The sequence below is a fragment of the Psychrobacter lutiphocae DSM 21542 genome (assembly GCF_000382145.1).
Lineage (GTDB): Bacteria > Pseudomonadota > Gammaproteobacteria > Pseudomonadales > Moraxellaceae > Psychrobacter > Psychrobacter lutiphocae.
Genome location: NZ_KB907636.1, coordinates 1 through 57,671 on the forward strand (window position 1 = coordinate 1; position 57,671 = coordinate 57,671).

Annotated in this window: 38 protein-coding genes and 1 tRNA gene (1 of these 39 running past the window's edge); 14 read left to right on the top strand and 25 right to left on the bottom strand. The window is 41.2% G+C overall.

Annotated elements, in window-relative coordinates; translation table 11 throughout:
* Positions 1-227: helix-turn-helix domain-containing protein (locus tag H140_RS15500; RefSeq protein ID WP_156819115.1), on the bottom strand; the 227-nt coding region annotated here is incomplete at its 3' end.
* A 12-nt stretch (positions 228-239) separates the two neighbouring features.
* Complete coding sequence (locus H140_RS0107025) at positions 240-1,067, bottom strand: hypothetical protein (protein ID WP_019672955.1); 828 nt, start codon at positions 1,065-1,067, stop codon at positions 240-242.
* Positions 1,068-1,513: 446 nt separating this feature from the next.
* On the opposite strand from H140_RS0107025, the gene H140_RS0107030 reads away from it, so the two are divergent.
* Positions 1,514-2,179 (top strand): hypothetical protein, encoded by a 666-nt coding sequence (locus H140_RS0107030; protein WP_019672956.1) that lies wholly within the window; start codon positions 1,514-1,516, stop codon positions 2,177-2,179.
* Between the two features lie 388 nt (positions 2,180-2,567).
* Positions 2,568-3,128: a hypoxanthine-guanine phosphoribosyltransferase gene (locus H140_RS0107035; protein ID WP_019672957.1), complete on the top strand. Its 561-nt coding sequence runs from the start codon at positions 2,568-2,570 to the stop codon at positions 3,126-3,128.
* Positions 3,129-3,293: 165 nt separating this feature from the next.
* On the opposite strand, the gene recD is transcribed toward H140_RS0107035, so the two are convergent.
* From recD to H140_RS0107050, 3 genes are all read right to left on the bottom strand, one after another.
* The gene (recD, locus tag H140_RS0107040) at positions 3,294-5,729 is read right to left on the bottom strand and encodes an exodeoxyribonuclease V subunit alpha (protein WP_019672958.1); all 2,436 of its coding nucleotides are present in this window, start codon (positions 5,727-5,729) and stop codon (positions 3,294-3,296) included.
* A gap of 231 nt (positions 5,730-5,960) precedes the next feature.
* Positions 5,961-10,424 carry a UvrD-helicase domain-containing protein gene (locus H140_RS0107045; protein ID WP_019672959.1) on the bottom strand — a complete coding sequence of 1,488 codons (4,464 nt, stop codon included), beginning with the start codon at positions 10,422-10,424 and terminating at the stop codon, positions 5,961-5,963.
* 94 nt (positions 10,425-10,518) lie between these two features.
* A complete protein-coding gene (locus H140_RS0107050; protein ID WP_019672960.1) occupies positions 10,519-15,090 on the bottom strand; it encodes an exodeoxyribonuclease V subunit gamma in 4,572 nt (1,523 codons plus the stop codon).
* A gap of 270 nt (positions 15,091-15,360) precedes the next feature.
* Between H140_RS0107050 and H140_RS0107055 the strand changes: the two genes are divergently transcribed.
* Both H140_RS0107055 and H140_RS15155 read left to right on the top strand, forming a co-directional pair.
* Positions 15,361-15,436 (top strand) — tRNA-Arg (locus tag H140_RS0107055).
* Positions 15,437-15,728: 292 nt separating this feature from the next.
* Positions 15,729-16,172, top strand: coding sequence for a hypothetical protein (locus H140_RS15155; RefSeq protein ID WP_019672961.1), 444 nt, complete (start codon positions 15,729-15,731; stop codon positions 16,170-16,172).
* A gap of 69 nt (positions 16,173-16,241) precedes the next feature.
* Here the strand turns inward: H140_RS15155 and H140_RS0107065 are convergent, their stop codons facing one another.
* The 6 genes from H140_RS0107065 to H140_RS0107095 all read right to left on the bottom strand — a co-directional run bounded on the left by H140_RS0107065 (position 16,242) and on the right by H140_RS0107095 (position 26,231).
* Positions 16,242-19,586: a type I restriction endonuclease subunit R gene (locus tag H140_RS0107065; RefSeq protein WP_019672962.1), complete on the bottom strand. Its 3,345-nt coding sequence runs from the start codon at positions 19,584-19,586 to the stop codon at positions 16,242-16,244.
* A gap of 78 nt (positions 19,587-19,664) precedes the next feature.
* Positions 19,665-20,018: a RhuM family protein gene (gene rhuM, locus H140_RS14910; RefSeq protein WP_228127160.1), complete on the bottom strand. Its 354-nt coding sequence runs from the start codon at positions 20,016-20,018 to the stop codon at positions 19,665-19,667.
* Positions 20,019-20,622: 604 nt separating this feature from the next.
* Positions 20,623-21,555 carry an Abi family protein gene (locus H140_RS0107080; protein WP_019672965.1) on the bottom strand — a complete coding sequence of 311 codons (933 nt, stop codon included), beginning with the start codon at positions 21,553-21,555 and terminating at the stop codon, positions 20,623-20,625.
* 121 nt (positions 21,556-21,676) lie between these two features.
* Positions 21,677-22,306 (bottom strand): hypothetical protein, encoded by a 630-nt coding sequence (locus H140_RS0107085; protein ID WP_019672966.1) that lies wholly within the window; start codon positions 22,304-22,306, stop codon positions 21,677-21,679.
* 89 nt (positions 22,307-22,395) lie between these two features.
* Positions 22,396-23,724 (bottom strand): restriction endonuclease subunit S, encoded by a 1,329-nt coding sequence (locus H140_RS0107090; RefSeq protein ID WP_019672967.1) that lies wholly within the window; start codon positions 23,722-23,724, stop codon positions 22,396-22,398.
* Entirely contained in the window at positions 23,724-26,231 is a 2,508-nt protein-coding gene (locus tag H140_RS0107095) for a type I restriction-modification system subunit M (protein WP_019672968.1), read from the bottom strand. Before H140_RS0107095 ends, H140_RS0107090 begins: the two co-directional genes overlap by 1 nt.
* Before the next feature lie 646 nt (positions 26,232-26,877).
* On the opposite strand from H140_RS0107095, the gene dnaE reads away from it, so the two are divergent.
* Positions 26,878-30,495 carry a DNA polymerase III subunit alpha gene (dnaE, locus tag H140_RS0107105; protein WP_019672970.1) on the top strand — a complete coding sequence of 1,206 codons (3,618 nt, stop codon included), beginning with the start codon at positions 26,878-26,880 and terminating at the stop codon, positions 30,493-30,495.
* A 496-nt stretch (positions 30,496-30,991) separates the two neighbouring features.
* Here the strand turns inward: dnaE and H140_RS0107110 are convergent, their stop codons facing one another.
* Positions 30,992-32,149 (bottom strand): iron-containing alcohol dehydrogenase, encoded by a 1,158-nt coding sequence (locus H140_RS0107110; RefSeq protein WP_019672971.1) that lies wholly within the window; start codon positions 32,147-32,149, stop codon positions 30,992-30,994.
* Positions 32,150-33,403: 1,254 nt separating this feature from the next.
* Here H140_RS0107110 and H140_RS0107115 point away from each other — a divergent pair.
* From H140_RS0107115 to H140_RS0107125, 3 genes are all read left to right on the top strand, one after another.
* Entirely contained in the window at positions 33,404-34,096 is a 693-nt protein-coding gene (locus H140_RS0107115; protein ID WP_019672972.1) for a hydrolase, read from the top strand.
* Between the two features lie 182 nt (positions 34,097-34,278).
* Complete coding sequence (locus H140_RS0107120; RefSeq protein ID WP_019672973.1) at positions 34,279-34,533, top strand: DUF1427 family protein; 255 nt, start codon at positions 34,279-34,281, stop codon at positions 34,531-34,533.
* A gap of 162 nt (positions 34,534-34,695) precedes the next feature.
* Positions 34,696-36,582 (top strand): amidohydrolase, encoded by a 1,887-nt coding sequence (locus H140_RS0107125; protein ID WP_019672974.1) that lies wholly within the window; start codon positions 34,696-34,698, stop codon positions 36,580-36,582.
* A 283-nt stretch (positions 36,583-36,865) separates the two neighbouring features.
* Here the strand turns inward: H140_RS0107125 and H140_RS0107130 are convergent, their stop codons facing one another.
* From H140_RS0107130 to H140_RS0107150, 5 genes are all read right to left on the bottom strand, one after another.
* Positions 36,866-37,648, bottom strand: coding sequence for a DUF3726 domain-containing protein (locus tag H140_RS0107130; protein ID WP_019672975.1), 783 nt, complete (start codon positions 37,646-37,648; stop codon positions 36,866-36,868).
* The gene (locus H140_RS0107135) at positions 37,645-39,372 is read right to left on the bottom strand and encodes a hypothetical protein (RefSeq protein ID WP_019672976.1); all 1,728 of its coding nucleotides are present in this window, start codon (positions 39,370-39,372) and stop codon (positions 37,645-37,647) included. Before H140_RS0107135 ends, H140_RS0107130 begins: the two co-directional genes overlap by 4 nt.
* A gap of 156 nt (positions 39,373-39,528) precedes the next feature.
* A complete protein-coding gene (locus H140_RS0107140; RefSeq protein ID WP_019672977.1) occupies positions 39,529-40,527 on the bottom strand; it encodes a membrane dipeptidase in 999 nt (332 codons plus the stop codon).
* 124 nt (positions 40,528-40,651) lie between these two features.
* Positions 40,652-42,121 carry an aldehyde dehydrogenase family protein gene (locus H140_RS0107145; protein WP_019672978.1) on the bottom strand — a complete coding sequence of 490 codons (1,470 nt, stop codon included), beginning with the start codon at positions 42,119-42,121 and terminating at the stop codon, positions 40,652-40,654.
* A gap of 190 nt (positions 42,122-42,311) precedes the next feature.
* Positions 42,312-42,710: a RidA family protein gene (locus tag H140_RS0107150; protein WP_019672979.1), complete on the bottom strand. Its 399-nt coding sequence runs from the start codon at positions 42,708-42,710 to the stop codon at positions 42,312-42,314.
* Between the two features lie 464 nt (positions 42,711-43,174).
* On the opposite strand from H140_RS0107150, the gene H140_RS0107155 reads away from it, so the two are divergent.
* The 3 genes from H140_RS0107155 to cysE all read left to right on the top strand — a co-directional run bounded on the left by H140_RS0107155 (position 43,175) and on the right by cysE (position 46,242).
* Positions 43,175-44,080: a LysR family transcriptional regulator gene (locus tag H140_RS0107155; protein WP_019672980.1), complete on the top strand. Its 906-nt coding sequence runs from the start codon at positions 43,175-43,177 to the stop codon at positions 44,078-44,080.
* A 161-nt stretch (positions 44,081-44,241) separates the two neighbouring features.
* A complete protein-coding gene (locus H140_RS0107160; RefSeq protein ID WP_019672981.1) occupies positions 44,242-45,162 on the top strand; it encodes an RNA methyltransferase in 921 nt (306 codons plus the stop codon).
* 120 nt (positions 45,163-45,282) lie between these two features.
* Positions 45,283-46,242 carry a serine O-acetyltransferase gene (gene cysE / locus H140_RS0107165; RefSeq protein WP_019672982.1) on the top strand — a complete coding sequence of 320 codons (960 nt, stop codon included), beginning with the start codon at positions 45,283-45,285 and terminating at the stop codon, positions 46,240-46,242.
* Between the two features lie 137 nt (positions 46,243-46,379).
* Here the strand turns inward: cysE and H140_RS0107170 are convergent, their stop codons facing one another.
* The 6 genes from H140_RS0107170 to pheA all read right to left on the bottom strand — a co-directional run bounded on the left by H140_RS0107170 (position 46,380) and on the right by pheA (position 53,606).
* Positions 46,380-46,952: a 2-amino-4-hydroxy-6-hydroxymethyldihydropteridine diphosphokinase gene (locus H140_RS0107170; protein ID WP_019672983.1), complete on the bottom strand. Its 573-nt coding sequence runs from the start codon at positions 46,950-46,952 to the stop codon at positions 46,380-46,382.
* Between the two features lie 233 nt (positions 46,953-47,185).
* Entirely contained in the window at positions 47,186-47,545 is a 360-nt protein-coding gene (gene folB / locus H140_RS0107175; protein ID WP_019672984.1) for a dihydroneopterin aldolase, read from the bottom strand.
* A gap of 39 nt (positions 47,546-47,584) precedes the next feature.
* Complete coding sequence (gene rarD / locus H140_RS0107180; RefSeq protein WP_019672985.1) at positions 47,585-48,538, bottom strand: EamA family transporter RarD; 954 nt, start codon at positions 48,536-48,538, stop codon at positions 47,585-47,587.
* Between the two features lie 213 nt (positions 48,539-48,751).
* Positions 48,752-51,073 (bottom strand): bifunctional prephenate dehydrogenase/3-phosphoshikimate 1-carboxyvinyltransferase, encoded by a 2,322-nt coding sequence (locus H140_RS0107190; protein WP_019672987.1) that lies wholly within the window; start codon positions 51,071-51,073, stop codon positions 48,752-48,754.
* Positions 51,074-51,181: 108 nt separating this feature from the next.
* Positions 51,182-52,294, bottom strand: coding sequence for a histidinol-phosphate transaminase (gene hisC / locus H140_RS0107195; protein WP_019672988.1), 1,113 nt, complete (start codon positions 52,292-52,294; stop codon positions 51,182-51,184).
* Between the two features lie 160 nt (positions 52,295-52,454).
* A complete protein-coding gene (gene pheA / locus H140_RS0107200) occupies positions 52,455-53,606 on the bottom strand; it encodes a prephenate dehydratase (RefSeq protein WP_019672989.1) in 1,152 nt (383 codons plus the stop codon).
* Positions 53,607-54,177: 571 nt separating this feature from the next.
* On the opposite strand from pheA, the gene H140_RS0107205 reads away from it, so the two are divergent.
* Positions 54,178-55,125 (top strand): transaldolase, encoded by a 948-nt coding sequence (locus tag H140_RS0107205; RefSeq protein WP_019672990.1) that lies wholly within the window; start codon positions 54,178-54,180, stop codon positions 55,123-55,125.
* 213 nt (positions 55,126-55,338) lie between these two features.
* Here H140_RS0107205 and H140_RS0107210 read toward each other — a convergent pair whose 3' ends face one another.
* The gene (locus H140_RS0107210; protein ID WP_019672991.1) at positions 55,339-55,911 is read right to left on the bottom strand and encodes an adenine phosphoribosyltransferase; all 573 of its coding nucleotides are present in this window, start codon (positions 55,909-55,911) and stop codon (positions 55,339-55,341) included.
* Between the two features lie 232 nt (positions 55,912-56,143).
* Here H140_RS0107210 and H140_RS0107215 point away from each other — a divergent pair, with 232 nt between their 5' ends.
* Positions 56,144-56,308 carry a rubredoxin gene (locus H140_RS0107215; RefSeq protein ID WP_019672992.1) on the top strand — a complete coding sequence of 55 codons (165 nt, stop codon included), beginning with the start codon at positions 56,144-56,146 and terminating at the stop codon, positions 56,306-56,308.
* 148 nt (positions 56,309-56,456) lie between these two features.
* The gene (locus H140_RS0107220; RefSeq protein ID WP_227672962.1) at positions 56,457-57,359 is read left to right on the top strand and encodes an alpha/beta fold hydrolase; all 903 of its coding nucleotides are present in this window, start codon (positions 56,457-56,459) and stop codon (positions 57,357-57,359) included.
* A 119-nt stretch (positions 57,360-57,478) separates the two neighbouring features.
* Here the strand turns inward: H140_RS0107220 and H140_RS0107225 are convergent, their stop codons facing one another.
* Positions 57,479-57,671 carry the end of a DUF4377 domain-containing protein gene (locus H140_RS0107225; protein ID WP_019672994.1) on the bottom strand. The gene runs 221 nt beyond the window's last position, so only the last 193 of its 414 coding nucleotides appear in the window; its start codon lies off the right edge, out of view; it ends in the stop codon at positions 57,479-57,481.

A 57,671-nucleotide genomic window follows, 5' to 3' on the forward strand; every position in this document is an offset into this window, starting at 1 on the left:
CGACGATGACGATCGTAGATGCTTTCAAGTCCTCGTTCATAATATCGCTTCTTAGTACGTCTGGCAGTTTCGGGGTGTATGCAGAGGTCTTTGGCAATATCTATCGTGGATTTGCCTATGCTGTACTGGTGTAAGATCAGCAGTCGTAGGCGGGCTCTGGGATTGCTCTCAGTTTTTGAGTATTTGCCAAAGTCGTGATCGTCTAGGGTATTTGTTAGTTTGGTCATAATTGAATTATACTATATATTTTGGGTTTGGTATAAAACAGAATTATCAAAGCTGTCAAAATCTAGTCCCTCTACTCGGCTTACCTGATAGTATGGTGCTGGCAAGCTACCTTGTTGCTCGTCAATATAATTAAGATAAAGTTTAGAGCCTTCTAATAGATAGTCATCTTCCATGCGGTACGCATCACCTGCATAGCCACTTTCATCAGCAAGATCAAGAAGATCATCATCTGAATAACTGGCATCTGAATAGCTATCATCCTCATATTCGGTTGCAGCATCTTGTTTTAAGGCTTCAACGGTCTGTTTTACCTCTTTTATTGCTTGTCTATATTCTGACGTATTATAAGCTTCTAATGGTAATTCATCACTTTCTTGTTCTAAGTCATCTTGATTGGAAGTTAGTAACCCATTGATACCAAAAGGCTTTATACCCTGTAAAGACCCTTCTAAAAAGGTAATAAAGGCATTTTGCGAGTTAGCATCCACACTATCAGGTTGGAAAAATGGGGTTTCGTGCATGCGAGTCTCAGAGATAGCAACGTAATTATTGCTTAAATGATGGTTAATAGCATCAAGTAAAATGGCTTTTGCCTGTTCATCACTACTCGCAGTTGCCGTAAATAACTGCTGATAACTGTTCACCTGTTGTGTCAGTTGTTGTCTATAACTTAAATCAGCAGAAATGGGCTTATCATTAAAATTTGTGGGTTGCGTCAAGTGTGTTGGCATAGTGCCTGTCGATTGACAACCCATAATGGACGCTAAAGAAGCGGTTAAACATAAAGCTTTAAAGGCTTGTTGTGAAAAAGGCGCTACTGATAAAAAAAAGGTATGCATGATAATTTAACTGCTCCGTGCGTCAAGACCGATATGCGCTTTGATAATTTTAGCTACTAGATAAAGGGTTTTATTGTTCAATTCTTTATTGGTCAACTCTTTTATTGCTCAATAAGGATTGGACAAATCCCAGATTGTTGAATAAAATCAAAGCAATGCGCTTAGTTGGTCAAATTAGTTGATTGTATTAAGGCATTGGACTTTGTAGTCACATAAATAACGCAATGTAAGAAAGATTTAGGTAATACTATCACAATAAATCGCTACACTCGGTTACAAAATTCATTTTTAATTACTTTTTTTTAACCTACACTGCATTTTAATACTAGGGCGTGTCTTCATTAGACAAATGAACATAACTTTGAACTGCCCAAGCCTAGCCGCTATTTATTGCTTATATTTTACCAACATCTTATATTTTACCAACGTCATAAAAAGGACTTAACATGACTTATTACTTTGGCTTTAAACCTACCGAAAAACTAAAACATATGATTAATGAGGCTGAGCAAAAAATCAGCTCAAACAGTAGCGAACCATACTATCCGCTTCGTAATGACATCTCACATCAAATAGCTCATGAAATTATAAGCAATCTTTTAGTGAACCTTATTAGCGTCATCCCTGATGAAGAACGCAAAGCAAAAATGAAGGGCATTGTCAGCAAAATTGAAAGTGCTGCTGATACCATGCTGAACATTTTACTAGGAAAAGATAAAAACAAAGATGTCTTACCAAATTTTGAATATCTTAAAAACGAAACTGTTTTTGATGACAACGATGGTGAGATGCGTATTGGCTTTGTACTAGACGACGCTGTGGCACAAACCATTCATACTGGGCTTGACTCTGTCACTGAGGATTCAGTAGATCATGATAAATTACGGCATGCGCTGTTTGCAATGAACCATGCTGTGGTCGATCATTTCATCACCCGATTTTCAGAAACTCTACCCTTGGGTATGTTCAAACGAAATGCGATACCTGTTGCTAAGGCTGGTATTAACAAAGCTTTAGAAATGGCAATTAATAAGTTATTACCACAATTACCACAGGAGTCGTTACAACGTCTGGTTGCTTTTTATCGTCCATTTGTTGTAGAAAAGGCATAAACGCTTGCAAATAGACAATTAGAAAATTGTCACTACATCAAATCAGAAATATGCTAGAGGTTGTGTGTCACTTATTTAAATAGGTTAAGTGGGTATTTTTCAAACCCCACTCTCAACTTAAATAATCTGATATAGATTGAACTTATAGCCTAGCTAAACGTGCTTCTTGTTGATTAAAATACTGGGCTAAAACCACAGCCTCTACCAAGAATTGTGAGTGAAGTTATTTGCTAACTACCATTTAACTGGCTGCCTAAAAGTAGTCATATAAAGCGTCAGTCAATCAAACCTTAAACTTGGGGTATTCTGCTGTTAATCGTAACTGGATTAGCTCAATGCCAAAAATCCTGTTAAAATAACGGCTTTTACTTTTACCTCTGGTGCAAATATGAGCCAAATCAGCAATCAAGAAATTGAAAAAACATTACGTAATTCAGAATGTTTAATCAGCAGCATTGAAGTCGCTGCTGCCTATGAGCGTCTTGCTGCCCAACTAAACCTGCATTATGCAGGCTTAAATCCTATCGTCATGGTCGTTATGAATGGCGGCTTAATCCCAGCAGGTCAACTGTTAACTCACCTCACTTTCTATCATCGCATGCATTATATTCATGCTACTCGTTATCGTGATAACGAAGGCACCAATGATTTGATGTGGGCATTCAAACCTGATGTGAGTATTGAGAATGAGCATGTCTTATTAATTGATGATATTTTTGATGAAGGCATCACCTTAAAAGCCATTGTCGAGGAATTAAAAAAAGAAAATCCAGCTTCTATCAACTGCTGTGTACTATTGAATAAAGAACATGATCGCAAGGTTGATAGCTTTAATGTTGACTTTGTTGGTCTAAATGTTGCAGATAGATATGTCTATGGTTGTGGTATGGATTTTCATGGTTATTTGCGCCATTTACCAGGTATTTATGCCATTAAAGAAGAGAAGTAGTCTCAAGTAGTTTCTGACTGCAACAGAATAAAGATAAAGCAACAGATTAGACTTAAAAAAGGCAGCTGACATGGCAATATACAATGTCGCCATATCAGGTGCTTTTTTTTGCGTTTTAATACAAACCGTTTTCATATAAACCATTTTAATATAAACAATCTGACCTTAGCTAAACTGTAACCCTAACCCAGTGTTACGCTCAGTTGCAGTTTGTACCGCTTTTTCAAAAGCAGGTTTTGCGCTATAAATACTTACCCGTTTTTTTGCTCGAGTCACTGCGGTATAAATAAGCTCTTTGCTTAACAGCCTAGCGTGGCTATTATCTAAAGTAATTGCAACATGATCAAACTCCGAGCCTTGCGACTTGTGAATGGTCATCGCATAAGCTGTGGTAATCAGCGCCTCATTGAGTAAGTTTACCGCTATGCCTTGCGTCTTATTTTCAAAAAAAACCTCCAATCTGCCCTTCTCTCCTGCGGTCAGCAAACAAATACCAATATCACCATTAAACAATCCAAGCTCATAATTATTCTGTAATACCATGATAGGGCGACCATGATACCAAGCATCTTGTCTTATCGGTAGCTTGAGCATATTGGTGTGCCACAATGTGAGATAATTGTTAATATAATTATCTCCCCACTCACCATGATGCCCTGCACTAAGCACTCTAAATTGATTAAATACGTTGATCAATTCAGTTAACTGTTGTTTAACAACACTGGTATCAGGCATAGATGTTGCGATTGGTTTATTTAATAACTTTTGTGTTTCTGTAATAAAATTTTGATAATAAGTGCATATTTTTTCAAGTTTGTTTTTTTTGCTTAGGCTATTTGTTGTATCTTGGCTATCCTTATCTTTTCTGTTTGTGTCAAAGTTATAACCAGTATTTTCAAAATGTAATGCGTCATCATGTTCAATTAACTGCCACATTGCATTTAAATCTACTTGTTCTTGATTGATTTGGGTTGCCAGCTTCCCGATACCTGAATCAGCTCCAAAACGGCGACTTTCGGTGAGCTTCGCATGAATCGGCTGTAACCTTGGAATACGGCACAGGTCAGCCAACACAGCCCCTGCATCCACAGCTGCCAACTGATTGGCATCACCTAATAAAATAAGACGAGCGCCCGGCTTGACCGCACTCACCAAGTAATTGGCAAGCTCCACCCCCAGCATAGAAGCCTCATCGACAATAATCACATCCTCACCTAACGGATTATCAGCGTTATAACGTGGCTTACCAGTGCGCCCTATCCCTAACAAGCGGTGGATGGTCTTTGCTTCTTGTAGCTGCATCTCAACGTCAGCGGCATCAAGCGCTGCTTGCAGTGACTCTTGCATGCGCTGAGCTGCCTTACCTGTCGGTGCCGCCAAAGCCAAACTCGCACTATCAGTACTAAATTTAATACCCCCTGCCGCACCATCTGTATTTTCAGGATTAAAACATATCGTGTCTTGTGCTTGCTGTAACGCCATGACCAGTTGCGCCACGGTATAGGTCTTACCGGTGCCAGGGCCGCCAGTAATAATACTAAAAGCGTTATTATTGGCCACTTCAATGGCATTGACTTGTTGAGTATTTAGATTATCGGGCAGCTGAATATCTAGTGGCTCTACTCGATTGTTCAAAATTTGCTTAATCTTACTGGCTAAGTTGTACTCTGCCTGCCAAGTTCGGTGTAGCCATAAGGTGACGATTGTTTTTTGTTGGTTATTTTGGTGTAAATTTTGAGTTTGAAAGATAATAGGATTTTGTTTTAATTTACTTAGGCTATTTTGTTGTTGAGTATCAATGATAAGCTTAGAGAATAGGTCGTGTTGCTCAAGTTTCTGACACAGTGCAGATAATGTCAAAGTCTTTAGTTGAGTATAAAAAGCAATCGCCAACTGTAACTGCTCGTTTAACTGCGTTTTTATTGCACTATTGACAGAAGCCTGTCGCCATAAATGTTCTTTTTTGCTCAATAATAGAGAGATAAGTTTAAAAGTTGATAGTTGCTGATTATTTTTTAAGCTATTTGCTTGATTCGTACTATCTATATGGCTTGAGCAATGATCCTGATATAGCCTATCCATCTCCTCAAAATCAGTAGGATTGATAAAGTCAATTAAAGGTGCTGTTAAAAAATCCAGTACAGTCAACTGCCAAGAATAAAGTGAAACAAGTTGATACTCTACCTGAGGGATCTTAGCTGTTGTCTTTTTATTTAAATTTACTGATTTTATAGAGGTCAGATCTATTGATGACTGCTCAGTGGTCATGATATGGCTAATGACAGGAGCGCTTATTGGTATTTCATCATCCGTTTGGGTTAATGTTAAAACCGTATGCCCCTCATCTAATTGCTTAGCTAATAAAATAAAAAATACCTGAAACAATATAGCCATATTATATTGCTTATTCCCTTGCTGGCTTTCCCTATCATCTTGTTGACAGTCATCAGCAACAAGCGCTTTGCTACCTAGTTTAGGTTGGCTATAAGCGCTTTTAGTTTGTTGGCGTCGTTGTAGAATATAGTTGCTAACTCGTAGCGCCCAACTTTGTTGTGAGTCAAAACTATTGTTATTATTTGTGTGCATATGACTTTGTTTCATTATAAAAAATCTCTTGATTTTTAAGTTTTAAATATGATTGGGTAGTATAGTTGTAGTCAGATAAATGAGTTACAAGGCAACCGAGTGCAAGTACTACTTACTACTTACTACTTACTACTTACTACTGAAGTAGGCTAAACGAGATTAACGCTGTAACTCTTTTATATCGTTGTGACTATATATTAAGGACACGCCCTAAGTATAATGTTATAAATCTGAGAAAAACCTGTCTTACTCTGGCCTACCAAATAAGTCATCTAACGCTTTAATAAAATCTAATGGAATATCCCAAGTTACCAACCCATAACGATCACTATCTGATAGCTTACTAATGTCTAGCGAGTTACCACTGCCTAACGAATTGCTGCTATATGCTGACTTAGCAGTGGCAAGCTTGGCTGGATGTACACCACGCAAAAACATATATTCTACTGGTGCTAAGTAGCGATGCTCATTACCTTGGTAGTCAGCAATGCGTAACGATAAAAAACGATGCAATGCCACTTGATATATTGCTGCTTGCAACCAATATCCTGCTTTACTCATGGCTTGTTTTAAGGTTTGATGGCTATAACTGCTTAGGCTATTTCCTAAAAAATTACTCTTATAATCGACAACGTGATACCTGCCAGCTTGCTCATATACCAAGTCAATTTCACCACGCAAATAACGATATATATGACGTTGTTGTTGCGGTAGCAAATGGATGTGCTTGTCTTTTTCTGGTACATATTGCTCAAATAACTGATTGATTGCCTCCGCTTTAAACTGCTCTGATACTCCCATATTAAAGCCAAGCTCAGCAAATTGGCGACTGGGCTCAATATTTATTAGTGCTTGATTTGATGCTAACAAAGGCGTATGCAGCACCTCCTCTATCCAATGGATTAAGGCATGGTGCTGACTGTCATCGATATCAAGCTCTAGCGCTGTTGCTTGCCATCTCTGTCCATTGCTTGCACTGATCTTCTCGTTTAAAATTCTTAACTGCTGCTCACGACTGGCATAGACAGTTGGCAACTGATAGCGTCTTACTGCCTGATCTATAACTTGTGGCCATTGTGCTTTATTGTTAAACTCTATTTTTTCATATATTTCATGCAAAAATGTTCCAGCATTTGCGCCTTTAACAAAACTAAAGCGAATGTCATCTTCTGCTTTTATACTGTCTTGTATATCAGCTTGTGCGCCAATGTTTGCAACTCTAATACTAATATCATCAGCTATATCAATAGTGTCATCAATGCGCTCATCGGCCACTACCAGCGTTTGAACAGAATCATCTAGCTGACGTGCCAGCGCGGTAAAGCTGGTTTTAGCCCAACCTTGGAAATATGTCTCTTTCATGACCTTATTAAAGGCATCATATTTGATGGGTTCTTTTTTAACAGCAGTAGACTTAGTCTGAGTTACACCAGTCTCTAGCTTTGCATAATGGCTGTCGTAAAACTCTGTTATCTGAGTGCTTGGTAAATGACCGACGATGCCTTTTAATCGCTCTGGCAATAGATACTCTTTTTGGTCAGAATCAAACCAAAAGACAACCGGTTTACGCTCTTTCTCCCGTCTGTCTTTTGGATCTTTTAACACAATATATAACTGCTCACTGGCACGGGTAAAGGCGACATAGCCCAGTCTCTTACGTTCATCGAAGGCTTCTTTAGTTTCAAGATTAATATAATACTCTTTATCATCCGCTGTACCTTGCACTACGGAGAAGTGGCGCTGAGTGACTGTCTTATTAGTAATATTGTTAGAGTTGTTAACTTGAGTACTATCCTGTTCAACATTGTACAAATATAAACCGTAATCCTCTCGATTACCTGACTTACGACTGGCCGCATCCATGCCCAATACATAGACAATGGGAAACTCTAAACCTTTGGACTTATGAATGGTCATCAGCTGCACTCCAGACTCAGTGGGCAGCGGATACTGCTTGGCCCACTCGCTGTTTGGGGCATCGTCGATATTCTGTCTAAACCATGCCAATAATTCAAACTCACCCATTCCCATCCCATATTGGGCAAGGACGTCCATCACATGACGCAAGTCCATGATATGACGGTCACCGTCTTTGTACATTGCCAGCGTTTGCCACACACCTTGAGGCTGAACCGGACTAGACTCAAACAAATAATGTAAAGCCGATAAAATACCAAATCGTTGCCAACGGTCAGCGCCTTCTTTCAAGTAGGTAATAAAATCTTGATAGCTTTTTTTGCTGTCGCTCTGTTGACTCTGCTTATAACCCTCTGCTTCAGCCACACCAGTTTCATGGTCTAGCATCATCGCTTTGGCCTGTTTGACACTTAGCCCATATAAGTGACTGGTTAACACCCGGTTAACCATGTCTTGTTTGTATGGTTGTAGCATTGCACTCAGCACCGCGGCCACATCTTCTGCAATGATGGTTTCAAAGATACTGACATCGCTGGTAGTGAGTGTCGGCACATTAAGCTTGACCAACTGATCTTCGACTTGTTTTAAGTCTTTTTTGGCACGAGCAAGTACCCCAATATCACTGGGCTGGATTGGCTTACCGTCTAAGGTCTGACCACTGCGTAGGATTGCTGCAATATGTCGTGCTGTTGTCTCATACTCATCGTATTTTGCTTCGGTATTGTAAGGCAGGTTAATCACGCTTACTGCTTTATTTGGCAATACATTTTGATAGATATCAGTGTCACCATTTACATTGACATCTGTTGATTGGGGGTTTGAATGGATTTTGGACTGAAGCCATGACAGCTTCGCATCCTGATTGGCCGCTTTAATATGTTGATAATAAATATTGTCGCCCAGTCCTGCCAATCTATTTTGCTTATTAGACGCTCGTGTCGGCATACTAAACCAATGGTTAAGCGCATTAATCACGCCAGCATTAGAGCGACGATTCACATCAAGCGTCCAAATATGCTTATCGTCAAACTGGCGCTTCATAAAGTTGTAGTTGGACACATCACCACCACGGAACCCATAAATCGCCTGCTTGGGGTCACCAACTAATAGCAAAAACTCATGATTAGAACGCTGTTTATTGTTAGTGTTTTTTGGCAAATAGATGTTTTGAATCATCATTGCCTGTTCACCGTTAATATCTTGTGATTCATCAATAAGTGCCACAGGATAATGATGACGGATATAACGTGCCAGCTTATCACCTTGCTTGCCACTTAACGCTTGATTAAGCCTTACCATCTGTAAACTAAATGTCGTCTGTGAACGCTCTTCTAGAATAATTGGCAGTCTTTCACGCACCGCCAGTACGATATGGCGATTTAAATTGGCGAGTATGTCCGTTGTATACGACTCTAAGCCATTGGACATATCAATAACATCCATAAGCTTGCTAATGGTCGTCAATCCAAAAAACACCTGATGCTCTTTTTCTCGCTTAGAGTTAAAGTTTTTAATCTTGCCATCTTCTTGAGGGTAACGTGCAGCCTCTATCGCTTCGATTATTTTTTTGGCATCTTCACTTAGATAGCTCTCAAAGCTTATGCCTCTTTTTGAGATAACTCTGTGAACCTCAGTAATATGCTCAAATCGTTTATGAAGATTAGATCCACCATTAAATCCTTGAGATTTTCTATAATCAGGGTTCAGATAAGGCTCAATATCGGTTAAATCTAACTGAGAAAAGTCGTTGAGTAATTGTTCATATTTATCAAAACTAAATTCACTGACTGGCACTTCATCAATGGGTGCTGAGATAAAGTTAAGTGATACTCTAACATGCCCGCGGTGGTCATTGATATCAGTCAGCTTACCTTGCTGATCAATTAAGTTATATAGCTTAGGCTGCTCATGGTACAAACGGCTTTGAAACTGGCGCAGTTCATCATGGATGATGCTGTCCGTCACCTGCTCGATAGTATGATCTTCAATAATGGCCATACCCATCTGATGACCGGTTTCACTACTGTATTCTGTCAGCCATTTTTGAGCTAGGCTATCCAGCGTACCGACAAACAGCTTATCAAGCGTTGTCAATACCAAAGCGGTGCGTCGAATCGCTTCAGATATCTGATAAGTATGAACATGGTCTAATAGATACTGTACCAAGTGCAAATTAATTGGATCACCAACCAGCTTATCGTAATGTGCATAACTGGCTTGCTCGACTAGCCAGTCCTTACGTTTTTTTCTCAATTGTTGCCGCTTCTCATCACTGAGTTTTTGTTCATACTCAATGTCTTGATTTAACAACCCTGCATCAAATGTATCTTCTGCTTGTTGAGAGTCCTCATCTTTTGATTGTTTCTTAGACTCATTATGTGACTCTGGCTCAATAACCAGTTGTTTGGGATATAAGATCTCTTTATTATCTGGATTACTACTCAATACATTCAGCCACTGCAAGAGTTGATAAAACTCAACCAAGCGATCATGAATTCGCTGACGCATTTCAGCGGCAGCAGCACGGGTAAAGGTCGTAGCGATAATATGCTCAGGTGAACGGCGTGCTTCTATCAGCAAACGCAACACAATACCGGTCAGCGTCCAAGTCTTACCCGTACCCGCAGAGGCTTCAATCAAGTGCTTGCCGGCTAGATCAACTTCAATAGCAGGGATAATTTCAGTTATCACCTGCTCTTGAGTATCCACATTTGACGGCTCTTCTATTGGTTGATGTTGCCCATGTGTGAGCTGCTCATCCATTACGCTATTGGTCATATTATCTGCTGTCATATCACTATACGCTTATTATTGTCTTTATCAGGTTTTCGGAGTCTGTTGAACGATTCAGTCTTAGTCAGTTACTCGCCAGCTATTAACTGATTCGCTATTTAAGCTTAATGAGTGACTCATACATCGGCTCATACAGTGGCTTTGCCAGATTTATCAGGCCAGTGGTAAGCGCTTTATACTTATCATCATCTCTAAGCACATATTGCCAAATTGGATGCAGCACGCAGTTGTCAAACACCATATCCGTATGATAACCAGGCACAAACCAAGAGGAATAATCGGAACGACTTGGCCAATAGGGTTTTCCTTCTTGCTGCGCTTTAACTTTAGAGACATACTCCAAGGCATAATCTGGCAATAAGGTGATCGGCACTTGACCCACAAGATTGCCAAATACAGCCCATTTAATCAGCTCAATCGCGGCTTGCTTGTATTCAATTGGCTTAAGCTTGAACGCAACAACATCCTTATAACTAGATACCTGATCACGGGACTTGTTATAACGCCATAAGCTAACCCCATCTTGAAGCGCTACCTGCTCTGGCGTTGTACGTCTGGCCACTTGCCAATACAAATGCGACAGCCAAAACTTCAACAGATGCTGCGGACTGGCGGAGCTTGATAAAATATTAAGCCAATATCTAGGAGACTGCTCAGCATAAGGCTTAGAGGCTGTCTTTGCCTCTGTCTTTGTCTCTGTTTCTAAATCAGTATCAGTATCGGTATTTGCATTAGAATGACTAGCATGACCGACAGGCACTTTACCTTTCATCTTTATCGACTTAGGCAATAACGACAACCAATTCTCTTTATTGTCGCTCTCATCAACATCGTGGCTCTCAGCATTGTCGCCTTCAATGTCCGAAAATAACTGCTTAATATCCAGTCGTACTGGCACTTCTTTGGTTGCAGTTAACAAAAACGGATGATCTATTGACTGAATGAGATCCATTAGTGGCTGTGCGTCTGATTCATTTTTAATCAGTTGATCTTTAAACTCTTCACATTTTTGTAGTAGTTTTTGCTGTTGATTAGACAGTGTGGTTTGGCGAGCCACGCCAGCCGGCATTATCTTTTGATAGATAAGATGCTCATCATCATTATCCACATCAAACTCATCAGCACTCGCCTTACTATCCATTGCCAGTTTATTAATCAAATGATCGTTTATCTGATAGGTGGATAAGCTGTTTAAAAATAACGGTTCTTGACTGGCAATCGACGCTTCACCTTGCACAATATGAACTTGCTGAGCACGCAAAAACGCTTTCGCTGGATGACGCACTTGATAGACCAGCACCTCATCAATATCAACTTCCTCGATATCAAATACGGCTTGTTTTAACGCCGTTTTGGCTTCAGCATCATCTCTATACTCCAGATTAAGCATAGTAATGAGTGACTGAATGCTTTTGTCATCAATACTGCCCAGTTTACCCAGTTCATTTTCGACCAGCTGGACAGATGAGTTGCCTTGAGACTGAGGTGCTAAAATGGTTGCAATCGTCTTATATTGCTCAGGCGTTGGCAACTCAACTCGACTAACATAAGGCTGATTGTCACGTACCTTAAGCGTATTAAACACGCTTTGCCACAGTGGTGCTGGCGGGAACTGTCGCTGTTGAGCCAGCTTGGTCTGACGCATTGCCTGATTTAACTGTGCTTCCAATTCTAAATTACGAGAATCGTTGGCATCACTGTCTACGTCAATGCTTGCAAGTTCCTTGTCGTTAACCGACTCATGCATATCGTTAGCGCTTATTTGATCTAATTCCTCCGTGGTCTCAAACAAGCTTTTATCAAAAGGTAAAGCTGGATGCTCAGTGACCAGCCATTGCTTAATCAAATGAGGAAGTTGTCGCTTCACACTTTGCGCTTCTGCATTTAACTCATCTGGCATGTCCTGTAATGAACTTAGTTGCCACTGCACTTCCCCTTGCAAAAACTGCAACAGCTCACTAACTGGATTTGCTGGCAAATGCTCGTGGATATCGGTCAAGCTTTGACCATTATAAAAAATCCAACAGGCACTGCGCGCACACAGTAGCGCATCCAAAAAAGCTCCATTATCATCATCTTCACTGTCTCTATCACCTCGGCGAGAAATAGTAGCCTTCATCAAGTCATAACGATTGTCTTTATCCCGTGCAGGAAACTCAGATAAATTCATATTGAGCATAACCACCAGCTCAAAAGGCACATTGCGTAACGCCCCAAAGCGACCAAAGGTAATCACACCAGTAGGCTCAGCACTCACTTGCTGGCTTTCTAGCTCAGCTTCGATACTGTCTAACATAAAGCTCAGCTTTAATGGCAACCGCTCAATGTTATTAAAGCCATTTTCTTTTTGACCTGCCTGCTCGCTCTCTGCTGTATAATAGTGGTGATAATGACGATTGGCGCGCAAACTCGACTTAAAGCCATTCATTGCATTATAAATCGCTCGCATACTACGTGTCTGATCAATATCTGCAAAATAGCGATGAATAACTTTCGTTTCAATCTGTTGTAGCCACACCTCTGCGGTATGACTTGCTAAATAATCATAACGATGGTTTACCAGCCCACTGTGTATCTGACACAGCGCCTCAATAATTGGGGCATCATTTAAACTCACCTGAGATACAGGCAAGCTTTTTTCTGCTACGGCTGTGGTCGGCCAATCCAAATCTGCAATTGGATACAAACAATCGGTCAACCCAGCTTCAGGCATCACCAGACCCAATACCAATCTATCCAGAGCTTGCGCAAAACTAAAGCGATAATCAAAGTCATTGGCATCTAAACTAGGCTTTAAATGCGCCTCATCAAACCCACGAATGAAACCAGCTTCGATCAAGAGATCACAACCTCGACTCATCTGCTCATGAGTCAGGCCAAAGTTTTCATATAAAGGTGGTAGCATTAACCAATCAAACACCTCAGCGGCTTCAAAACGAGCACTATCACTACCCAGTAATTTATAAAAACCTATCACCGCCTCCCACAACTGGCGAATTTCGGCATCTACCACACCTGTCACCTTAGCAGGTAGATACAACTCATCTTGACCCTTACCATTCATAAAAATAGAGCTAATTAACGCATAATGACGCTCAACATCGGGTAATAGCACCACAATATCAGAGACATGGCGCGGTTTAGCGCCTTTAGGTAGAGGCTCGTTAAGCCAGCGTCCTATCATAATTCGCAGCACTTCAAGCTGCCGCTGCAAGCTATGACAAGAGTGGATACTTAGACTATTATCTTGTGAAGATATCGGCCAAGGACGTTCTTTGTGATAGTGCTTATTCCCAAGCACCTCGTCAGAATAATAATCTACTTCTGGTGTAGCCAAAGTTGACCCATCGTATTGCTCACTTTCAACCAACTGCTCGCCCAGCTCTTTTGATACTGTCGCTGCTGCTGCTTGCTGTGTTGACTGCTCATCCAGCATTAACACATCTTGTTGTAATTGTTGCAATAGAGTCAATGGGCGTTGATACACTTCATTGTCATTCTGCACTGCAACATCAATACCAGACCTACCAAGATCTGTACCATCAAAACTGTGGTCAAAGTCATCACGCCAAATTACCTGTGCCTGCTGGTAATCCTCACCCCCTGATAAAGTAGCAAGCATCGCAAATGTATCACGTGACTGCTTACCAAGACGTGATAATAAGCTGTGCCCATAGTCACGTAGAAACACGCTATCTGGATTAATAATACGCTGACGCTCAAGCCATGACTTATCAACAATATCTGCCCAAAATAGCTTTGAGGGGTTATAGTGAAGCAAAGTAATGTCCATAAATTCAGACAAACGCTGTAAAAAGGTAAGCTCCGCTTGTGGCAACTGCTGAATGGTAAAAATTCTTAACACCTTCGGCAGCGCTGCCACTTCTTGCGCGTGATTGCTGCTTAATGCTTGCCAAAAGTTATTTTCTAGCGCCACACGATATAAATGCACTTCAGCGAATAAATGCAACCACAAATGTCGCTGCGCCGCTTCCAACTCGACATAATGCGCCACCAGCCAATCAGGGGTCGCACGCGCATACTTATCAAAGCGTAGAGATAAATTATCTTTTTCTAATATTAACTGCTCAACATCAAGCTTTTTATTATTTGACCACAGTTGCAACCAATCCTCCCTATGCGTCAAATAACGGTTAAACACTCGTGCCAGATCACTGGCCAACTGCCAAAGTCGAGCATCTTTTTGCGCTGAATCACTACTGGCATCCGCCTGCTCCTGATCTTGCAATGATTCCATAAGCGAAATTAGTAACGGGTATAACGGATGCGCCTCATCGGTAAGGATATGCGCTTGATAGTGATTAAGATATCCAAATATACGCCACTGCATCACTGTTGGTGACAGCACCGCTACCTCAGGCACGTTAAGAGTTGTTGCCTGTGGATCTTGCTCAAGTCGATGCGCATTATGGCGGGTTAAAACCGCCTGCATCAGCTTCCACTGATACTCACCCCAAAATTTGGTTTGTACTAAGGTGCTAATACCTGCCTGACTGGCAATACTCTTATCAAGCCAATCACCGAGTACCTTGGAAGGCACAATGACGATAAAAGGCTCAAAAATCGGCTGATCTTTGGATTGATATTCTTTTAGAAGGTGCGTGACAAGTTTTTCGGTGCGATTGGACTGGATAATTTTAAACATAGGGCAATCTTATGGTGAATACAAAATGAAAGCAGACCCTAAGCATACCTGATTTTTATAAATGAAAAAACAACGGTGCTAAATGACACGTCAGATATTGTCGCAAAAAATCTATTGAGGTTTTTTAGTTGATGTTTTTAATAGCCAATATTAATAGCCTATATTAAAAGTTTATACACTTCATCAGGACATTTAAAATGGCTAATTTTAAAAACCTTAGTAGAGACACCATACAAGCTGTGCTAAAATTAGCATTAATATTCCCAACCAGCGCTTATAGCTCAACAGGACAGAGCAGTCGCCTCCTAAGCGATCGATCGGGGTTCGAGTCCCTGTAAGCGCGCCAATCCATATAATTAATAATTACTAGGCGTGTCTTCATTTTGAAAATGATGATAAAAATAAGATAAATCGCAGTCAGACTAGGAAAATAACGCAGATAATATCATCATATCAGCCCATTAGTTGACAAGGCATGACAAGACTTAGCTATTTTTAGCCCATTTAAAATTTTTAGCCCTTTTAAATGTTATTGCACGAATTGAAGACACGCCCTTGTTACCACTCATTACCTCAATCCCTCTAAAACCCTGATAACAACACAGCCACGACAACTATCCCAACTTAGGATCACCCTTATGCTGACATCAAAATCCATCTTAAAGCCACTCATTGCTTTGCTCACCTTATCCTTTTTTTCCCTATCTTCTGCCCACGCCTCAATAGACGAGCAATTAGAGTTAGTAGATTCTAGCTTTGCTTCAGTTGATTTTTATCCGTTAAGCAACCCTGACCTAGAGGGTCTGCTTGGTGAATATGAGGAGGAGGCTCAGTCATTAATGTTAACCAAAGGCGAAAGTTACTCGTTGGTTGCTGTCTGTGATGACAAGTGCTTTGATTTGGACTTATATGTCTTCGATAAAGATGGTTCAGTTATCGGTTATGATGATGACGATACCAGCATTGCGATTGTCGATTTCACAGCAGACTATACTGGCACTTATGACGCTGAAGTAACTATGTATGATTGTTATCAGCAAAAATGTAATTATGCCGTTAAAAGCTATGTTTTTAAGCAGTAACCGCTTTTCGCGCGCCTCAGACATCCTCACATATGTGAGGATGTTCTTAAGCCGAGGGTGTTATAAACACTATCTGCGTTGGCTTAAATCCACCAGCATGTCATAGATGATATTTGAAAATTTATTGTGCGCATTTTTATTAGAAAATAGATGCATCATCATTTTTTGATGCGTCTCTTTACTATCAATCATGGCATCATCAATAGCTATCGGGAAATCGCCCAGCATCGCTTGATCCTTTGTATTATTACGCACTTGAGTCATTACTATCTCGTTTTCTGCCATTTTATCTCGGATGGTTTCAGCATAGTTAACAATATCATTGTCGGTAAACCCTTCCCCTGCAAAGATATCATTGAGCTGTCTGATAATCTCCGACAGATAGTCTTCCTTTTTATCCTTTGGTGCTGCTGTACCCAGTCCGCTGGTAGGATCTAATTGATAGTCTTCAGCATGCTCTTGTAGTTTTAAATCCTGCTGTTTGAGCTTAGAGACACGGTAATGGGTCATCTCTATATTACTCAGGTCAATCTCATCTTCAGGATTAAAATCCTCACGTAGCAGTGGTAATAAATGACGAGCATATAGACTTAGCTTCTCTAAATCACGGTCATCATAGTCGACAATCTGCGACATAAATTCATAAAAACGTGCAAAACTGCCCAAGTCTTTTTTGAACAATAGCAGCGCATCTTTTTGCTTTTTTGCCTCGCTATAATCGCTATCTGCATTGCCAATCAACACTGCATCCTGAGTTGCCTTGGTACGTGTCAATATTGCTTTACAACGCTGTACCTCCTCACTGGCTCTTTGATACTGATGACGCCAACGCTCTACCGCAGGTTTACAGATATTACTGATAGCAGCGTTACTTTTATTTTTGCTATAAAATGCATCAGCAAAATTCACAACTTCATTCCAGCGTATCACATCACTAGCACGTATCTTTTCTAACAAGTCAAATACCTTGTCTGGATCACTGACGTCAGCAAGCTCGGCAGTTTCATAATACGGCTGGAAAGCCGCTAAGATATCTTCAGGGTCGTTAAAGAAGTCGAGCACGAATGTACCCGTTTCTTTTTTGCCAGGGTAAATACGATTCAGTCGTGATAATGTCTGCACGCAGTCGACACCTGCCAGCTTCTTATCGACGTACATAGCGCATAGCTTAGGTTGGTCAAAGCCTGTCTGAAACTTATTGGCAACTAACATCACTTGATAGTCGTCAGAGTCAAAGGCTTTACGCATATCACGACCTTGTAGGTCTGGATTCATATTCAATTCAGTAAAGCTTTCGCCCAATAAGCCACTGCTGTCTGGATCAGATTCACTAAACTCGACCTCACCTGAGAAGGCCACCATAGCGTTGATGTTTTTGTAGCCTTGCTCTGCCACATACTTATCGAATGCAAGCTTATAGCGCACGGCCTCTTTACGAGAGCCAGTCACCACCATGGCTTTGGCTTGCCCGCCTAGCAAATCTTTAATATTCTTATTAAAGTGCTCAATAATTATTTTCACCTTTTGCGAGATATTATAATCATACAAGCGCACCCAGTTATTAAGCTTAATCTTGGCACGCTTGGCATCGACTTCATGGTCTTTAGCCAGTTTTTGATTGAGCTGATAGGCCACTTTGTAGCTGGTATAGTTTTTGAGCACATCTAAAATAAAGCCTTCCTCTATCGCTTGGCGCATAGAGTACACATGATACGCTTCAGGCTTGTTGTCTTTTGAGGCAGGCAAGTTTGGATTGGGCAAACGTCCAAACAGCTCTAAGGTTTTAGATTTTGGCGTAGCAGTAAAGGCATAGTAGCTTAGGTTATCACTACCACGGCGAGCAGTAATGGTCGCATCAAGCATATCTTCAGCAGATAGCCCTTTATCCACATACTCCTCAAAGTTATCTCTGAGCTCATCACTGGCTGCTGGACTGGCAATAAGCACTTCTTTTAGCTTACGAGCAGTCGTACCCGACTGAGATGAATGTGCTTCATCAGCGATAATGGCATAGCGTCTTTCTTTGAGTACGCTAGAGTCTTCAATGGCTTTAAGCACATAAGGGAAGGTTTGAATAGTAACGATAATAATCGGCTGTGAGTTTAATAAGGCGTCAGCCAGCTTCTCAGACTTAGATCCCTCACCCTCTTTGCGATTAATACGCCCGACTACCCCATCGGCATGTTCAAACTGATAAATGGTGTCTTGTAATTGGTCATCGAGTACGGTTCTATCGGTCACCACAATTACCGAATCAAACAGTTTAGCCCCTGCGTCATTATATAGGGTGGATAGTTGATGCGCTGTCCAAGCAATCGAGTTAGATTTGCCCGAGCCTGCACTGTGCTGAATCAGGTAGCGATTTTGCACCTTATCATTTAAGTTCGGATTGTCTTGCTTCGCTTGCCTGACTTGATCCAGCTTAACGGCATCTTCAATCAAGTTAGTCACCACATCCCATTGGTGATAGCGTGGGAAAATCATGGTTTCTTTTTTGGTTCTGCGTCCTAGTGCATCCTCAACCTCTTCTATCTGAAGGTGCATAAAGCGACCTAAGATATTCAGCAGATTGTCGGTACTTAATACCTCATTCCATAAATAATCGGTAGCATAGCGGTTGGGGTCGCTAGGTATGTCATTCCCTGCACCGCCATCACCAGTCCCTTTGTTAAAGGGTAGGAAGAAGGTATCATCACCTGCCAGCTTAGTGGTCATAAACACATCATATTGACTGACCGCAAAATGAACCAAAGCACCACGCTTAAAGCTAAGTAGTGGTTCAGGCTTACCGCTTACAGGATCAATAGGCAGCCTATCTCGTTTATATTGTAATTTGGCGTTTTCAACGGCTTGCTTAAACTCAGATTTAAGCTCCATGGTCACCACTGGCAGACCGTTAACGAACAACACCAGATCAAGACGATGACGCTTAGCTGACTTAGACTTCGCACCAGTCACTGCATCAGCATCTTTAGGGCTTAGATGGGCGCTATACACCACTTCAGGTACCACACGGCAGATATTGGCTTCATAACGAGCCAGTACCTCAGGATTTAGGCTGTGTTCTGGCTTAAACTGACATAAGCGAAAGCGGGTATTACGAATCTTCAATCCATGACGCAGCACACCCAATGTGCCGTAAGTGCGTGAGGCTCTATCAGTGGCCTGCTCACTGGCCTTACCTAACTGCTTAACCAGCTGATTGATAAACTCACCTTCTGGATCTTGCGGAAACAGACGGCAAAACTTCTCCCATTCATCCGCTTGCGTGCGCTGTACATAATTAAGCGCATCACGCTCATACAAAGCGGTTTCACGTTGATAGCCAGTGGCAATACCTTGCACCCAGCCATTCGCCACCATCTCATTGATGATGTCGTTTTGAAAGGTTGATTCCCTTGTGATATCCGTCATGGTTTGTCCGTTTGATTGTTTTGTTTATCGAAAATGCGTTAAATCGTGTTTTCAAGTGACAGTATATTCATAATTAGCTTAATAAGCGTCTCTTGCGTGTTGCAACTCATCTGCATTTTTCTCAAAGCGCTTTTTATCTATGATATAACCTTGAATTAAATAATTACGCAACCTCTGCGTTGCCCAGCGTCTGAACTGCACACCTTGTGGCGACTTTATTCGATAACCGACTGATATAACAACATCTAAGTCATAAAACACAACAGGTTTATCAGAATTTGCAATATGCATTTTTTGCATATTGCTTTTTTCAAAGATTTCTTCTTCTTTTAGAGCATTACGAATATGACGTGAAATAACAGACTGGTCTCGACCAAATAATTCAGTCATTTGAGCTTGGGATAACCATGCCGTATCTTTATCAAAGCGCACATTAACTTCAGTTTACCCATCGTCCAGCTCATAAATTTCAATGCTTGCGCCATCCGTGTTGTTATTATTGGTCATCCTTTACACCTTTTTTAAAAATTATAAATATTGTTCTGCCGACAGCTGTGAGTTTCGTGATATTTTTGACACCATTTTATAGTCAATCAATCTTAAAAGTGGTACAAGGCAAGCGAGTGCAAGTACTACTGTATTAGGCTTAGTGAGCTTAACGCTGTAACACTTTAAGAGTGGTTCGACTATATCCGTAGCTATTCCTGCCATCCGCTACTATCTTATACACCCACTGGCGCAGTGACTACAGGCTAAGCGTGTTCCTGTTATCTCGATACCACACCTAGCCAAGTCACTGCATGCCAGTGGTTATATAAGTATATCCGCTACTGTCAGGGCTAAACCGCACCTAAGGCAGGGTTAGCGGTATTTAATAAGCACCATTTTATTTACCAATAGGTTTGATTTTCTGCCTCTTTTAAGGCTTTTTAAATTGACATAAGTTATAATTTAAACTATAATACTCCTTAACAACTCCCCTAGTTTTACCAATCCATGCGGTTGGAGTATAAGACTAGGGGCTTTTTTATGTCTGTTAATTATGAGTGGTTTGCCATAAACTCCATAGTTTAGGGTCTAATTCAACGCCCATCTGCTTTAAGCTTACCGCACCATTTTCTACATCTGGAAAATCACTTAATACTGCTAAAAAACGTTCGTTCCACCTTGAGTTCGGACAAATCACATCTAGCATTCTTTTCATCAAACAAAAGTAAACAAATACTTTTCTTACTGATAAAGCTTTCCACTGTTTATCGTTTAGACCTTTTAAGCTTGCTTTAAATACTATGGCTTTATTCCATAAACGGCTGTGGTGAGCAGATACATTACGTATGAAATTAAAGGCATGTAAGTGTGATTGTAAGTGACTACCGCTTTGCAGGTGATAAATTTTTGCAATTTTATCTTTATCACTTTTTTTCATTCCTTTGAATAACGTTGACATGGTGCCAAAATCCCATGTTTCACAACTGACCCAAATTGGTAACGCAGAGTAATACTTATTATGATGAATAACATAAGTATTATTATTTCTTTTTTCGCGTTGTATGACATCTAAATGTCGCTTGAGCCATTTATCATGTTCAAAGTTAGCATCAAAATACTGGCTATCATGATAAGCCGTTGGACTATATTTGCCCAGCTCATAAGAAATATTAACACGCATTGCTATCTCAATTCTCTCTAACGCATCTAAAGCAAGCTGTCGTAGTTTTTTATCAAACAAATACAGCTCTTTAGCATCTTCAAAACGACTGCCTTCAATAAAGTTATCGAGCTTGTGCTTAGGATTATTTTGATCTATCTGCCTAAAAGAATAAAGATAACCACTAAGACGGTAGTAACCTATTGTTTTTAAATAGCCAATTGCCTTTTGTTCATTATTAACAATTAGCCCTCGATTTTTAAGTAATTCTAATTGCTGGTTAAAATTTGTCCATTGTTTTATAGGCTTTTTATTATTCATGTGGACTTTATTCCATTTATTATACTTAATTCGACTCAGGCGCAACCCAATCTCTAACATCAATCTTACCCGTCACCGCAGCTAAAATAAGGTTGTTTTGAAGCTTAGTGATCTTTTTAAGCTAAACACGATTTGAAATCAGCCAAACCTTGTCTATTTCCACCACTTGATACGCTTTATCACCAATTATGTGCTCGCCTAGTCGCTGTTCTTTATTTATCAGCGCAAAACTCTCAGCATCCCAAGCATCGTCCATATTAAAGACCTGAGTATAGCGATATTGCGCCCAGTTATAACGGTCCAAATACTGAGCTGTATCTTCGTTATAATGCTGTGAGCTCTTGACTCCCTCGTTGGGCTGAGCGTCTATGGGGCTGAATGTATTTTGATAAAAGTCTTTAAGATCATTAATAGCGCAAATGACCTGTGAATGGCTTAACTGATTTTCAAATAGCCAGATTTGTAAATAATAAGGCGTATCCAATTGCTTTAAGGACTTATCCCACGATTCATATATCTTTAGCAGATTTTCGATCAATAGCGTTTTAAGCTCTCCAGTAGGCTCTGGATAGACACTATTGATCAAACTAAGGCTCGACCAAGGACGCACCCAAAACTTGACATAATCACTATGCGTCTGCTTTAAGGCGTCTACATCAAGATTTTTGCAATTCTCCCCCCATTGTTTTATATGACGTTTGCGTCTATTAATGCCTCGGATTTTGCGATATTTGGTTTTATGTTTTGCCATTTTTTTCCTTTGTGTTTATCCTTACATCCTCATTATCGCTTGGATATACATCAAATTTAATTAACGAGCTTTATTAAATAGCTCATGGGTTACTCAGGCTTCACCCAATCTCTAACATCAATCTTACCCGTCACCGCAGCGGAAATTAGCGCAGTTCGGCGTTCTGAAAGAAGTTGGATTTGTTGTTTCGCTTTATTGCTTAACTTTTCAAAGGTTTCTATAAGATTCTTCAAATGCTTGCCTATTTCAACTTGTTCTTGATAAGGCGGAACTGCTATTTTTAGTGAATTAATTCTATCTACAGATATCCCAGGTTGTGCAGCTGAAACAGAGTATTGACCTAAATCCATAAATCTTAAAAACTCAGATAAAAAAACAATATCAAACTTTTCATGAGGGTATACAACAACTGCATGTTCTGTAGCAAAGAACTTACCATGACCTAAATTAATGTTTCCGCAAAGGGCACCTTGTCTACCAATTAGTACATAATCACCATCACAATTATATCTATTAGTATATCCTCTTAAACCATTCCCCCCTAGAACTGGGTACTCCCCCGTAGCTTCAATGTCATTAGAAGTAATTCCATCACCACTAAGTAGCTTTAATTTAAAACTAAGCTTAGAAACCTCCCAATGCGCAGGAACCTCACCCAACCACTCAACCCCCGAATCTTTCATCGGCACATCAGGATTTAAACCTTTGGTCACTGCATGACTAATCACCGCTTGACGCTTTTCGGTCAATAGCTCGATTAAGCGTTGTTGTTTTTCGATAAGAGTATCTATTTTGGCGGTTTCGTGGTCTAGGAAGTTGGCAATCTTGATTTGTTCATCAACTGAAGGAGTTACTATTTTAATATTAACTAAATCACTTGAATTGATAGCTGGATAACTAACACCTACAGACCTTGAAACAACTTCACCTATAAACCCTTTAAATCTAAGACTATATGATGCAAAGCCTTTATATAAAAGTTCTGTAGGTCTTATTACCGCAAAGCCTGTTGAGACTACCATATTTTCAGGAGGGTTGTTAATTGGAGCTATTGCCTCTAAATATGTTCTAACAGTTGATAATATGACATCACCATCTCTAACAATCCTTCTAGCCCTAGAGGGTGAGTTTTCATAAGTTATAGTTTCTGTATTTGTAATACCTTCTGTTGCTGAAACACTACCTATATCGACATAGATTAGCTCTTTATCTTTTGACGTAGATTCAGGTAGAACTTCATCATTATAGGTACATAAGAATTTTAACTTCTGGGCATCCCAACCACTTGGAATATCACCCAACCATTCAACCCCTGAGTCTTTATATTCAGGATAGGCTTTATAACGATTAGTCTGTTCATCCGCTTTATCATCAGTCACATACTTTAACGCGACTTCATTTACTTGCGACTCAGCCATTACGAATGCACCTCGCTAAGCAACTGCATAATCTCCGCACTCACCGCATCTAAGTCAGCATCAATCTCGCTAAGCGGTCTGGGTGGCTCGTACACATAGAAGTGACGGTTAAACGGTATCTCATAGCCCACAATACCAATCTCTTCATCGATGGCATCACGCTTGCCCGCATCAATCCACGCATCGGCCACATGCGGCTGTACTTCACGGGTAAAGTAGCTTTCAATTAGTTCAGTAGTGGTCACAGATGGGTCTAATGGAATATTTTCATAATCCCGTAAGTCGCTATCGGTCTCAAACTCAACAATTTTCGTTTTACCTTTGTTGTCACCTTTGCTGTTATCTGTTACTTCAAACGCACCGTATAACGGATTGGCTTCTTTGGCTGACTTCTTAATCACACGCTTAGCGTCAGGGTTTTTCCACGTTATCGCATTTAATATCTGCTTTCTATCTTTTGCTGATAAGTCCAGACCCGTATCTTTTATCGCTTGCTTAAATATGGCATCGAACTGGTTATAATCATCAAACTGCTCAGTACCAATCGCTTGCTGCAACGTCTTGGCAGCATTCATAATTGCCAACTGGTCAAGCCATAGTTTTTGGCTTAATACTTCTTTAATTTGTTTTTCTTTTAGTTCACTAAAGTCCGCTTTAATCATCGCACGTGCTTCAACTTGAATGTCATCGGTCAGCTGCCCAAAGTTACCATAATTGCTATTATTAGAGCTGGCATCAGTCCACTGCGCACCAAACTTCTCGTATAAAGCGGGCATGACTAAATCATAAGTACGCTCGGCATAACGCAGGGATTCAATCGCCTCATCGCTCATTTGCGCTGATAAACGTAGCGGACGCTCAATGGTCACACGGCGATAGCCAAACTCATGGGTAGCAAATATCTTACTGGCAAAGGTTTTGGCACTCTCAGTTTTAGGAGTCACCGATTGTCTGCCACGGTTTGACTTTTCATCAGCAGGCTTGTCAAGCTCACGGGCATCGACCACCTCAAAGGCACCAAAAGTACGGGTGATAACCTTGATATCCTCTTCACTCATCTCGTTCCGCTTAGAGCCAAGCGACTTACGCATCTTGCTATATAAATTGCTACCGTCAATGAGCTGTACCTTGCCCTTACGCTCAGGCGCTTTGTGGTTGGTCAATATCCACACATAAGTGGCAATACCTGTGTTATAGAACATATCTGTGGGCAGCGCAATAATCGCCTCAAGCAAGTCCGACTCTAGAATATAACGACGGATTTCACTCTCACCACTGCCTGCACCACCAGTAAATAGCGGTGAACCGTTTAAAATAATACCGATACGGCTACCAGTTACAGAGGTATCCTGTTGTTCCAATGATAGATTGGATAACGCCAGACTCTCATTATTTTGACTAGCCACAGGGCGCATCTTACTGATTAGATGTAATAAAAATAGCAATGAACCATCAGATACTCTAGGCAAGCCTGCCCCGAATCGTCCTTCAAATCCTTTTTCGTTGTGTTCTTTTCTAACCTTTTCAGATATTTTTTTCCAATCTACTCCAAAAGGTGGATTAGATAACATGTAATCGAATTTATATTTTATTAATGGTGCGTTATCATCCATTTGTTCTACATAGTCTAATTTATCTTCTGATAATGTATTGCCAAGTTTAATACGGCTGACCTCCTGACCTTTAATCAGCATATCCGCTTTACAGATGGCATAAGACTCAGGGTTTAGCTCCTGTCCAAAGGCACGTATTACCGCATTGGGGTTTAGCTCTAGCACGTACTCCATACCCGATGATAAAAATCCGCCCGTACCTGCCGTTGGGTCATAAATGGTACGAATGATACCCTCTTTACTTAGCGCCTCATCATCTTCCATGAATACCAATGACGTGGTTAATCGTACGATATCACGTGGGGTAAAGTGCTCCCCTGCCGTCTCGTTTGAACTTTCAGCAAAGCGGCGGATTAACTCCTCAAACACCAGCCCCATCTCATAGTTGGAAACAGCATCTGGGCTTAAATCGATATTCATAAACTTTTGTACTACTTTGTACAATAAGTTCGCATCATCTAACTGCCCGACAAACTCTTCAAATTTAAAATGATCAAATATCTCACGGGCATCTTTAGAAAATGATTGGATATAGTGACTTAGGTTGGCTGCGATATCGCTTTGACCCATCTTAGCCAGCGTCATTGGTGAAGTGTTATAAAATGCCAACTTGTTTGTCTTACGCAATAAAAACCTAGCCTGTGCTTCTTCAGTTGTTGGCTTTAGATCATCATCAGGCATTGCCAGTAAGCGTTGATACTCAGCGACAACAGCCTCTTTGGTGTCCTCGAGCACACACTCTAAGCGGCGCAATAGCGTAAAGGGTAAGATAATGCGCCCATACTGCGACTGCTTAAAGTCGCCACGCAGCAGATCAGCAACCGACCAAATAAAGGCGGCTAGGTTGTTAGAGGTTTGAGTAGACTTTGTATGCTTGCTTTGTGAAATTGTCATAGGATGCTTATGCTTTGCAAAAAAGGGTGGAATATCTCGGGCAAGTTATTGCCTAAATCTGTTTAGTTTAGGTCTAATGTGCGGCTTTGTCTACATCAGCCTGTGAGTATTAGGCGGTTAGCCCAAAGTGATTGAAGATGATTCAAAGCACCTGAGAAAAACCATCGTATTCGGTTAAATACGACGGCTGAATGGTGCTAAGCATTATAGAGTGCTATACCGTATCTTCTAACGACAGCATATCCATAATCAGCTTAATGACGAGCACCCTCAGTTTGAACTGTCGCAAATGGTAATGGCGCAAGCAGTAGCGCTTATAGCTGGTGCTAGCTTAGCTGTCATGGTGTTGTCTGTCATCACATTGACCTTAGGTTTGGGTATCCATTTTTTAGATACCAGTTTAGTATAGCCAATTACTTATAAAATAACTTTCGAGGTTTGGGATTGATAGCGGTTAACTGTGGCTCACCATCCTGAAAAATGTTATAGTTAGTCTCCTACTATTTGACAGAATTTTTAGCAAATTCATCTCATTACCGATAATATACATCGGCAATAATACACATCGGAAATAATATACATCGGCAACGCTCTCATGTAGTCCCTTCAGTACTTTATATATTTCAATCAGTTAATCAGGTCGTCTATGGCATTTGTACATCTTGGTATTCACAGTGAATTTTCTATTACCGACTCTATTATTCGCATCAAGCCCATGGTCAAGGCTGCCGCAGCCGATGGCCAAATGGCACTGGCTTTAACCGACCTGTCTAACTTATATGCGGCGGTTAAGTTTTATCGTGCTTGCTTGGATGTGGGCATCAAGCCTATTATTGGTTCAGAAATTATCCTAGATGATGAAAACACACGCCTAACCCTACTGGCGATGGACAATGAAGGCTACAAAAGCATCACTCGTATTGTGTCGCTAGGCTATACCGATGGGCGTATGAATCCTGAGAATAAAGGCACGCCTATCGTCAAAAAAGAACACGTCTTCGCCAACAGTGAGGGTGTCATTGTCTTATTAACCGAAAAATCGGATGTTGGACAGGCCTTACTAGGCTCTAACCCTGAGCGTGCCATTCCGTTAATTGAAGAATATAAAGCGGTATTTGATGACAGATTATATTTTGCTATTAAGCGTACCAAACGTGCCCATGAGGATGCATTTATTGAGCAAGCGATTAACGTAGGAGCGCAGCAGGGTATCGCTATCGTTGCCCATAATGATGTTCGCTTTTTGGTAGAAGATGACTTTGATGCACACGAGGCTCGGGTGTGTATCGCCACCTCTCACGTTTTGGCAGATCCCAACCGTCCGCATGACTACTCAAGTGAGCAATATCTAAAAACACAGCAACAAATGATAGAGTTATTCGCCGATATCCCACAAGTGATTGACAACACAGTGGTATTAGCGCAGCGCTGTAACGTTACCTTAACCTTGGGCATTAACGTCTTGCCTGAATTCCCCGTTCCTGAAGGTGAAACTATTGAATCGTTTTTCCGTTCAGAGTCACAGCGTGGACTTAACGCCCGCCTTGATAAGCTTTATCCAGTTGCAGAACGAGATGACACTTGGCCAGAGGTACGTAAACCTTATGATGAGCGCTTAGAGCATGAGCTTAATATAATCTTATCGATGGGGTTCCCAGGTTACTTCTTAATCGTTATGGACTTTATCCGCTGGGCAAAAGCCAATGGCGTACCAGTAGGCCCTGGTCGTGGGTCGGGTGCTGGTTCACTGGTCGCTTATGCGCTGAACATTACCGACTTAGATCCACTTCATTATGACCTGTTATTTGAGCGCTTTTTAAACCCTGAGCGGGTATCTATGCCTGACTTTGATATCGACTTTTGTATTGAAGGTCGTGATCGAGTAATTGAGTATGTCGCCAGTCAATACGGACGAGAAGCGGTGTCGCAGATTATTACCTTTGGTACCATGGCGGCCAAGGCTGTGGTGCGAGATGTGGCACGTGTTCAAAGTAAGTCTTATGGTCTGGCTGATAGAATCTCTAAGTTAATTCCAAAAACACCGGGTATTTCACTCCAAGATGCGCTGATTGAAGAACCTCAGTTAAAAGACTTAATATCCAACCCAAATAACATGGACTATGAAGATGCCTCTGAAATTTGGGAAATGGCGTTAAAGCTTGAAGGCATTACCCGTAACGTGGGTAAACATGCCGGTGGTGTCTTGATTGCACCAAACAAAATTACTGACTTTAGTGCCATCTATTGCGATGAAGAAGGTCACCGAGTCAGTCAGTATGATAAAGATGATGTTGAAGCAGTCGGTTTGGTGAAATTCGACTTCTTGGGTCTGCGTAACTTGACTGTGATTAATGCCGCTGTGAAGAACATCAATGATAGACGTGCTCGTGAGAACAAGCCACCCATTGAGCTTGAGGACTTACCGCTTGATGATGCAAATGCTTACAAACTACTGCAAGATGCCAAAACCACCGCTGTCTTCCAACTAGAAAGCTCAGGCATGAAAAAATACCTGTCTAAGCTGCAACCAACCAACATTGAAGACGTGATTGCGATGTGTGCCCTTTATCGCCCAGGCCCACTTGATGCTGGGATGGTAGAGATGTACATTGACCGTAAGCATGGTCGTGAGCAGGTTGTGTACGACCACCCGAACCTTGAGCCGATTTTGGAAAATACCAACGGCGTTATCGTCTATCAAGAGCAGGTAATGCAGATCTCTCAGGTGATGGCCGGATATAGCTTAGGCGGTGCCGATATGCTGCGCCGGGCTATGGGTAAGAAAAAACCAGAAGAGATGGCAAAGCAGCGCAACATCTTCGTTACAGGTGCAACTGAGCAAGGTATAGATCCTGTCGTTTCTGGTGGTGTGTTTGACTTGATGGAAAAATTTGCTGGATACGGCTTTAACAAGTCACATTCGGCTGCTTATGGCGTGCTTGCCTATCAAACAGCTTATCTAAAATATTATTATCCAGCCGAGTTTATGGCTGCTGTATTAACCTCAGACATGAACAACACCGACAACGTGGTGTTCTTTATTAATGACTGTCGTGAAAACTTCGGTCTAACTGTTGATAATCCTTCTGTCAACCGCAGTCAATGGCAATTTGTAGCAGATAAACCGACTAATATTATTTATGGATTAGGTGCCATTAAAGGGGTTGGTGAAGGTGCGGTTGAGTCTATCGTACAGGCTCGCAATCAAGGCGGTATCTTTACTGATTTATATGATTTTTGTCGCCGCGTTGATATCAAAAAGGTTAACAAACGCACATTAGAAGCACTGATTAAGTCAGGCTGCTTTGATGACTTTGCTGAGAACTTACGTCCAGATCTTGCACCTAATCAGCGCTACCAGATCCGCGGCGCCTTAATGGATCAGCTGCCCAGTGCGGTACAAGCGGCAGAGCAAGAGCGTCAGAATAATGAAATGGGCATGATGGATCTATTCAGTGAAGTCGATAATGCCACCACTGCCCCACCCCTACCGACTGCGCCTGAGCTGATTTGGGGTGACAAGCACCGTCTAAAAGCAGAAAAAGACACGTTAGGCCTGTATCTTACTGGACATCCTCTGGATCAATATCGTAAGGAGGTGGGCGTTTATACCGCTAATGCCCGATTAGACAGCCTGTCAGATACGGGTTACAACGGCAGCACCTTATTCGCTGGATTAATCATTGATATTGCCAACTTCGGTAACCGCTGCGTGATTACCTTAGATGATGGTACCGCGCGTTTGGAAGTCAGCTGTTATGCCGAACGCTTTAATCGCATCAAAGACAAGCTCAAAGTCGATGAAGTGATTGTTATTAAAGGTGGTATTCGAGATCGTGATGGGCGTTTATTCGCACGCTTAGACAATGCTTACACTTTACTTGAGTGTCGTCAACGTTGGGTGAAGAAAATTAGCGTTAAAATTCACAGCGAAGATACTCAGTTACTTGATTCCTTACTGCCTTTGCTCAAGCCTGCGCAATTAGATATTATCCCTACTGCTGTATCATTTTTAGAAGATGACAATGAAGCGAGCGAAGCAGATACAATGGATGCCTATTACAATCAAGACGGTGGTATGGCACCCGCTTCAGCAGCCAATCAAAACGATGGCTGTATTCCTTTGGCATTAAATGTATTTACCGATTACGCCATTGCCAGCGTGCAGCTCAATGATGATTGGCGCTTATATCCAACGGATGACAACTTAATGCAGTTAAGCCAAGTGGTGCCTGATGACCATTTATACTTTCATTATAGTTAGTTGCATAACAGTTAGCTTCACGACAGCTCATTGATGTTATTTGATGCGCCAACCTCAATTTAAAGTATAAGCTGTAGCTTATGCAAGGTTTGGCTCCCTTCCTTTCTCAAAGGAAGGGTTGGGGATGGATTTTCAACAAACATCGCAAATAATCCCCCTAAATCCCTGAGGAGGGATAAAGCAAAGCACTGCTTTGCCCCGACGTAAGAGAAAATCTATGATTTTCTAAACTGAAAAAGGGGGACTTGCCACCCTTTTTAGTATTTTGTAACAGATAAGCTAAAGATACTGTCAATAAACTTATAAGGTTACCAACTATTCATGTTGAGAGTGGGGTATTTGATGGATATTACAAGTAATAAATAACAACAGAAAAAGAAGCTAAAAAAAGAAGTCCCAGTTATAAACTAGGACTTCTTTTTTATACTAACTTTATGCTAAAACATTAAGCTCATTTGCTTAATAGAAACCGTGAGCTAAACACTATGAGCTAAAACTATGAGCGTGCTTCAAAGGCCGCTTCAAAGATGCCGATAACATCTGCTTTATCACCCTGTACTGGGTTGGTCACCGCACACACATCTTTTAATGCGTTTTCTGCCAGCTCATCAAAGTCTTCACGTTTAACGCCCAGCTCTTTTAGCGACTTAGGAATATTGACAATGTCTGCCATTCTCTTAATCGCATCAATAGTATTCAAGCCAGCCAAGTCACTGTTATTATCTACCAATATCTTACCTATTTCATCCAAACGCTGCTTGGCCGTCTCTGAAGTTTGGTTATAAGCTTCCACGTGAGGCAATAGTAAGGCGTTACATACGCCATGTGGCAAGTTATACATACCACCCAACTGGTGCGCCATCGCATGGACATAACCCAATGATGCGTTGTTAAATGCCATACCCGCTAAGAACTGCGCATAAGCCATGTCATCACGTGCTTGCATGTTTTTTGGCTCTGCAACGGCGACTGGCAAGGCTTTTGCAATCAACTCAACCGCTTTTAATGCACACGCATCAGTAATAGGGCTAGCACCTGTCGATACGTAAGCTTCAACTGCGTGAGTTAAAGCATCCATACCCGTAGCGGCAGTGAGGCTTGCTGGCATGCCTGCCATTAACTCTGGATCATTAATAGACAAGATTGGTGTCACATTACTATCAACGATCGCCATTTTGATATGACGCTCTTCGTCAGTAATAATGGTGAAGCGTGTCATTTCTGACGCGGTACCTGCCGTAGTATTAATAGCAATCAAAGGCAGTTGACTGGTCTTTGATTGATCCAAGCCTTCATAGTCTTCAATTTTACCACCGTTGGTCGCTACCAGAGCAATGCCTTTGGCACAGTCATGTACAGAGCCACCACCTAATGAGACAACACTATCAGCTCCATGCTGCTTTAACTGATCTAGACCAGCATTTACATTGCTCACTGTTGGGTTAGGTTGTACTTCTGCGAACACAGAAACATCAATATCTTTAGACTGAAGCAGTTCTTTTACTTTGTCTGCTAAGCCAATACCTGCGATGCCTTGGTCTGTCACCAACAATACTTTTTTTAGGTTCAGTTTACTGATTTGGTCAATACCTGCTTGTAATGCACCTTCACCAATTAGGTTGTTTGAAGGCATAAAAAATTGTGATAAAGCCATGGGGTTCTCCTTTGACTATGACTATGACTATGACTATGACTATGACTATGACTATGACTAATATTAAAAAAAGTGAAAAAGTTAAAAAAAGTGAATAAAGTTAAAAAAAGCGAATAAAGTTATATAAAGCACCCCGCTCTCAACTATTTATAACCTATTGATATTTAAATTATAACCTATTGATATTTAAAGGTTTATACCAGTAAATCTTAACAACTAAATATTTTAAGCCCTTTAAAATCAAGGGTTAAGAAAAAAGAGTTGAGATTCGGATATAAAGTAGATCAGTGATGTGGTGAAAATTTGGTTTAGTTATAATTTAACATTAATCCGCTTTTGTATTGTGGATATTTGATTGCAAATAGGTAAACATATTTAACTGCGGCACTGCTCTCAGCCAATATTTATCATATATATAGCATCACATACCAAGACTCATATCAATAAATACACATCTCAATAAATGATGGGGAGTGAAATGATGAAGACTATCAAAACCCATTACCTAGCTATCTGATTATGCTGTATCTACTTTGAGCAAATTTTGATTAAACTTAACTAAAATCAATGCCATTAGTAGACAAATAAAAAAATAGACGGTCAAAAAAATGATTAAAAAATGACCAAAATGAGCTCAATTAATGTAACGTAACGTTTCAATTTAGAGGTTATGGTAACTGCAAAATTTTTAATTTTTTCGGCTACGGGCTGTTTGCAATCATAGCGAGAAGACACAGGCGCGCATAATTTTTTTATTTAAACTGTCAAAAATAATTAAGCACCAATAAAACTCAATTAACATATAAAAATCCGCAAAACCTTATATTTCAACGGATTTAAACAATTATCTGCTGCTTTTAGTGTTGATTAATAGAGATAGATAACAAAAAAAACCCTATATAACTAAGTTAATTTCTATTAATTAAAACTTAACAGTTTAATTGCGTTTTCCGAATACATTTGCCCACAAACAGTAAACTACTAATGTACATCAACTGTAACTCAGTGCTTGCCAATATGAGCGTTGCTACATATACTAGTCGCCAATAAGTGATAAAAACCAAACAAAAAAATAATTTTTGATTGTGAGGTTTTACTTACTTATTATGATTAAGTCAACGCTCAATATTGATGTATACATCTAAGAGATTGGCTTTAATTGTAATGTTGTTATTTCACTGTTTTTATAAATATTATCTGTATAATTTTTATAATAACTAAACTACTAAATCTAAAAAAAATAGGATAATAACTATGTCAAGCAAATTAGAACTATTAACCCCACAAAACTCTCAAGTAATCTTTATTGACCAACAGCCACAAATGGCGTTTGGCGTACAGTCAATTGACCGTCAAACTCTAAAAAACAACGTCGTTGCTTTAGCTAAATCAGCCAAAGTATTCGACATCCCAGTAACGATTACTACTGTTGAAACTAACAGCTTCTCTGGTCACACTTACCCAGAATTACTAGCTGTATTCCCAGAAAACAAAATCCTAGAGCGCACTTCAATGAACTCTTGGGATGACCAAAACGTACGTGATTTCCTAGCGAAAAACGCACAAGAAGGTCGTAAGAAAGTTGTTGTATCAGGTCTATGGACTGAAGTATGTAACCTGACCTTCTCACTATCTTGCTTACAAGATACTGATTATGAAATCTACATGGTAACTGACGCTTCAGGCGGTACTTCAGTTGAAGCACACGAACAAGCTATCAACCGTATGATTCAAGTTGGTGTTGTGCCTGTAACTTGGCAGCAAGTGCTACTAGAATGGCAACGTGACTGGGCAAAACGTGACACTTATGATGCAGTTATGGACGTTGTAAGAGAGCATTCAGGTGCTTACGGTTTCGGTGTTGACTATGCATACACTATGGTTCACGGTGCTCCAGAGCGTACAGAACATGGCGAAATGATTGGTCCAAACCCAGCTAACAAATAAGTCATAAACCTATTGTTGGCGCGTTTGAGGTAATACAATAAGGCGTTTAACATAAGTTTATAACTGGTTAAGCTTATAACTAGTAGAAGAGGATTAATTGAGTATGAGAGTTAACACCTGATTTGGTTGCTTCTCTGCTTGATTAATCCTTTATTTTTAACAACCCTAAGAGGATATAAATTATGAAAATTTATATTGTATCCCTAATTGTAGGTGTTCTTGTTGGGGTTCTTTACGGTGTTCTTAATGTGCGTTCACCAGCACCACCAACGTGGGCGTTAGCAGGCCTATTAGGCATGTTGCTTGGTGAGGACATTGTTAAATACACCAAACAACATTTTTCTAAAACAGAGCAAGTACAAGTCCAGCAGCAACAATCAGCACAAAGCCCTGTTGCAACAAAAGCGACAACCGATAAAAACGGTGCAGACACTTAATGCTGCTAACAACTCATTTCATTGACAACAATGTTTCATTTTTGTCTAGCTAGTAAATAACGCTATGATGGTCAAAACGACTATCTTCAATTGTCAGATAGCCATAACAAACAATATCTCGTTGACTACCATGCTTATTAACACGATATTAGGATAATAATTATGACAACTCCCGACATTATTTATTATAACGGTAAAATAACTACCCTCGATCGATCTAATCCTACGGCATCAGCGGTCGCAATCAAAGATGGACGCTTTGTTAAAGTTGGTACTGACTCAGAAGTTTTAGATTTGGCTGGCTCAAACACAAAATCTATTAACCTAAAAGGTCGTAGCGTACTACCAGGTCTATTTGATAACCATACTCACGTTATCCGTGGTGGCTTGAACTACAATATGGAACTACGTTGGGATGGTGTTCGCTCACTAGCTGATGCGATGGCAATGCTAAAAGATCAAGTTGATAAGACACCTGCACCTCAGTGGGTACGTGTGGTTGGTGGTTTTACTGAAAATCAATTTGTTGAAAAACGTTTACCAACTATTGATGAATTAAACGCCGTTGCACCAGATACACCTGTATTCATCTTGCACTTATATGACCGTGCCTTACTCAACGCAGCTGCTCTACGTGCCGTTGGTTATACCAAAGAAACTCCAGAACCACCAGGTGGCGAAATTCAGCGTGATGCCAATGGTAATCCAACAGGTCTGTTATTGGCAAAACCAAACGCAAGCATCCTATATGCGACGTTAGCGAAAGGTCCAAAACTACCTTTCGATTATCAGCTAAACTCTACTCGTCACTTTATGCGTGAATTAAACCGCTTAGGGGTTACTGGTATTATTGACGCTGGTGGTGGCTCACAAAACTTCCCTGATGATTATGAAGTCATTCAAAAGTTGCATGAAGAAGATCAGCTAACCGTACGCATGGCATACAACTTATTTACGCAAAAGCCAAACGAAGAAAAAGAAGACTTCTTAAACTGGACCTCCTCAGTAACCTATAAACAGGGGGATGATTACTTCCGCCATAACGGTGCAGGTGAAATGTTGGTTTATTCAGCAGCTGACTTTGAAGACTTCCGTCAGCCACGCCCTGAAATGCCACCAAATATGGAAGAAGATCTTGAAGAGGTCGTACGAATTTTGGCTCAAAATAAGTGGCCTTGGCGCTTACACGCAACCTATGATGAAACGATTGAGCGTGCCTTAAACGTATTTGAAAAGGTTAATAAAGAGATTCCATTTGAAAACTTAAACTGGTTCTTTGATCATGCTGAGACTATCTCTCAAAAATCAATCGACCGTATCGCTGAATTAGGTGGTGGTATTGCTGTTCAGCACCGTATGGCCTATCAAGGTGAGTACTTCGCTGAGCGCTATGGCACAGCAGCAGCCTCTAATACTCCACCAGTGAAGCAAATGCTTGAAAGTGGTGTTAAGGTATCAGCTGGTACTGATGCCACTCGTGTTGCGTCATACAACCCTTGGGTATCATTAGCTTGGTTGATCAGTGGTCAAACTGTTGGCGGTATGCAGCTGTATGATCAAGACAACCTACTAGACCGTGAAACTGCACTACGTATGTGGACAGAGAACGTAGCTTGGTTCACTAACGAAGAAGGCTCACGTGGTCGTATCGAAGAAGGTCATCTAGCTGACTTTATCGTACCGAACAAAGACTTCTTTGCAGTACCAGAAAATGAAATTCCATACTTAACTTCAGACTTAACTGTGGTTGGTGGTAAGCCTGTCTTTGGTGCTGGCGAGTTCTCTGACTTTGACAACCCAATTCCACCAGCAATGCCAGATTGGTCACCAGTTAACAAATATGGTGGTTATGCCGCTTGGGCAGATCCAGAAGGTGCTGGTAAAAACTCATTAGCGCCTAATGGTGCAGCAATGGCCGCATCTTGTGGTTGTTCAAGTGCTTGTGCTGTGCATGGTCACAACCACGCTAAAGCATGGAATTCAAGTGTTCCTGCTTCTAGCATGAAAGACTTCTTTGGCGCCTTTGGTTGCTCTTGCTGGGCAGTGTAACCGCTAAGGTTCTACGCCTACTCTAAGGTAACAACGTTAGTCTTTTCTTTAAAGGCTAACTAAAAAAAGAAGCTAGTTATATAAAATTATAACAAGCTATAAAAGAAGTTAGAAGTTAACAATATACAAAAACAGCCCGTTGATACTTCAACGGGCTGTTTTTTTAGATAGCTATTTTTTAGATGCTCACTGTTTAGGTGCTTACGTTTAAGCTGATAACGCAAGACTACAAAAGCATGAATAACTAAACTTTATCTGGGTCTTCGCTTTAGCCTTGAACCAGCTATGCGCCTCCAGCACCACGCATTGAAGCTTCACTATTTTTAACCAGCATATGTCTTGCCGTCTCTTTTAGCTTCTGCCACTCTTGCTCATCTACTTCAATACCCTTATCCCAAGACTGTTGATGACTTGCTAAAATATCATCGGCACTGACAAGCTGTGCATATTGATTGTCGTAATCGTTGATTTCAAAATTGTGATAAGCCAGCTCTATCGTCATATTTTGAATACTGTCAGCGTTTTTGCTGGCCTGATTATTATAAAAGTACAGGTCTGGATAAATACTACCTAGATTTAAAATAAACAAGGTGTGTTTAGGGTCACTGCCATTGTCCCAACGTGCCATACAAGCAATGCCTTTGGGTGCTAATTTTACTAGCTCACCATAAGCCAACCAACGGTTACGACATTTTTTTAACTCTAATACCAAATGTTCGCTGTCCGTCAATTGCTCTAACGCATAGTCAATAATCGCAGGTAAGTGATATACCAGACTATTGCCATGAAAGTCGAATTCTAGCTTTTTGGTCTCAGCAACCACTGGATGCGCAACCTCATCAACCACCACATCATCGATAATCTTATCGCCCACAATTTCTATCGCCACTTCCTGCTCAGAGAACAAAAAATCACTGGCTTTATTAAATTGGCGAATACCGTCTAAGCCTGCCATTTGTAATTCAGCAACCATATTGGCAATCAAATCTGCTTCACCACATTCTCGGTGCATCCCTAAAAAGGCTTTTTGTACCAATGTAATAATTTCATTGTGCGATACGATCATAACGATACTCCTTCTTGTGCTGCCTCTTCTGGTTGTAACTCCCCAATCTTCGGTAACAAAGGAAATAACCATTCTTCGCCGTGAGCTTCTTTAAATAAAGGAGCACCCTGAAACAAGGTAATACGTACCCAGCGATCTGAACGTGGGTCAAATTTGGTTGCGCCGAACATTGCTAATTTACAGCGCAGCAAGTGCATCGGTAATGCCTCTTTATGTAGCACATTCATTTGAATGTCGCCCATCAGTTTGTGACCCATACTCCAGGTACGACGAATGATGCCACGATACTTAGGCTGCTTTAAGATAAACTCGGACAGCTTCATCTCAGGGTCTACATCTTGAATGGCCAGATACAAGTTACGTGCTTGACGACCGATATCCAGTGGCAATTCCTTTTCTACACCCTCTTCTTCACCACGTATGCCCAATCTCGGCTCTTCTTTGTCTTCAGAGCGATACCAGAACCAATAAGAATTATCAGGTTCGTTATAGTCGGTGTGAATGGCCCACTGATAGCGTGATTCTAATACCTGCTGTAAATCTTTGACTTTTTTGCCAAGTGGCAATTCCATATTCTCATCTGCATTCATGTCAGATTCGAAGGTGTCAACGATTTCTGGATATAGCTCCATCAAGCAAGCAATCAGCACTTCATGTGCTTCAAGACTTAGATGTTCATAATGGGTCAACACCTCACGCCAAGTGCTGTGCTTTAATATCTCCTCATCAGAGATGCTTTGTAAATCACTCACAGCAGTAGCATTTAATTGAATCTGATTGTCATCGATGGTAACAATTTCACTAAAATGCTGAATGGCACGCTGTAAATATTTATGCAGTAGTGCTGCTTTATTAGGTTCTACAGCCTCATCCAGTACAACTGCTAACGCCTGCTCTCTGGTACTTAGCCACTTATCCACGATGCAAGGATGATTGATTAAATACGGTGCCATACCAAGTCCTGTGGCATTACCAACACCTAGGTATCTTTGTAGCTTAGGATGCAGACTTACCGCCTTATCGCCGCCTTTGTTTTTTGCCAAAAAGTCTACCCAGTCTAAGCTAAACTGTTTTAGCAAATACACCGCACACATTTGTGCACTAAATGACTGACCAAAATCAGCACTGTTTTCTAACGGTTTAAAGTCATGAATACCAAATTTACCGTTCCCATAAACGGCTGTGGTTCTTAAGATATAACCAACTTGCGCCAATACTTCTGGATCTGGCTGGTTGCCAGATGCCAAGCGATCTACGATATGATCAAATACACGCACACTTTTATTAGCACGTGCCAGTACGATAACTTTATTTGAGTTTCTTCCGGCTTCTTGTAGCGGCACATTTTCACTTAACTGTTTTAAAAGCTCATCAGGCACATCACCATGCACCATGCAGAAAGTAACATCCCACCTATTGGCAATAACGCGGTCAATGCGCTCTTCATCTGAGATTTCATCACAGAATATAACCAAATGATAAATCCCATTGTGGGTATCCAATCGATAGGTCACATGTCCATAACCTTCAGGAGATAACCCCCAATCTGCCAAGCTAAGCTGCCATTTTTCTTTAGCAATTTTCCTAAGCAAGGTTCTGACAAAGCTTAGCCGAGTCTGATGCATAGAGCCCAATCGGTTGGGGTCCATCACCACGCTTGGCGCTCTTAATGTAGGTACTTGTGTATCATTTCCCTGATTATTTTCAACTTTGTTTATGTGCATCTAGATTTCCTTATCGTTCGTACTGTTATAAAGTTTTATTTTTTGTTTGCGGTCTATCTCCTGTATCTATCAATAACTGTCGTAAGTTTTTCTTTTTACCGATGACTGTCTATTATTTGTAGTTGAATCGATCTGATAAGAAGTTAACTGCTGAGCCTATTGAAGACTGAGCATAGGTGTTAACGACTTTTCTAAAAAGTCATACCAGTTGCCACCGATAATCTGACCTGCTTCTTTATCACTAAAGCCTGTTTTTAGAAGGCCTTGATAGATGTTTTGCATGCCATCTTCGCCAGAAAACCAAGGTAGTGGGTCTGGCCAACCTGAGTTATTGGCAGAACCTTCTCCATAATCCATTTGCTTTGACCAGCGGCCATTACGCATCCATTCAAGGACAGATTGTGGTTGGTTTAAGCACAAGTCACTGCCGATGCCCAGATGTTCTACGCCGACCATATCAGCAGTTTTGGCAATCATCTGACAAAAATCTTCCAAAGTACAGTCACTACCGTTTGGTAAATGGAAGGGATAGAGACTAAAGCCAAGCAATCCGCCTTTGGCTGCTAAGGCTTTAATCACCGTATCCGATTTATTACGGAGCGCATCATGTGCAAAGGTTGGATTGGCATGACTGATACAGATTGGACGCTCAGAGATATCAATTGCTTCAAGTGTTGAAATCTCAGCACTGTGCGACATATCGATAATCATGCCCACTCGGTTCATTTCACGTATGGCTTGCTGACCAAAGCGTGTAATACCTGTGTCTTTTTGCTCATAACATCCGGTAGCCAATAGGCTTTGATTGTTATAAGTCAGCTGCATGATTAATAAGCCTTGCTGACGCATCACACTAATCAGACCAATTTCATCATCAATTGGTGAGCAGTTTTGCGCACCAAATAAAATGCCGACCTTACCCAACTCTTTTGCTTTTTTAATATCTTCAACTTGATAGACTGGCATAATCAAATCTGAATTACGCTCAAATCGATAATCCCATTCTGCAAATCTTGTTAACGTAGCACGCGCATCTTCGTGATAAACCAAAGTAGCGTGAACAGCATCAATACCACTGGCTTTGAGCATCAAAAAATAATCTCTATCCCAGTGACTGTATTGCAGACCATCGATGACAATATGTTGTTGAAACATGGTACTTCCTTGTGACCCGAAGTAAGCGCTTGATCGCTTAACGCTAACGAACACGCCAAGCCATCACAGCAGCTTACAATATATAAAACGACTTATCGTTAACTAAAAATTAATAAGTACCGAACTAATAAGCACGCTGATAAGCAGTTTTAACAATGGTGTAAAACTCTTTGGCATATTGACCTTGCTCGCGTGGACCAAAGCTAGATTGCTTACGACCACCAAATGGCACATGGTAATCCGTACCTGCTGTGGCTAGATTCACCATCACACAACCGGCTTGTACTTGCTCTTTAAACAAGGCGCTATTGCGTAAGCTTTGAGTGATAATGCCACCGGTTAGACCAAAACGAGTGTCGTTGGTTAAGGCAATGGCCTCTTCAATGTCATCACTGATGCGAATCACAGACGCCAGCGGTGCAAACACTTCTTCTTGGTTGATATCCCAGTTGTTTTCGGTGCCCAGTAATAAGGTTGGCGCCATGTAATAACCATCATGCGGCATATCTAAGCGCTGACCACCTGTAGCAATTTCGCCGCCTTGTTGCTTGGCTTTGTTAATCCAATCTAGGTTTGAGGCCAGCTGCTTATCATCGACCACAGGGCCCATGAATACGCCTTCTTCTAAGGCATGACCCACCTTTAATTGCTCAATACGCGCGGTTAATAGATCTACATATTCATCATAAATGCTGTCCATTACCAATAGACGTGATGAGGCCGTACATTTTTGACCTGCGCCTGAAAATGAACCGGCAATACTGGCATCAATGGCAATTTGTAAATCAGCATCATTGGCAATAACCAACGCATTTTTACTGCCCATCTCAAGCTGGCAACGCACAAAGTTTGGCGCTGTGGCTGCTGCCACTTTGCGGCCTGTTGGCACAGAACCGGTAAAGCTAACCGCATCAATGTCTGCAGAGTTAATGAGTGCATCACCCACTTGGCTACCACTACCTAACACTAGGTTAAATGTGCCTGCTGGCAAACCATGGCGATGGATAATTTCAGTTAACGCAACCGCACTGGCTGGCGTTAAGTTAGCAGGCTTCCAAATGACACTGTTACCAAAGGCTAATGCGGGTGCGATTTTCCAAACAGCTGTCGCGGTTGGGAAGTTCCAAGGTGAAATAATGGCAACCACACCAACCGCTTCACGAGTGACTTCAATTTTTACCCCTGGGCGCACTGAATCGGCTAAGTCGCCCATTTGACGCAATACTTCAGCGGCAAAATAATGGAAGAACTGACCTGAGCGATAAATCTCGCCACGGCCTTCAGCAAATGGCTTGCCTTCTTCACGTGATAATAAGCGGCCTAGCTCATCACAGCGGGCAATCAGCTCATCACCGATAGACTGTAAGATGGCTTGTTTACGCTCCATAGGCGTACGTTCCCACTCAGGTTGCGCACGGCGGGCGGCGGCAATGGCTTCTTCTACCAAGGCGGCATCTGCTTGCGCATAGTCACCGATGGTTTCGGTAATGTCTGATGGGTTAATGTTTGGTACTGTGTGAGTGCCGGTGCGCCATTCGCCATTAATATATAGCGCATTGGTTGTCGGTAAGTTGTCGATTGCTGAATTTGTCATAGTGCATGCATCCTTTGCTTTGCAGTTGAGTGTTAAGCTCATTGGTTATTTATGGATAAAGAAATTGTCTGTTACACCATAAAGTGACCCATGGCTTTTTTTGTTATTAAGTTTTTTTTGAATCTGATAAAGTTTTTTTGAATCTGAGTTTTAAATGGGTATGTCATTGGTTATGTAATGATCTAATCTATTAGTCTTTGTCAGTGACGCTGGCATAAACCACAAACTCGACCAGCATCTCTTCACGTGCCAGCCCTGCGACCACAACTGCAGCTCTGTTTGGAAACGGTGGCTTAAAGTATTCAGCATAAACTTGATTCACAGTCGCTAAATATTCACGTTCGGTCACATAGATAAGTACTTGAATGACAGAATCCATGTCTTCACCGGCACAAGCTAAGGTATGTTTTAGGTTTTCAAAGGTTTGACGAGTTTGAGCTTCAATGCCACCTTCTACTACCACACCACTATCATCAATCGGAATCTGTGCGGTATATAAAGTACCTTTACTAACCACTGCCCATTCTAAAGGTGCTTTAGAAGCATATAATTCTGTTTTAACAGGGGTTTTTGCTGCTTTCTGTGACATGCTGGGATCCTTCCTCTTTATTATCAGCACCTTTTTAAGGGGCACCGTCTTTATTAAAATTGTCTGACCTAAGGCTATTTCACCTAAATCTGTTTAGAATCAAGGTTAACACTGGTCGTCCTATACCACTGAGCCATACCACTACCATTGAATGAAACTTAGGTTCTTGGTTAATTGTTATATTACGTAAACAAAAATGATAAATCTAACAAATTATATTTATAAAACGATAGATTTTATCTATCAAAAATATTATGATAAGCCATAAGCACCGAGTTTAAAGCGTTAACCAACCTCCAACGCTCTAGGTTATTGTTTATTGATATTATTTAAACTTACCGTTAAAGTTATTGCACAAATTAAAAGTTATCATACATATTAAAAATACGCCCTAGTATTAAAGATCACCTACTATTAATAATTGACAATGGATCGAACCGTTGCAACTGCCCATTAAGACCAATATGAACATCAAATTACAACAATTACGCCATTTTTTATTTGTGGTAGAAGAAGGTGGCTTTCGCTCAGCGGCTGCCAAAGCAAATCGCTCTCAAGCTACTTTGTCATCCTCTATCAAAGCCTTAGAAAGGCAGCTGGGCAAATCTTTATTTGAAAGCGGAAATAATGCAGTGCTCACCACCTTTGGTAAACAGTGTTTGCCAAAAATCCAACAATTTATGGATATCTATCAAAGACTTGAATCCGAGCTACACACAGCAGCATTAGGAAAAAGTGGTAAAATTAGAATTGCCAGTGTGCCGTCTTTAGCCACTAAACTACTACCAAACGTACTGGCAGAATATTCCAAACGTTACCCTCAGGTCGAAATTAGTCTTTTGGATGATAATTCTGAAGGTGTTTGTAGCCGATTGCTAGCAGGTGACGTGGATGTCGCCTTAGGTAACCTAAGTGCGAGTATGAAAGATGAGGTGCAGTTTTATCCCTTATTAACAGATCCTATTGGTGTGGTGTGTAGTGTCCACCATCCTTTGGCTCGTCATAACTCTGGTATATTATGGCAACAGCTCAGCTGCGAGCCTTTTATTTATAACGGTACTTGTCATCTACTCGATACAACGCCTGCATATGTCTTAAATTTAAATCCCAAATATGAAGTCGGTAATATCACCTCATTATTTTCTTTAGTGAGAAATGAGTTGGGAGTGACTACTTTACCCAAGCTAGCGTTTCCAGAGTATGACGACAAGCTCGTCTGGTTACCATTAATCGACCCACCGTTGCAGCGCCAAATTGGTATTTTTAGTGTTAAAGGCAGAAGCCTATCTCCGCAAGCTGAGATATTTACTGACTTATGTATCAACTATGTCGAAAACCTTAAAAAAACTCAAACAGGTTGGAAAGATTAATGAACTCATTGAAGTCTATTTTTTTTTACCGACTTAACTAAATAGCTCTACTAATGTCTTATCTTGCTACTAACATAATATCTTGTAATGATAATAAAACTGTCAAATGGCTCGTTGAAGCTTTTGACCTCATCCACTTTACCAAATAAAAACTGATACTTATGACTGCTCACTCTACAGCGACAACTCTCCCTTCTCAGCCACCAGCATCTACGCAAGGCACGGATGAGAAAGTAACAACAAAGTCACCCTTAGATTGGCAAAGCAACCTACAGCACCGACTGCAACAAGTTCGGATAGTCATGCTTAATACTACCCTGCCTGCCAATATTGGCTCAGCAGCACGTGCTATGCTCACCATGGGCTTAACAGACCTAGTGGTCGTTGCGCCCAAGTATCCAATCGATGATGACAGTATGTCACATGCTGCCGGCGCTCAAAGCGTATTACAAAACTGCCAAATAGTGGACAGCCTTGACGAGGCTATCTCAGACTGTCAGTTGGTGTTTGCCGCTAGTAGCCGTCAGCGCCATATACCTAGACCTGTGGTGACGCCAGATCAAGCTGCGCAACTTATGTTAAGCCGACCTAACAGCCAAACTCAGACTGCCATCTTATTTGGTCGTGAAGATCGGGGTCTCACCAATGAAGAGTTAGCACTGGCCGATTACCATATCCAAATCGATGCCAATCCAGACTACCCAGTGTTAAATGTTGCATCAGCAGTACAAGTGATAACCAGCTTTATTTATAGTCGCTTTTTACAGCATTATCAGAGCCCTAACTCAGTAGCCACGCCAACAACATCACCAACTTTGGTCGAAGCTCAAGATATGGCGCTGATGCAGTTAAGCTTACGCCAAGTTTGGGACTGCCCTGCCATTAATCACCAACAAAAACTAAGCCTGCAAACCCGTATTATTGAGCTCATGTATCAATTGCAGTTGCTAGAGGACACTCAAAACGATAAGCTAAGAGATCTGCCGAGTCGATTATCTCGTCTGTTATCGCGATTGCAATTAGATCAAAAAGAGTATGAGTTATTAAGCGCTGTTATTGCCAAACTGACATTGAGACTCTAAAATGAGAGCTTAGCAGCTGTATAGATAGCTAATTTTTTATCAATATAAGCTCTTTTAAAAACTTCCTTTTGCACAACTATCGTTCCCATTTAATACTAACAATGACCATAAGATGATGCCATGAGACTCATTAAAGCCCTTAAAAAAGCCAAAGACTCATTACAAGAAGACATTGCTGCGGTATTTAACCGTGATCCTGCTGCTCGCAATAGTGCCGAGGTATTACTCACCTACCCTGGTATCCACGCCCTGATATTGCACCGAGGGGCTCATTATTTATGGAACAAAAATCATAAATTTAGTGCCCGCGCCTTGTCTTATGGCTCACGCATGATTACCGGCATCGAAATCCATCCAGCAGCGCAAATCGGCAGACGCTTCTTTATTGACCATGGCATGGGGGTTGTTATTGGCGAAACTGCCAAAATTGGCGATGACGTCACTTTGTATCATGGCGTTACTTTAGGCGGCGTCTCCCTTGGACAAGGCAAGCGCCACCCCACTTTAGAAGATGGTGTCATTGTCGGTGCTGGTGCCAAGGTATTAGGTCCATTTACAGTCGGTAAAAATGCCAAAATTGGCTCAAATGCAGTGGTTGTTAAGCCTGTACCAGCAGAAGCAACCATGGTGGGAAGTGCTGCGCGTATGATAGGAAAAGTGGTAGAAGACGTTAATTCTAAGGGTTCTGAAGGCTCTGGTGAAAAATCTACTACTGATTCAACAACAAAGCAAGACTTTTCATGCCCAGATAAAGCAACCCAGCAGTTAGATAGCCAACACTCAGGCGATACACGTCCAACTAGTGGTCATTTAAACAGTCAAAGCTTAGACAGTCAAAACTTAGACAATAAGAAGCGCAAATTAACCGAAAAAGTTGACTTCACAGCTTATGGACTCAATCCAGATTCAGAAGATCCTGTTGCAGAAGCTTTTAACAAAATACTGACTCATATTCAGCATTCTGAAAAACGCATCTATGAGTTGCAACAGGCATTAAGTAAGCTTGATCCCAGCTTTCAGCCAACAGATATAGACAGCAAAATATTATCTGCTGACGAGTTAGATATCATTAATCAATAACTATTAGTCAGAATTATGTTGTAATCTTTCAGCTGTATCACTGTCTTTATTGATAGCGATACAGCTTTTTAAAGGGTGCAGGTTTAATTAATTGAATGCAAGTCTTGTTGATGTATGTGCATAAGCCTTAACTTTGGTCAAAAGTGATAGCAGCCTTTGCTATAAAGTTCATTAAGCCCAATCCACTCATGCTCCTTAAACGGGTATCTTTCAGCAACAGCAAACACACCCTCAGTAGTCACCACCGCCAACACATCAATATCTATTAATACTTGTTGATTGCAGCTGTGCCCTATTTGTCGCTCAATAGCTTTGGTTGCTTGTACCAGTTCCTCCGTATCGATCTGCCCTACTGCTATTTTGAGCAAGCCACACTGATTGGTATAATCAGGTTTAGGATTGTTAGCGGTAGCAGTATAGTCTGGGTTAACAAAAGCATCGGACCATGTACTTTGTTGACATAGCTTGGATAGTTGATAACGAGCTTGCGCCAAGTGCTTATTGGCATTTTTATTACTGCCAAGCTCAACGATGTAACCGATAGCGTTGACAGTACGCAATTGTGCTAATGGACAAATAGCTGTAATAAAATGTGGCTTAACTATATTGTTTTCTAATGTATTGTTTATTTTGGACTTAGCAGGTATTGTGCTTTTTCTGCTTAGGCTATTTTGTTTGGTGTATATATGCTGTGTATTCACATGGCTCATAAAAGCTTATCCTAGGATACTTGAGTCCTGGTCAGGGCGTTGTTAAGATATAAATAAGCTACAAGGTAGATAAGCACCTGTACATTTTATTCATAATTAATTTTTATTCATTATTAATTTTAGTAATAAGTGCTTTTAATCATAAGTGCTTTTTGCCATTAGAGTAAGTTTTGCAAGGTTAAGGCTTGTTAAACATTTTAACCCGTCAATTTACAGAGTAGTAATTAGCAATCCTAGCCAGCCGTTCTAACTATCTGCACCGCTACCGTCTCTGCTTCATAAATGGCGGTTGGCTTAGCCACAGTCACCTTAACTTGGCTGGTACTGTATTTTGCCAAAATACCTTCAGCTATATATTCTGCCAGCCTTTCTATTAATTTGGCCTGTTGTTGCTGACACCATTGCCTAATGTCATCACACACTTCTTTATAGTTAATAGCATCCTCAATATCATCGCTTTTGCCAGCTTTGCTAATATCAGTACTCATTACCACATCGACTACCAAGGGCTGCTCTATTGCTCGCTCCCAGTCAAAGACGCCGATAACTGCTTGTACTTTCAAACCTTTGATGATGACTTTATCTACACTCATTTTATTTTGCTTCTATTTTTTGATTAGGGACAGTTATGGCTAGAATTTACTTTGCAAACGTTTTAAAACTTTACTTGGACGATTTTGCCACAAATCAATACTAAACAATACCAAGCCAATCCAAATTAAACTAAATATAATCAAGCGCTTGCTATCAAATGGCTCATGATAATAAAAAACAGCCAAACAAAAGATAATGGTCGGAGTTAAGTAATTCATAAAGCTTAATATACTATACGCCACCATTTTCGTTGATTGATTAAATAGCAATAAAGGTACCAAAGTTACCGGTCCTGCCAGCATCAAAAACCAAATGTCTGAACTCCACCAAAACGCCAACTGCGAGCTGGCAACATCTGCTTGCAAAAACCACCAAATACAAATCGGCAGTAATAAAGCAGTTTCTAAAAATAGCGCATCCAACGCTTGTAGCGGTGTTTTTCTTTGCATGACCCCATAGACGCTAAACGACAATGCTAGTACCAAAGATACTATCGGTAATTTGCCGAGCATCACCACTTGTATCAACACCGATGATAGCGCAAATGCCACAGCTAACCACTGTAATGGTCGTAACCTTTCTTTTAAAACCACCAACGACAGCATAATGCCAACTAAGGGACTAATAAAATAACCCAAACTGGCTTCTAAAATCTGATTGGCATTAACCGCCCACACATAAGTAAGCCAGTTACACCCGATGATCAAGCCCGAAACAAAAGTAACCCAAATCAAGCGAGGATTGTTTTTTAGAGTAGTCAGCCATTGCCAACGCTTGCCTATAATAAGCACCAAACTTAAACAGACAAAAGTCCAAACAATGCGATGACCGATAATCTCAACCGCATTGTATTGACCCAATTGTTTAAAATAAAACGGAAAGCTACCCCAAATAATAAAGGCGGCCAGTGCAGTTAACACCCCTTTATTGGTAGTGCGAACGACAGCAGGTTGTTGCTTTGTGTGTGCATTATTCGAGGCATCAATAGACATATCAACAAAATCCCAAATATAGTCGTATTCAAAAACAGGGTACCATCAAAGAGCAAAAATATAATTGACCATATTACCAGCAACCAACAACAATTGACCTAAAAAGTAAAGCCATCCCCAATCTGGATGGCTTGCTTGCTCAAGCATACAACCTAACTACTTTACTTTATAAAGCAGCTAAAATAGCTTTAAAAATAAAAGCTAAAACAGAAGCTAAACCGTACGGGTAGCGATCGTCATACCAATCTTGTTGGCAAGCTCTGAAAATCCAGGGAAACTAGTGTTTACCGTTTCTACTCCATTGATGGTAATGGTGTCACTAGCTCTTAAACTAGCTACCGCAAAGCTCATGGCAATACGATGATCATGGTGTGAGTAAATCTCACCACCACCAAATACCGCTGGCAGCGCACTGGTAGCATTGTCATCTTGCTCAGCTAAGCCTTTCCCTTCAATGATAATGCCATCTTCAGTTACCGTACAGTTCACCCCTAGCTGAGTTAAGCCATCAGCCATTACGGCAATACGATCTGACTCTTTGACTCGTAACTCTTTGGCTCCACTCAATACAGTTTGACCTATCGCACAGCTGGCTGCCACAAATAGTACAGGAAACTCATCAATAGCAAGCGGTACCAGATGCTCAGGAATATGAATACCAGTTAATGGCGCTGACCTAATAGTAATATCTGCGACAGGCTCACCACCGACAAAGGTTTCATTGCTTAGGCTAATATCAGCATTCATTAACTGTAAAATATCAATAATGCCCGTGCGAGTTGGATTCATACCCACTTTTGTAATGGTAATTTCACTATTTTGGGCAATACTTGCTGCTACCATAAAAAAGGCTGCGGAAGAAATATCCGCAGGCACCGCAATATCACAAGCCGTCAACTTACCGCCGCCTTCGACACTGATACGATTGCCTTCGATTTGAACCTCATAGCCAAAAGCTGACAGCATACGCTCAGTATGATCACGACTGACCTCAGGCTGAATCACTGTGGTCTTACCTGTTGCCCATAAACCTGCTAACAGCAGACATGACTTGACTTGTGCTGACGCCACAGGCATTTCATAAGTAATACCGTGCAATTGGCTACCTCGCTTATCACTACCAGTAATACTAATCGGTGCTGTACCACGCTCACCCGTTGTTTGCAAAGTAGCACCCATTTCACGTAATGGCTTGGCAACCCGCTCCATCGGACGCTTTGATAAACTAGCATCACCAGTTAACACACTATCAAACTTTTGCGCCGCCAAAATACCAGATAATAGGCGCATAGTAGTGCCTGAGTTCCCCATATATAAGGGAGTTCGGCTTGGTTTTAGCCCGTTAATACCGACACCATGAATGACCACTTCGCCATTTTCTGGACCTTCAATGGTCACGCCCATATCGCGAAATGCTTGCAAAGTCGCCAGCGCATCTTCGCCTTCCAAAAAACCACTAACTTTGGTAATACCTTCTGCTAAACTACCAAACATAATACTGCGATGCGAGATAGACTTATCACCAGGCACTTCAATGGTGCCGTTAATGGTGCGACTTGGGGTAATGATATAAGTGCTTGACACGTGCGTTGAATGAGCCATAGAGTTTTCCGTATGAGATGTTTCCGTAAGTTGCTTTGTATAGGGGGTGCTGGTAAGCATATGACCAAAATGCTTTCTAGCAGATTGAGCTCGGCCTAATAAACCCAGCAATTGAGTCGAGTCTTCTTGCTTTATTAAATAACGTAACTTAGCTAAATACTCACTGTATTCATCCAAGGCGTTGAGCAATGCTGGCTTATTGGCAATAAAAATATCATGCCACATCACAGGGTCACTGGCAGCAATACGGGTAAAATCCCGAAACCCGCCAGCGGCATAACGAAAAATATCCATATTATCATCATGACTAGCAAGCTGCTCGACTAGATTAAACGCTAATAAGTGGGGTAAATGACTGGTATAAGCCAACACTGCATCATGATGTGCCACATCCATTTTCATGATAGTTGCACCCACTGCTTGCCATAAATCACTGATTTGTAAAACCGCTTGCGGTCGAGTCGTCTTTAAGGGACATATAATCAAACTATGATTAACAAACAAATCCGCTCGGCGTGAATGAAAGCCAGACTGCTCAGCACCAGCTATCGGATGCGCAGGTACCAAGCCTGAAGGCAAGTGACCAAAAACTTGTTTGGCAGCAGTTACGACATTTTGTTTGGTGCTACACACATCACTAATAATACAATCTTCTGCTACCAAACCCTGTGTTATCGCCTGCTGTATCTCTGTAAATACACCAGTCACAGCTTTCACAGGCACCGCAACAATAATGCAATCGCTATCAACAACCACATCAGCCAATTTGGCACTGCCAGCTATGATAACTTGTGCATCAAGAGCTGCTTGAACACTTGCTGGCTGCCTATCTACTGCAACAATACGGGTAGCAAGCTGTCTATCTTTTATTGCTTGTGCTAAGCTTGCACCGATCAGGCCCAGTCCAATAATACAAACCTGTTCAAACAACATGATTAAGTTACCTATTTGATATATCTGTTTTTAGCTTAGAAGCTGTATACCCTGTATACCACAGCGTATCTTTATTTTAAAAAAATGGGGATAAAAAATTGCAAATCTTTAAAGCGATTCAAGTACATCACGTAGCGTATCAATTAACCGTGTATTGTCTTCAGGCGTGCCAACTGTTATACGTAACCAGCCTTCAAGCCCATAGCTGCGTAATGAACGCACGATGACACCTTGTTGCAACAGACCCTCATAGATGGCATCCACATCACCCACACTGGCGGCATTGACCATCACAAAGCTGGCATAAGATGGCATAAAGTCTAAACCTAAGGCGTCAAACTGTTTGCAAACCCAGCGCATCTGTCCATGATTTATTTTGTATACTTTGGCAATAAAGTCTTGATCTTCAAGTGCTGCAATCGCAGCCGATTGTGCTAGTGCATTGACATTGTATGGCAAACGTACCCGATTTAACACTTCTGCTATTTGCGAATGGCTTAATGCATAGCCAATACGCAATGACGCCAAACCATATGCTTTAGAAAAGGTGCGGACAATAATGACGTTATCAAACGCATCTAACAACGCGCTATTATCACTTTCAGGACAGTACTCTATATAGGCCTCATCCAATACCACAAGCACCTGCTCTGGTATATTGGCAACAAAATTATGTATTTGCTGTTGGGACAATAGTGTTCCAGTTGGGTTGTTGGGATTGGCTATAAATACCAAGCGCGTATTTGGCGTCTGCTTCACCGCTTCTAGCATGGCATCTAAGTCATGCGCATAACGCTTCGCTGGCACTTCAACACCTCTAGCTCCTACAATTTTTGCAAGCATTGGAAATACAAAAAATGCATATTGACTATAAATAATTGCCTCATCTGGTGCCACAAAGCTATGGGCGATGATCTGCATTAAGTCAATTGCACCATTGCCTAAAGTTATTTGGCTGCGCTTACGGTCCGTCAGCTGTGCAATGGCCAACTTTAGCTCATCACCGCGACAGTCTGGGTAGCGAGCCAAATGACCCAACTGCTCTGTAATAGCCAAGGTAACATGCGGTGAACTGCCGAGTGCATTTTCATTACTGGCAAGTTTCAACACATTATTGACATCATACTCACGCTTGAGCTCATCCACAGTTTTTCCTGCTTGATAAACATCTAGCTGGTTGATACTGTCATAAGCTGGAGAAAAAAACGTTTTTTGACTCATGGGGCTATCCTGACTAATTAAACGAAAAACAATTTTTGTTATACCGCCAAAACGATTTAATAAAATACGAGACGCTCAGCAAAAGCATCTTTAGTTAACCTTAAATTGTAAGCCTTAGGCTATAAAACCTAACAGCTCAAAGAACAAAACAACCAAAGCCTTAAATTACCGCTTGCGGATAAGAGCCTAGTACACGTAAATCACGAACCATAGGACGCATTTCATCAATGGCTGCTTGTACATTGGTATCTTCGATATGACCTTCCATATCAATAAAGAAAACATAGGCCCATTTATTTGGACGCTCTGGTCGGGTTTCAATACTGGTCATTGATACCCCATGCTTTGATAAAGGCTTTAAAATTTCAATCAATGCACCAGCCTTGTTGTGTGCAGAGACCAAAATAGAAGTTTTGTCCTGACCAGAAGGGGCAATATCTTCATGACCGATAATCAAAAACCGAGTGGTGTTGCTTGGATTGTCTTCGATATTCTCATGCAGCTTATGTAGATCATATTCAGCTGCTGCTACATCACCAGCAATGGCAGCAGAATGCCACTCATGCTGTAAGCGTCTTGCCGCCTCTCCGTTACTAGATACCTGTACACGCTCAACATTTGGATAATTAACATCCAACCAATGACGACATTGCGCCAAAGACTGTTGATGAGAATAAATGCGACTTAAACTGTCTATCTTGGTATGACGAGCAACCAGGAAGTTATGATGGATCGGTAACTCCACCTCACCAATAATCTTTAATGATGAATTTAAAAAGCCATCTAATGTATGATTAACCACACCTTCAGATGAGTTTTCAACAGGCACCACACCATACATAGCTGAGCCAGCTTCTACTTCGCGGAACACATCGGTAATGGTCGTTAACGGTACTGTGGTTGACGCCTTACCAAAGTGTTTTAATGCAGCTGCATGAGTAAAAGTACCCACTGGGCCTAAAAAGGCAATCTTTTGTGGTGCTTCTAAATCCAGACACACTGACATAATTTCACGAAACAAGCGTGCCATTTTTTCATCACTAATCGGGCTATCTGACGCCTGGTTACGCTTCATAATATTTTTTAAGACTTGCGCTTCACGCTCAGGACGATAAAAAATGGGATTACTGTCCACTTCATTTGCGTAGGTTTTTTTAAATTCACCTACCTGTTTTGCAAGTTTGGCACGATTACTGATCAGTTGTAGTAACTCACCATCAACCTGATCTATTTTTTGACGTAGCTCAACTAGCTTGTCTTCTGCAACTTCCGTGATATTTGTCTGGTTATTATTATTTGTTGATGATGTCATAAAAAAGCCTTTGAGTCATGTTATGATAAATGGATTTAATAAAATACAGCAACTGCTTGCTCAACTACGCCTATTATTTCTATGTTCTATACTTTTAGCATTGAATGCGCTTAACAGTTTATGTCATGTGCTCACTCAACTGCTCATATTAATAAACAACGTCATATTAATAAACAACGATAACAGAGTTCAACCTGATTAACTAAAGTTCAACCTGATTAACTAAAGCTCAACCTGATTAACTAAAGCTCAACTTAATTAACTAAGACTCAGTCTAATTTTAATTACTTGCTATATCACTAAGCCAACTCCAATAATGCGAGTAAATCCAATTAAGTATAGCACCCTTTTATTTGTCGCTTAAAATGAATTGAATTAAAAAGCAAGCCAGTTAGATTAATCAGCAAAAATAGCTTAAAATAGCCCAGAAAATTTAAGAGCAAGCATCCTCTTAAAAAGTCTTATTAAATAGTCTTAGCTGACTGCAATTAATAGTATAACGTTAGCACAAAATTTGAAACAATAACCCTTGATATTTTTTCATTTGTTAGTAATCAATTAGGAATACATCATGAGTGCCTTATCGCAGCTACAAACCATGACCACCATAGTCGCAGATACTGGTGATTTAAGCGCCATTGCTCGACTCAAGCCAGTTGACGCCACGACAAACCCAAGCTTAATTACCAAAGCCCTCACCCATCCTGACAAACAAGCCATGCTTGCTGACACCCTCAATCGCTATTCAAGCCATGACGATGACATGATTGATAAAGTCATTGATGACTTAACCATTCAAGTCGGCTGCGATATCTTAAAGCTAATCGAAGGCCGCGTATCGACCGAAGTGGATGCTAGATTGTCCTACGACACAGCAGCTACTATATCTAAAGCCCATGAGTTTATGGAGGCATATCAACGTGCTGGTGTCGATAAAGATCGTATCTTAATCAAAATCGCTGCCACTTGGCAGGGCATTAAAGCCGCTGAGCAACTCGAAAAAGAAGGCATTCATTGTAACCTAACCCTTATCTTTGGTCAGCATCAAGCCGTTGCCTGTGCTGAGGCTGGCGTCACCTTGATTTCACCCTTTGTCGGTCGTATTTTGGACTGGCAAAAGCGTGAGCAAAATCGTCAAAATATTCCTATTTCCGATGACATGGGCGTCCAGTCAGTAAAACGCACCTATCAATATTACAAGCAGCATGGCTACAAAACTCAAGTGATGGGTGCAAGCTTTAGAAGTGTCGATCAAATTTTGGCGCTGGCAGGTTGTGACTTATTAACCATTTCACCAGATTTACTCGATGAGCTGGCAGCACTAGAGACACCAGTGACTCAAGCCTTATCAGCCGATATGGTCAGTGATGTGATGCCCAAAGTGACCTTGACTGAAGATGAATTTAACGCCGCTTATGAGCAAGACAGCATCACCCAGCATTTATTACCCAAAGGAATCGATGGCTTTATTAATGCCCGTGATGAGCTAGCAAAAGCTTTAATACAGTTAAGCAAATAGCTAATTTTTAAGCACAAATTTGTAAGCACAAATTTGTAAGCTCAGGCTTGTAAGCTCAGGCTTGTAAACACTGACAAGCAACAAAACCTGTACATCAAAAAAACAGGCTGGCGTATTATCCGCATTAGCCTGTTTTTTATTTTTTGTATATAAACTCTGTTGCTTGTAAATTTTTAAGCTTTAAGCTTTAAACTTTAAGCTAATTGCTCAGAACTAGCCTTCTAACACAGAATACACCGGCAAAGGAAACTCACCGTGCAACTCAATCAAATCTAACAATACCAATACACCCACAACCGCATGACCTGCCTCTTCACACAAATGATAGGCTGTCTTTAAGGTGCCGCCAGTTGCCAAAATATCATCCACCAGCAACACCTTGCAGGCCTGCATATTATCTTGAATCTCTAATGTGTCATCACCGTACTCTAAGGCGTAGGACTTATTGCCAACCGGTGGTGGCAATTTGCCTGGCTTGCGCAGCAATATGATGCCTTTACCCAGCCGCCCAGCCAACAAACTGGCAAATACAAAGCCACGGGCCTCAATGGCGACCAAACAATCCACCTTATCCAATAAGCCCTCTGGCAAAGCGCCCAACATAGCATCTATCACTTCATTAACATGACTTAATAACAAAGGGGTGATGTCATAAAAATCAATACCAGGCTTAGGAAAATCTGGCACAGTTCGAATGGCTTGCCATAAAGGATGGCTTTTTTGTTTGGCCTCTGCACTTGCGGCTTGAGCTTGTAATTGTGACGGACTAGGGGTCTGCTTACTCATAATTTATTCCAACACTAATTTATTGGTAACAGCTTGTGTTTAACGATGTGTTTAACAAAAGGACATCACGCCATCACAGTTAAGCTATGATGACCTGATACGGGTATAAAACAAACATATATTTATTTTAACATATGTTGGCGACACTTTAGCCGCTTAGCTTGTTGTCATCCTAAGATATGGGTATAATCTGAACCTAAACGCACTAATTAATTTAATTTGAGATTGCATCATGAAAAAATGGGAATGTATTGTTTGCGGCTGGGTTTATGATGAGGAGCTTGGTTGTCCAGAAGAAGGCATAGCTCCGGGTACCAAATGGGAAGATGTGCCTGAGGACTGGACTTGCCCTGAATGTGGCGTCGGCAAACTTGATTTTGAGATGCTTGAGATCTAATTAAACGAATTAATTATAGATAACCCTTATGCCAAACTCTGCGCCAACACAAACACCAACAGCACATGCCGACAAGCATGACCAAACACCTGTCTCTCTACATGTTGCCCCTCTTCATAACTGGTACCCCTCCCCGCTGTCGCCCTTAATGCAGCAAGCCATCATCCCTATATCCAAAGAGATCAACCTGTGTGTTGAAGTTGGTGGCAACCCCAACAATCCACCGTTGTTACTGATTATGGGTCTTGGCTCGCAGTTGATATTTTGGCCAGAATCGCTTATCAAGCGCCTCATCGAGGCCGGCTTTTATGTCATTCGTTTTGACAATAGAGACATCGGCTTATCCAGCAAAATTAAACGTGACGACTTGCCCCACATCAACTTTTTGGGCGCCATGTTAAAAATACAATTTGGCATCGACAACTCACAAACCCAGGTCCCCTATCACTTAACCGACATGGCCGACGATGTGGCCAACTTAATGCAGGCGCTCAACTTGCGCCAAGCCCATATCCTTGGTGCCTCTATGGGCGGTATGATTGCCCAAATTTTTGCCGCCAAATACCCACATTTAGTCCATCGTTTGGCACTGATATTCTCAACCAATAACCGACCGTTACTAGAGCCGCCACACCCCAAGCAGCTTTATACCCTATTTAAACGTCCAGCCAGTTATCAAGAAGAAGACGTGGTTAATCATGGCAAATGGTTTATCAAAACCGTCGGCACACCTGGGCACATCAATGAAGATCTGGTTGCCAACTTATCACGTTTGCGTTATCAGCGCTGCTTTTATCCTGCTGGCACCATCCAACAGCTGACCGCCATCTTAATGACCGGCTCCATTCAGCATTATAGCAAGGCCATTTCTGCCCCGACCTTAATTATGCATGGCAGTAAAGATGGGTTATTACCACCATCACATGGTAAAGCAGTTGCACGCGACATCCCCAATGCCACATTCATTTTGATTAAAGGCATGGCACACGACTTGCCCGAGTACTTTCAGCCCTTTATCGTCCAGCAATTAAAGCAGCATATGCTTAGCTAAACCAACAGCTAATTCATCATTGAACATTCAACCAACATTCAAAACTAGGCTAAGCTAACTAAACTAAACTAAACCAGCTAAGATAACGAAAAAACTCGCTTCCGTCTTACGCTTTCATCTTACTTTACCGAGGTTTTGTTAATTATCTCATTTAGCACCCACACCGGCTTGCTCTCCCCAGTTTGTGGATTGGTGACTGCCTCTTGGCGCACATCTAACAAGTAGCGGTATCCTGGCTCATAGTCAAAGCCCTGAATATCAGTGGTTAGCGTATTAAAATGCTTTTGGAAAGGCTGACGAAATTGAATACAT

What these genes read in the sequence shown, in the direction of transcription:
- H140_RS0107120 (WP_019672973.1), top strand. Translation starts at nt 34,279, where the DNA reads ATGAAAATTTATATTGTATCCCTAATTGTAGGTGTTCTTGTTGGGGTT.
- H140_RS0107030 (WP_019672956.1), top strand. Translation starts at nt 1,514, where the DNA reads ATGACTTATTACTTTGGCTTTAAACCTACCGAAAAACTAAAACATATG.
- H140_RS0107155 (WP_019672980.1), top strand. Translation starts at nt 43,175, where the DNA reads ATGAACATCAAATTACAACAATTACGCCATTTTTTATTTGTGGTAGAA.
- H140_RS0107050 (WP_019672960.1), bottom strand. Translation starts at nt 15,090, where the DNA reads ATGTTTAAAATTATCCAGTCCAATCGCACCGAAAAACTTGTCACGCAC.
- H140_RS0107215 (WP_019672992.1), top strand. Translation starts at nt 56,144, where the DNA reads ATGAAAAAATGGGAATGTATTGTTTGCGGCTGGGTTTATGATGAGGAG.
- H140_RS0107025 (WP_019672955.1), bottom strand. Translation starts at nt 1,067, where the DNA reads ATGCATACCTTTTTTTTATCAGTAGCGCCTTTTTCACAACAAGCCTTT.
- H140_RS0107190 (WP_019672987.1), bottom strand. Translation starts at nt 51,073, where the DNA reads ATGTTGTTTGAACAGGTTTGTATTATTGGACTGGGCCTGATCGGTGCA.
- H140_RS0107035 (WP_019672957.1), top strand. Translation starts at nt 2,568, where the DNA reads ATGAGCCAAATCAGCAATCAAGAAATTGAAAAAACATTACGTAATTCA.
- H140_RS0107145 (WP_019672978.1), bottom strand. Translation starts at nt 42,121, where the DNA reads ATGACAAATTCAGCAATCGACAACTTACCGACAACCAATGCGCTATAT.
- H140_RS0107085 (WP_019672966.1), bottom strand. Translation starts at nt 22,306, where the DNA reads ATGGCAAAACATAAAACCAAATATCGCAAAATCCGAGGCATTAATAGA.
- H140_RS0107210 (WP_019672991.1), bottom strand. Translation starts at nt 55,911, where the DNA reads ATGAGTAAGCAGACCCCTAGTCCGTCACAATTACAAGCTCAAGCCGCA.
- H140_RS0107220 (WP_227672962.1), top strand. Translation starts at nt 56,457, where the DNA reads ATGCAGCAAGCCATCATCCCTATATCCAAAGAGATCAACCTGTGTGTT.
- H140_RS0107045 (WP_019672959.1), bottom strand. Translation starts at nt 10,424, where the DNA reads ATGACAGCAGATAATATGACCAATAGCGTAATGGATGAGCAGCTCACA.
- H140_RS0107170 (WP_019672983.1), bottom strand. Translation starts at nt 46,952, where the DNA reads ATGAGCCATGTGAATACACAGCATATATACACCAAACAAAATAGCCTA.
- H140_RS0107205 (WP_019672990.1), top strand. Translation starts at nt 54,178, where the DNA reads ATGAGTGCCTTATCGCAGCTACAAACCATGACCACCATAGTCGCAGAT.
- H140_RS0107130 (WP_019672975.1), bottom strand. Translation starts at nt 37,648, where the DNA reads ATGATCGTATCGCACAATGAAATTATTACATTGGTACAAAAAGCCTTT.
- pheA (WP_019672989.1), bottom strand. Translation starts at nt 53,606, where the DNA reads ATGACATCATCAACAAATAATAATAACCAGACAAATATCACGGAAGTT.
- folB (WP_019672984.1), bottom strand. Translation starts at nt 47,545, where the DNA reads ATGAGTGTAGATAAAGTCATCATCAAAGGTTTGAAAGTACAAGCAGTT.
- H140_RS0107140 (WP_019672977.1), bottom strand. Translation starts at nt 40,527, where the DNA reads ATGTTTCAACAACATATTGTCATCGATGGTCTGCAATACAGTCACTGG.
- H140_RS0107125 (WP_019672974.1), top strand. Translation starts at nt 34,696, where the DNA reads ATGACAACTCCCGACATTATTTATTATAACGGTAAAATAACTACCCTC.
- dnaE (WP_019672970.1), top strand. Translation starts at nt 26,878, where the DNA reads ATGGCATTTGTACATCTTGGTATTCACAGTGAATTTTCTATTACCGAC.
- H140_RS0107150 (WP_019672979.1), bottom strand. Translation starts at nt 42,710, where the DNA reads ATGTCACAGAAAGCAGCAAAAACCCCTGTTAAAACAGAATTATATGCT.
- H140_RS0107095 (WP_019672968.1), bottom strand. Translation starts at nt 26,231, where the DNA reads ATGACAATTTCACAAAGCAAGCATACAAAGTCTACTCAAACCTCTAAC.
- recD (WP_019672958.1), bottom strand. Translation starts at nt 5,729, where the DNA reads ATGAAACAAAGTCATATGCACACAAATAATAACAATAGTTTTGACTCA.
- H140_RS0107065 (WP_019672962.1), bottom strand. Translation starts at nt 19,586, where the DNA reads ATGACGGATATCACAAGGGAATCAACCTTTCAAAACGACATCATCAAT.
- H140_RS0107115 (WP_019672972.1), top strand. Translation starts at nt 33,404, where the DNA reads ATGTCAAGCAAATTAGAACTATTAACCCCACAAAACTCTCAAGTAATC.
- H140_RS15155 (WP_019672961.1), top strand. Translation starts at nt 15,729, where the DNA reads ATGCTGACATCAAAATCCATCTTAAAGCCACTCATTGCTTTGCTCACC.
- rarD (WP_019672985.1), bottom strand. Translation starts at nt 48,538, where the DNA reads ATGTCTATTGATGCCTCGAATAATGCACACACAAAGCAACAACCTGCT.
- H140_RS0107160 (WP_019672981.1), top strand. Translation starts at nt 44,242, where the DNA reads ATGACTGCTCACTCTACAGCGACAACTCTCCCTTCTCAGCCACCAGCA.
- H140_RS0107080 (WP_019672965.1), bottom strand. Translation starts at nt 21,555, where the DNA reads ATGAATAATAAAAAGCCTATAAAACAATGGACAAATTTTAACCAGCAA.
- hisC (WP_019672988.1), bottom strand. Translation starts at nt 52,294, where the DNA reads ATGAGTCAAAAAACGTTTTTTTCTCCAGCTTATGACAGTATCAACCAG.
- cysE (WP_019672982.1), top strand. Translation starts at nt 45,283, where the DNA reads ATGAGACTCATTAAAGCCCTTAAAAAAGCCAAAGACTCATTACAAGAA.
- H140_RS0107110 (WP_019672971.1), bottom strand. Translation starts at nt 32,149, where the DNA reads ATGGCTTTATCACAATTTTTTATGCCTTCAAACAACCTAATTGGTGAA.
- H140_RS0107135 (WP_019672976.1), bottom strand. Translation starts at nt 39,372, where the DNA reads ATGCACATAAACAAAGTTGAAAATAATCAGGGAAATGATACACAAGTA.
- H140_RS0107090 (WP_019672967.1), bottom strand. Translation starts at nt 23,724, where the DNA reads ATGGCTGAGTCGCAAGTAAATGAAGTCGCGTTAAAGTATGTGACTGAT.